Origin of the sequence: Fictibacillus nanhaiensis (assembly GCF_036213205.1) — a bacterium.
Lineage (GTDB): Bacteria > Bacillota > Bacilli > Bacillales > Fictibacillaceae > Fictibacillus > Fictibacillus nanhaiensis_E.
In genome coordinates this window covers 115,343-171,894 of the sequence record NZ_JARMFC010000020.1, presented here as the reverse complement: position 1 = coordinate 171,894, position 56,552 = coordinate 115,343, and the positions used below count along the sequence as shown (strand labels likewise).

Below are 56,552 nucleotides of genomic sequence, written 5' to 3'. Positions count from 1 at the left end.
AATTTCTTCGTTATGACGCCAGTCAACAACGAATAGCTGTTCAGATAGGAAAAGATACGGGTGATCGTAATGTTTTCATTGAACAAATTGTGATCATTATGCGACTAAATCAGGAACGTAACCTTTCGCCACTTTTTGAAGCGATATTATCTTCCAATGAAGCTGACCTAAAAAAACTCGTTATGCAGCATCGATTGTACGAGATGGAATGGCTTTCGAACCGTTTTATTGAGATCTTAGGTGATGAAGTTCGTGATCATGTGTTTGATGCAACTATCATTTTCTTCGGCATGATGCATCATATGTTATTTATGATGCGAATAACAAATACGACATACTCATTAGAGCATGTCGTTGATACACTTTTGTCGTATATTGAGTTAATTGTACAGAAGATGCTGTTGAACGAAACGGTTCTCATCCCTCATTCTGCTATTGATTTATTGCGAACAAACGCGAATAAAAAACAAGTTAAAATAGATGATATTCTATCACTCGCTGATCAACTACAGCAGAATTATTTATTTAATGAAGATCAGCAAGACCTTTTTGATGCCATTTTAAGCGAACTTAAACGAGATCGTATTCGAAAGACTGTTCTTCAGCCCTTACTAAAACCATTTCAAAAATGTACAGCGGAATCACCAATTTCTTCCCAAGCCCAAACTTTTACTAACTTGGTATGGTACTTTTTAAGAAATATACATTGAAGAAGAAGGCTGTTCGGTTTATTTCATTGGAACAGACAAAGAGCCAAGCTATTGCATGAAGCAGCTAGCTTGGCTCTTTGAATCTGACACTACTGTTAAAAATCAAAATTGTCTGGATCTGGACCTACACGTTTATCTTGATTTAATGTATTAATCTGTTTCATATCTTCTTGATCGAGTGTAAAGTCAAACAAATCAGCATTTTCTTGGATGCGGTGCTCTTTAATTGATTTTGGAATGATTACGACTTCATTCTGTAAATGCCAACGCAGAACAACTTGTGCAACAGACTTTCCGTGTTTTTTTGCGATGGATGAAAGAACGACATCCTCAAACAATTGTCCTTGCATGAGTGGTGCCCACGCCTGAATCTGAATGCCTTGAGATTTAGAAAACTCTCGCAAAGACTTCTGGCTCAAACATGGATGGAGTTCTACTTGGTTGATCATTGGTTTGATCTTGGATGTTGTCATCAATTTTTCAAGATGATGAATTTGGAAGTTACTTACACCAATCGCTTTTACTTTACCTTCTAGATAGAGAGTTTCAAGAGCTCTCCACGTTTCTGTATATTTTCCTTCTACTGGCCAATGAATCAAATAAAGATCAAGGTATTCAAGGTCTAAACGCTTTAAACTTTCATGAAATGCTGCAATTGTTGATTCATATCCTTGATCTGCGTTCCATAATTTTGAAGTGATAAATAATTCTTCTCGGGAAAGTCCAACTTCATTCATCGCTTCCTTAATTCCTTGTCCTACACCTTCTTCATTTTCATAGATGGCAGCTGTATCAATACTACGGTAACCATTTCTAATAGCAGCTTTCACTGAATCAATCACCGTTAGATCGTTTTCTACTTGAAAGACACCAAGACCAACCCAAGGCATCTTTACTCCATTGCTCAAAGTTACGCTATCTTTGATTGTATTTAACATTTCATCTAACTCCTTTAGTCTTGTTCTTATTTTGTTAATGCTGGGAAATGCGGAATCACTTCTTCACCTAGTTCTTGTATGACTTCCTTTGCTGGTCTTTCACTATCAAAGAGTGCAAAGAACAAATGATTAACTCCAGATTCTTTATACACTTGCAACAACTGGATTAAATGGTTGCGGCCCAATCTAAATCCTAAACGGATCGGTTGTGGAGCTTCGTTTGGATCCTCCGCTAGATCAAGGTGCATCGGCTGAGTAAATGGTTTAAACGTATCAGGATGATAACGCTCAACTAATTCTCTCCACCTTTTAATTGTTACTTCTTGATACTTAGGGCTACGAGGATAGTACATCCAACCATCTCCATACTCTGCAAACCACTCCATTTCCTGTTGTGCATAGCCTGTAATAAATGTTGGAATTCGTTTTGTTGGCTTAGGTACAAGATTAGATTCATGCACAGTTCCATGAGATGAACGAATTTCTGGATACTCGTTGTACAAAATCTCGTTAAGATATTGAAAAGCCTCCACAAACACTTCCCCTCGTGTTTCGTGCAATACGCCTAAAGCAGAAAAATCAGCTCGTCTGTCACCTGAAGATACACCGAGTAATACGCGTTCTGGAAACAGTTGATCCAACGTTGCAATCTCTTTTGCAACACGCAACGGGTGCCTTAATGGAAGTACAGCAGCGGCTGTTCCTAAAGCGATTTCCTTCGTATGACTGGCCAAATATGTCATATAGATCATCATATCGAAAATCTGTCCTACCGCTGGATCTCCAAAATTCGGGTCTTCCAACAGAACGTCGCGAAACCATAAACTTGTAAAACCTAATTCTTCAGCTAACTGCGACAATTCAACCTGCTGTTCCATCGTCGGTGTAGCAAATCTATAATTTTCAAGAGGGATGTGTAGTCCAAGTGTTAATTCACCCTCTTTATACATTCGATTGTAAGAACGATGATACTGAAATGGATTCATTATAGGTCATGTCCTCCTATCAAAAAATACCTTCATGAATGCAATCATACGCCCTTTAATCAAAAATAAAAGTACGCACTTACAAGTACGATAGGCACTTTCAAGTAACAATTGTGTAAATAGAAACATTTACAACATTAAAAAAAGCTGACAGCAAAAGGTTCTGTAATAACCTTTTTGTGACAGCTTCCCTAAACATTCTAGTTATTTTGTTTCCATTCTTCAGCCAACAGACCGTAAATCACATGGTCAACATAATGATCATATAGCCACTCAGCTTGACGAATCTTTCCCTCTTCCTGAAAGCCAAGTTTCTGTGGAATTGCACGGCTTTTTCTATTTCCTTCCGCTACTCTTATCTCAATTCGGTTAAGATTGATTTCATTGAAGCCATATTCTATGTATGCTTTACACGCTCTCATCATAATTCCTTTTCCTTGAAACTTTTGACCGAGCCAATACCCCATAACACCTAACTTATGTACTCTATTAATTTCGTTAAATCCAATTATTCCAGCGATTTTTCCTTTGTAGATGATTGCTGTAGTCTTCGGATAGCCTCCTGTTTCACTTACTCCTTTTAAGGTAGCTTTAATGAAAGCTAAGGAGTCTTCTTCCTCATTTGTATAGTCTAACCACCCTAACCATTCCTTCAAATATTCTTTAGATTGAATTGTTAGTTTAAAAAACTCTGAAGCATCTTTTTCATTAAACATGCGAAGAGATAGCTCCTCGTCAATTTTATAAATAAACATAACATCTAGCCCCTTTTTTCCTAATTTTAGCACAAACGCTTAGGTTACAGAGGTGAAAATACCTTTCTTTGCGATTCAAATATTTAAGAATTTTAAATTCGAAATATATTGAATAATATATTTTATTAATTTAGAATAAAATTAGAATTTATTACATTTTGGAGGTAGACATGAAAAAAATACATTCTCCTCATTCTCAAGAAACCGTATTACTATCGATTGAGAGTTCACCGGTATGGGAACTAGCATTAGGAATTGCAGGTTATACATATGCGAAGTTGCGACACACGTTTGAGCAAGATGAACTATGGACGAAGCGTAAGTCCTTCATGTCTGTTTCATTAGAGAATAATTTAGATGTCATGGAGCAGACAAATTTGTGGTATGGAATGATCATGCTACAGAACAAGGTTTCAGCTTCTTCAATTGGAGAATTTTCAATAAAAGTCGCTGAATTATCATCTACAGCTTTTTATGAAACACTGTTACCTTATAAAAATCGTTCATATGAGTCGCATAGAAATGAGACAGCGAAAAGTTATGAACAGCCTGATGCCTTTTATCAATATGCGTCAATATTTAAAGGACACGATTATTTAGAGGGATATGTACGTACACTTGCTGAAATTAGCCGCAATGAACTGCATTCCTTACTAACTAACACACTTTCGGAATGGTACAACTGGGTCAGTCAAAATACGGAATGGGAAAAGTGGATGCAAGCTCTCTCATTTGAAAAGAAACAGCATGGTTTTCTTAATAACAAAAAACCAGAAGAAGAAATTGAACGTATTACAAGAGGCGCAAAATATGTACCAGAACCTTCCGTTTGGGACATAAAACTCATTCCTCATGTATCGTACAGACCATGGATACTAGAGCAAAAAACATCAGATACAAAGTTGATCTTCTATCCATTAACTGATGAAGCGTTATTAGAGCCAGGTTCTCCTCCAAACGAACTTGTACGGGGACATAAGGCATTAGGTGACGATCTGCGATTAAAATTATTATATCAACTAATAAGAGGACAACTCTCTCTTCAAGAATTAACCATTCAATTCAACGTATCAAAAACAACTCTACATCACCAGTTATCACTATTAAAAGCCGCTAAATTTGTTAAGGTGGAAAAAGGTATTTATTCAGCTAACACACACCATATTCATTCGTTCTCCAACCAACTTCAGCACTATTTAGGAGAAAATACAAATGAAGAATAACTCATTATCTAGACCATTTAAAGCCCTCTGGATCGGGGAGATCATCTCCGAATTCGGAGGCGCTGCAGGTAGCATCATAAATGGACTTCTATTGTTCGAAATAACAGGTTCCAAAGAGTGGATGGGAGCACTTTGGCTTCTTTATTTTCTTCCTTCTTTAATTCTGCAAGGAATTAGTGCTCCATATCTAAATCACGTTATCAAAGAACGAATGATTATAAATATTCAACGATTCCGCTCTATTGCTTATACCCTTCCTCTGATCGGATACTTAAGTGGTACAGAGATCGGTACTATAGCTGGATTAGCTGTGTTGCAATGTGTGTTGGGACTTTTACAACCGATTTACGCTAGTCTTTCATTCTCCTTACTACCCAACATTTGTGAAGAAAAAGAATTAGTTACAGCCAACAGCTTTCTCGATGGAACCATGCGCCTCATGAGTTTTATCGCACCAGGTGTTACATCCTTACTTCTTTTAGTCAGTCCTCTATATGCCATCTACGGGTTATCCAGTCTTATGTTTTTACTGAGCTCCATATCGCTATCTCAAATTCCCCAAGTAAGCAAAAAAAGAGTAGCAACATGGTCAAAAAAATTCTGGTGGCAAGAAACAAAAGCTGGATGTCGCACTTTCATTCAATCTCCACAGTTATTACGACTTACTTTGTTATCATCTTCAGTACAATTTGCAGTAGGAGCAACTTTGGTAGTAAACGTACCTTTTATAAGAGAGGAATTGACCGGAGAAGCTTGGGAATATGCCATGTTTGCGGGAATGTTTCCGATTGGATATGCGCTTGGCATGCTGCTTCTTACAAAGTTACCTAAGAACAGCAAAACCATGTACGTTGGCCTTGTAGGTGGTGGGTTATCTTTTATCGCATTGTACTTAGCTCCATCTGTTTATATAGCGTGGGGATGCGAACTCTTAGGAGGAATCTTATTCCCGATGTTCAATGCCCAAAGCTCTGCTCTTTTTCAACGTAATGCTCCTCGAGAACGTTTATCACAATTAAGCGCAGTGAGGTTGCTTTTTCTTCGTATAACTATGCCACTCGGAATCTTATTCGCTTCTTCCAGTTTCTTAGGAATAAGTACACGTATGACATACTTTTTTATCGGTGTGATAATTGCAGTGCCGGGAATGTATTACTTAATCTGTACCTTGATTCAAAATAAAGATCATAATTTGAAAGATCGAGTTGAAATCTCAAGTTAAATGAAAAAATGGCGACCAAAACTAGAGAGTCCTAATTTGGTAGCCATTTCTTTACTTTTAATTTGAACACATTGTTACTAAGGAATTAATACAATCTTTCCTAACTTTCCAGCTTTTTTAAAATATGTTTGAGCTTCTCTCGCCTCTTGGAGAGAAAACGTTCGATCTATAACGGGTACAATCTTACCTTGAGAAATCGCATCTAACATTCGAACAAATTCTGCCCTTGTTCCTAAGACAGAACCATAAAGTGTTATGTGCTTTAAATATAAGGTTCTAAAATCAAGTTCTGTTTTCTGCCCACCGGCAGATCCTGATATACAGAACTTGCCTCCATTTTTTAATACTTGGAGAGAAATAGAAAACAACGCGTCCCCAACTACATCTAAAACAGAGTCAATCGGACCCCCGTTTATTTGTTGAATCTCATTTGCAAGGTCACTCGATTTATATGACAAGACATGAGTTGCTCCGAGTTCTTTTAGTTTTCCCTCTAACGTTAAGTCACCTACTACTGCAATTACTTTAGCACCAAAAACTTTAGCAGCAATCTGTACATTCAGTGAGCCTACACCACCGTTGGCACCTGTTACAAGGATAGTCTCATTCGGTTGAATCTGCAACTGTTCGACCATGTGCCAAGCGGTTAATCCACTAACTGAGAAAACGGCACTTTCTGTGAAACTCTGTAAAGGCATATCAAAGCAAAGATATGCTGGCCACACTACATATTCAGCATATCCTCCGTCATACTCTGACCCTATAAAGGACATATCATCAGAGATATGTTCCGACCCTTCTTCTCCACTTGATGTAAAAGGAAACAGAACAACGTCCTTTCCGATCATAGAAGAGTCAACTTGTTTCCCTGTTTTCACAACTGTACCTGTAATATCAGAGCCTGGTATTCTCGGAAATTGCACCCCTTCTGGTCGCCAACCAGATTTGGAATCCTTCCCATATGCTCCTTCTCTCATCCAAATTTCAGTATTATTGATTCCACAAGCCTTAACCTGTATTAATACTTCATTTTCTCCTGGCTCTGGTATATCTATTTCAACCACTTCTAATTTGCTTACATCTCCATATCCAGTCACTTGAACGGCTTTCAATAAAATCATCCCTTTTCAATCCATAATTTGTCTCCACACATACTGCATTCGTCAATAAAAAGTTATTGCCTTATCGCTACTTCTCTTATAGTAACCCAAAAATAAAGGGATAAAACCGCCATACCAACGTAATTTAAAACAACTTTAGCTTTTATCCTGTAAAACTAGTAAACTAATAGAAATACCTACCCGAGGGTTGTGATGATTTGAAAATGAGTATGAACGAGTTATTTAAACAAAAAAGAAGTGTCCATGTGCTTTATTCTTACAATGGAATGAAAAATTACATGAAACAAATAGTTAGCTTTATACTAGAAGGTACCTCTTTAGGAGAGTACGTTGTAGTTATTGAAAACGAACGAATTTATCGAATGGTTCATAAAGAGCTCATCAGTCGCTTAACTCCAGAACAAATGAAGCTTGTTCATCATGTAAATAATTTCGATTTTTATTATTCAAGCGGCAGCTATCATCCGCCTGCGATTTTTGATTACTTTTTCAAAACGGTTAAATCATATGTAGATAATAACCAATCTTTCCGCTCATGGGCACATGTTGAATGGGGCACGATGGAAGATCCCTTTCATCTGATCGAGGATCTTGAGAGAATCGTAGATGATGCGGTCAATGAACTCGCATTCCCACTCATTTGTGCATATGAAGGTGAAAGGATGCCAGAACATCTTCAGACAATCTTATTGAAAACACATCCCTATATTCTTATAGACGAAGAATTCAATATATCAGACCAATATAAATTAAGAGTTAACAATAAATAAAACACTGCGATTGGCAGTGTTTTCAACTTATAATTGGCCATAAAGCTTTTTCCAGCACATACTAATAATAAATCCAAAAATTTTTACTTGATCATCTTCTCCATTCGAATATCCGCCCACATTCGGTCCTCATAATACGTGAATGCCTCTACTCTACCAATTTCTGAGTATCCAAGTTTCTGATAAAGCATTTGTGCGGTGGCATTGAATTCAAAAACACCAAGCTCGATGCGGTTCAACCCATACCTTTTCATTTCACTTTCTAAGTATGTTAAAGCTTGGTAACCAACTCCTTTACCTCTTCCAACCGATTCACCTATTGTAATACCTAACCATGCCGTTCCTTCTGTTCTCTTAAAAAGGTGAGGAGGATCGACCATATAGTTCATCTCACCTACTAATTGATCATCTACAAAGATCAAAAAAATCTCGTGAAACTCTAAACGTTGATACAAGTCTTCCATCGTGATGACTCTTTTACTTTCGAGCTCTACTCTATCTTTATTCGGTCGTGTTAATGGAACAAGCTTCTTGTCGTTCTCCCAACGATTTAAAGCTTCCACTACGTTTTCTTCAGGTTTTAACATTTTTCTAAATTGAATGTTCATTTCATAACAGCCTCCGTATCCTTATCTATGAACCTGCATGAATGTATGTCGAGCGACCATAATCCTGAATTTAAGATAACATCTGAGGTAACAATCTCTAGCCTTTTTTGGAAAATTGGTCCGTCTACAACAAATGTATGATATTCTCCATGTTCACCCATTGAGCAACTCTTTGTTGTTTTAATATCCTCACAAAAACTTGCATTTAACACGCGACCTGTCCAAGAGGAGTCCAAGACATCTGCTGAAGCTCGACAAACAATTGACTGGAAACCTAATGAAATAAATTCTTCCAATAGTTCAGATGCTTGTTCTTCTAATATCCATACTGGAAAAAGAGCTTCTAGACCTGCTTTTTCCGCAACCTGTTTATTCCATTTACGATCTTCTTCCATATACAAACTACCGAATGCGATTGCATCTAACCCAAGCTGTTCCTTTATAGAAGTCAAAGACTTTACCAAAGAAGCTTCATACTCCCCAGCTGAATCCACCATAATTAAAGGAAGATCGATGGCATCTGCTTGTAATTGTAAGATTTCTAATGGAATACCATGGGCATGATTTCGTGCATCCTCTTCAGAAACCATGGATATTAAGCATACAACTTCATGCTTTTCTTGAAGCAATCGATATAGAGCTAAGCAACTGTCTTTCCCGCCGCTCCAGCTAACAGCTACTTTTTTCATTTAAAAATCCTCTCTCCTTCTATTTTAGTCTTCAATATATTCGATCAGATCGCCTGGTTGACATTCTAGTACTTTACACAAGGCATCAAGTGTTGAAAAACGAATCGCTTTTCCTTTTTCATTTTTAAGTACAGAAAGATTAGCAGGGGTGATATCAACCAGTTCAGACAATCGATTTAATGACATTTTGCGTTGTGCCATCATAACATCTAATTTTATTCTAATCATCGAAATCCCTACTCCACCTTTAGATTGTGTGTTTATTTTCTTCTACTGCCTCTACGGCAACCTTTAGCGCAGAGGCTAGAATCATTACGAAAACCCCTGTGAAAAACGTATCAACATAAGCTAGGCCAGTATATGTTACAGAAGCGTTCGTTACATCAATTTCCTTAAGTGCTTTTGTCATTAAAAGCTCGTCCATAAATGTAAAAGCTGATCCAAGTACGAGAATTGTGATACCCATCTTGAATAAAACCTTAACGTTTTCCATCATAAATAAACTCTCTTGGTGTAAATTCTTTAACAATTTTCTCATGAGTCTTAGGAAAATTAATGCAAAAACAAACATAATGATAGAGGTCACCAATGAGAGGACGATGAATTCTTCATCCTTATAAAGTAAAGGTTGCTGATCAAAAACTAACGTTAAGTTGCTGTACACAGGATCAAATGCACCGAAAGACTTTGCCAATTCCCCTGTTGGACTCATTAAATAAGACAAATGATATACCAAGGTAAAAATACCAATAAGACCAATAACATAAAAAAGAACTGAGCATAATTTCGCTCCATATTTATAAAAAATTTTCCACTTCATCTTTCTGCTCCTCTTCTTTAATTCCATAAATTTAACATACCATAAAAGAAGGATAAAATCTCAATAATCATTATTTTTTTATCGTAAAACAATAATTAATTGTTGAATTTTATAAAATGCGCTGTTATAGTTATGTCGTCGACGCATTTGTTAGGTATTGGTAATTATGTAGATAAAGGGGATTATTAACATGTCATTGGTCAAACAGAGAATAAACATCATTGATGGTATTAGAGGATTTAGTTTATTAGGGATTCTTTTAGCAAACCTACTCATTTTCCAGTTCGGAATCTTTGGAAAGGACGAAATTCATTATTATCAATTATCAACCGTTGATACATATGCTTACTACTTCACAAAAGTGGTGATTGAAGGCGCATTCCTTCCCATCTTCATGTTCATCTTTGGGTACTCTCTTATTCTTATGCGTAACAAGTTAAAGGAAAATAACAAACGCGTAAAGTGGCATCTGTTCAGAAGATTTGCTTTACTGATGACTCTTGGGATCTTGCATAGTACGTATTTATGGGAAGGAGATATTCTTTTTGTATATGGGCTTATGGGCTTGCTGCTTTTAGTCATGGTAAATCGTAATCCAAAGACACTATTAATTTGGGCTACTCTACTATTCTCTCTTCTCTTCATCGGTTCCATGTTTGAGGCAGAAGAAATTAAAATGATCAGTGATAACAAGATAGATGCTTATATGAAACAAACACAAGAAATCTATGGATCAGGAACGTACTCAGAAATAAGAGCACACAGTCTTGATGACGAAATGCTTGATATGAGTGGTGGTAAAGCCGCCTTCATGTTATTTTTAACTCCTTTTGTTCTTAGTCCGATGTTTCTTATTGGTATGTATGCAGCACATCGAAAATGGCTGCAAAATACGTCTTCTAAGATTAAACAGTTTACAATTTTAAGTAGTTTATTTATACCATTCGGACTCGTACTAAAAGCTACCCCTCTACTAAGCAACCAGTGGGATTATCGTTTTGATATGAGTATGATCGGAGGAAGTATGCTTGCGATCGGTTATATCAGTTTGTTCGTCTATATGTATAACCACCAGAAGTTCAGACGCTTTTTAAGTGGTTTTGAAAGTATGGGAAAACTATCATTAACAAATTACCTAATGCAATCTATTATTTGTACATTTCTATTTTACGGGTATGGTTTAGGTTGGTTTGGTGATCTTAGTGTAATTCTGGCCACTGTAGTAGGTGTTATACTCTTCGGAACTCAAGCATTCCTTAGTTCGATTTATTTAAAACATCTGCCCATCGGTCCAGTGGAATATCTTGTACGCTTGGTCGTCTACTTAAAGATACCTAAATTAAAAAAACATGCTTCTTTAGAGGATAATCATAGAAAAGCGATATAAATAAAGATAGCTGTCCACACAGGGACAGCTACCTTTTGTTTAACTGTTATTTCTCATCTAGACGATCCGCTATTCTTTTTAGTGATTGATTCATTCGATACAGCATGACCAAGACAAAGATTCCTACAGCTATTGGAATAATAAAAGTAAATAAGCCCATAAACGCTAGCCCTGATGCTCCACCCATACACTCACCACCTCATGCAAGTTAATAATCAATGAGAACTTTCTTCAAAATCTCTTCTTCCCATTTCTGTTCAAACGTAATTTCGACGACTTTACATAACTCTTTATGTAATGTTTGAAATTCAGGTAAGATATTCTTTAAGACTCTTAACATGTCCTCTTCTTTAGGGTTATAGCGCCATCCAGAAAGATGCATGCGCTGCCAGTCAGCTAACGGACTTCTAATTCCTTCAACCTTAGACCAATCACCAAAGTTATTTGGCTGTAGCCCTGCCATCATATACCATCCAGACACCATAGAATAGATGAGGTTATCTAAACATTGTTTTGCGTATGAGAATTCATCTCTCATGATTCGCCTATAGAACTCATGGACATATGCGAAAAATTTATTGCGCCAGATCTCCACTTCTTCTTTAGATGGTGTATAGGATAGGTGATTTGATTGTTGCCTAATTGAGTGTACTCGTCCATCCGGATCATAAACTATTTTTAAATGTTTCATCCAAATAGAAGGATGAAGATCTTGTATCTTGTAATAGAAAGTATCTACTTTAATAAACGAATCGTAATGAGCGATGGAATAGTTTGTCCAAGGAAAATCTTCATAGAAAAGAACATTTCCCCAATTCGCTGCTCTTTTCTTCTTATATGCTCGATATTCCTCAAAAACTGCGTCTCGCACAACAATACGAAGATCAATATCTGAGTATAGATCTGTGTTTCCTTTTCCGATCGATCCGCCATAAAAAACCGCCAGAACATTTGTATCTGCCATAAGGTCTCGTTCTATAGCGCTCATTAATTTATTCCGTTGTAACGGCAGTTCTCTATCCCTCCTGCTAAACAGCTTTCTTAACGCTTCTAATCCCACACATTGAAAATCAGCTCCCCATTATAGTCTTCCTTTTCTATTCCTCTTAAAGTAGGAATGTACCTTCTAATTGGATAAAAAAGGTTTTTCGAATAAATATTCGAAATGGTTATTGTTTAGAAAAAAATTCCAACCTTTACTAAAATGAATCGTCTTTAGTTAAATATCTTTTTTATGAGGGATGCAGATGAAACTAAAATCATTGCAGAATCAAACATATGATTACCGCGAAGAACAATTTAAACGCATTATAAAACAGTATGGAGAAAACATCTTACGTCTATGTTATTCCTATGTTAAAGATCAAGCAAAGTCTGAGGACATTCTTCAAGATACGATGTTAACTGTTTATTTACAGATGGATGAACTGCGTGATAAACAAGCGATCAAAAGCTGGATCTACCGAATTGCAATAAACAAATGCAAAGATTATTTAAAAAGCTGGCAATACAAACAATTGAGGCTTTCTCAGATGCTAACTTTTATAGCCTCAAACGAAAGATCAATAGAGTTGAAGTTAATTATCCAAGATGAAACAGAGCAACTCGTTCAAGAGATTATGAAGCTAAAACCTAAGTATAGAGAGGTTATTCTCTTATTTTATTACGAGGAATTATCGCTGCAAGAAATTGAGCAAGTTCTAAAGATAAAGTCTTCAACCGTCAAGTCGAGACTCTATCAAGCAAGACAACTTCTTAAAAGTAGATTAGAGAAAAAGGGGGGATCTACATTTGGAAGATAAACTACAATATCTAAAAAAACATATGGATCAGCGTATATATAGACATATCAAACTCACCTCGCAAATAGAGAAAGATATTTTACAAAATAGTAGAGAGCAGAAAACCGTTAAACCTTCGTTTTATTTTGTAAAAGACCTTATGATTACGGCGTTATTTTTACTTTTCGTGACAATTAGTATTCCACTTCTCGTTTCAAAAACAGGAAATAATTCGTCAACAAGCTATATGTCCATTCCGTTTTTAATAAAAGCTGAAAACTTGGCAAAACAAAAAGGTTTGACCGAGGAAATTTATAATCTTAAACAAAGTGAAACGTCCTTCTCGATGGAAGTGATGATTTCAGATAAGGGTGGAATAAGTGATTATAAGAAGGAAGTAAAAAACGTGTTAATAACATACTCAAGGCTATATCAAATGCTTTACCCACATCGAAAAAACGTATGGGACATGAAAGATGTGACTGTTTATCTTTCCTACAATAATGACCATCCAGCACTTTATGAAGATGATATTTCTAAAGACTATATACTTATTGCACGCAAACCTGCAGGATCAAACGGTATCGAATGGAGCATGCCGGAAGATGAATAAGGTGCTGAAGTGGGTCAATCATTCATTATTAGCCTGTATTCATTTATTCCTGTCATTAGTTGGAATTATAGCGTTGGGTGCTTCACCCGCTCTTTTTAATGGACTTACACTAAATATCACACAATATTTTCAAGCATTCGGGAACCTAGTTGCAAGTTTACTAGTACCCTCTACGTTAACGTATTCCTATTATAAAGTTGTACGCCCTTTGTTTCCTGAAATTCTAATCAGATACAAAGAATCTATAATTATATTCGCTTGCTCATTTATCATTTCATTAATATTAGCTGTACTTATTGTTTATTGTCTTACCCGTCTTAACCCTAGGATTGTAAACAGAGTTAAGCAGAGCCTTGTATACCTTGAAGCTTTGCCAGATATTTTAATCATTATGACTTTGCAGTTGTCTATCGTTTGGTTGTTTAAGAAAACCGGTATACTCGTTGTGGAAGTTGCAGCGGCTGGCGATCAAAAGATAAGAGGACTTCCTATCATCTGTTTAAGTATTCCTACAACCATAATGTTTACGAAGATTTTACTTTTACGTACAGAAGAAGAGTATGAAAAACCTTATGTATCACTTGCAAGTGGTAAAGGTTTAAATCATTTCAATGTATTTTTCAAACATGTGTTAAGAAACGTCTTGCTTCGTTTCTTCTTTTTTACAAAGACCAATATTTGGCTTATGTTATCTAATCTTTATATTATTGAATATTTTTTTAATTCTATTGGTCTATTTATCTTTGTGAAAGACTATAACAGTATCGAAACATTTACTGTTGCTCTATTACTCATTTATATACCTATTTTTATTTATTTCCAGCTGTTCAGACTATTTACTTCACATCTAAAAGAGGTCGTCTAATATGTGGTATTTTTTCATACGCCAAAAAAGAGCTGTTTCTGCTCTTGTGTTTTTAGTAACTCTCGTATTATTAAGTATTGGAAATTCATTTATTCATGATGGAGAAATCAGACGTGTATCCTTACTTTTTGATAAAAACGGAACAGTGAGTGCTGCACCCTTTGCACCTTCAGCTGAATTCTTATTAGGAACGGACCGTAAAGGGTATGATTTACTTCATCTCATCATTGAAGGTGCAAAGTGGACAATAGGTGCTGGTCTACTTATTACTTTCATGCGCATTTTTATTGGCTTATCAATAGCGATCGCCCTCGCTAAATTTAAGAAATCATTATTCCGAAGCTTTGAATCTTTTTTTGATAGTTTTTCAGTTATTCCAATGACCATGATTTCCTATTTCCTCTTGCAACACGTCCTTACGTTTAGTAACGGTACTACTCCGGAACCCTTTTACTTAAGGGTTGGCTTTCAGATGATGATATTAATTATATTCGCCGTTCCTACGATTACGTTCTATTTAGGCAATGAAATAAAAATACTACTCAATGAAGAATTTGTTTGTTCTTCTAAAATATTAGGGGGTCGCTATCCTCATCTTCTAAGAAAGCATATTGCCCCCCACCTCAATCCAATACTTATCATCTTGTTTTTGCAGCAATTCATTCAAGTTCTTGTCATCCTAATACACTTAGGAGTACTTCAAGTATTCTTTGGAGGAACCATTGTGTTTCATGGGGGAGATATCGATTCTGTTACACACGAATGGACGGGTTTATTAGGGATGTATTATCCTTCATTTATGTCACATCCTTGGATTCCACTTGTCCCAATTCTTTTTTTCACCTTAACCATAATATCGAGCACATTTATACTTTCAGGACTGGAGCGAGCTTACTTTTTATCTAAACAAAACGGCTTTAAAGAACAAATTAATCCTATTAAGGTAATACCAGCTGCACCTTCTTTTTCATTTATTGAAGAGAATAAAACGAAAAAAGCTCATTTCCCTCTAGATGGGTAATGAGCTTTTTTGTGTTTTAGAATCTTTTTGTTATCAAAGAAAGACTTGCTTAAAACAAATGATAACATGTTGAACAAACTTGACTGCCTTTCATTGCACGATGTGTGACTTTATTACATTTGGGACAACTAACTTTGATTGAGTCTTCTTTAAACATATGTTTCAAGTTAAAGAGCACTCCTTCTCCAAAAGTAATAGAGCGAACGTAATACTTTAAACTGAAGTATCCAACTACACTTACGATCAAGAGCAGAAGAGCTACATACAAGATGACTCCTCCTAATTTCTATTTAGATTCGTACGTTTTTGTGCCTGCCAAACGTGAATCATACTTGGAACTCCAACACTCATACTCACGATGAAACTCCACATCACGAAGCGCCATTCACCGGTATAAATAGCTATGATTATAAAAAACAACAGCTGTCCTACAAGAGCAAATAACGCAGCAATCCAAGCAAGTGTAAGGTTCTCCTTCATTTCATCTCTCCTAGTGGAAAATGATTTACATATATGAAGTCATGTCATAAGTGCCTACACTTTAATATTAACATAATTATCCATTTTTCAGTTAATTGTTATTCATCTTCTTTTACGTTTAATCCTAACAATGTGGAAAACACGATTGCTTGCTCTCGGGATACGGTACATCCCTTTAAACTTGTGATGTCTACATGAATGGTATTGAATTTACATGTACTAATATCAATCCCGTTTAAGGATGTTTCTGTAAAATCGATTTCCTCGATATTACACGCCTTAAATTTTACTGTATTAAGCTTTGTTTCATAGAAGTTAGCATTCTTAAGTGATGAATGATCGAACAAAACCGGTTTAAGGTCTGTTTCTACAAACTCACTCATGTCTAACATGCAGTTCTCAAACGTTACATTTCTAAGATTCGCTTTTTCGAAGTCTATACCCATCAGCTTACATTCTTTAAAATGAACGCGATAAAGGATACCTTCTTTAAAATTTGTGTTGGAAAGATCACAGTTTTCAAATACAACATCCGTCATGTCCACTTTATAAAAACTGGAGTGGATTAGTGTCACATTATTAAATTTCACTTTGGATAGAATCAGCTTGTCGATTTCTTCATTCTCTAAAAATGCTCCCGTAATTGAGCAATCGTGGAGATATGGATCATCTTCTAAATACAAATCCCGAAACCTTGCTTCTTCTAATTGTCCTTGAATCTTAGGCAGATCTATTTTGAATTTCTTTGCCATTTTCATCACTCCATTTCCGTGATTGTGCTATATCAAGCTTACAGAAGTAAAAAAGCAAATTGTAGTCTTTTCTTTTCTTTACCAGTCTGTGCAAAGAAAAAAACCGCTGAACAAAATGATCAGCGGTTGAGAGGTTTATTAGTACGCTCCCTGAGAATAGGTAAGCTCATAACTATGTGTATAGATTTCAAAGATGTTGCCGAATGGATCTTCTACATAGACCATTTTATAAGGCTTTTCGTTCGGATAATATTCACGAATTGGCATGCGCTGTTTACCGCCAAATTCTTTAATTTTCGCAACGATTCCTTCAATGTCAGGGTCTTGGATACAAAAGTGGAACAAACCTGTCTTCCAGTACTCGAAATTGTTCTCGGGCTTTTCGTTATGAGGAAACTCGAACAGTTCAACTCCGATCTTGTCACCTGTTGCTAGGTGAGCAATTCGGAAAGTCTCCCAATCATTACCGAAAACATCACGGCACATTTGTCCGATTGGTGTATCATCATTCTCTACATCAGAAGGCTCCATGATGACGTACCACCCGAAAACCTCTGTGTAAAATTTAATCGCTTCTTCTAAATTTGGCACGGATAATCCGATATGAGAGAATGTTCTTGGATAGATTGGCATAATCGTATTCCTCCTTTAAGTGTTGTTTACAGGAATCATTATACCCAGACATACTTCTCGTATGTAAGAACGCACTTTAAAGTGACATACTATCCTTGAGGTAAGAAAGGACTGTTATGCTCATGAAAATAACAACACATGATGATGGAAAATTAAAATGCTCGATTGAATATACATTGCAAAAGATCGGTGGTAAATGGAAAACGGTTATTCTATGGCACTTAGGTGTGGATGGCACATTGCGGTATAACGAACTAAGAAGTCTGTTGCCAGGGGTTACACATAAAGTTCTTTCTCAGCAGTTAAAGGAACTTGAAGAAGACGGATTCATTGATCGAAAATCGTACAATACAGTACCTCCAAAAGTAGAATATACGGTGACAGCATTCGGTTCGACGTTAATGCCTATATTAAAACAGATGCATGATTGGGGAACAGAGCACGGAGATTTAGCAAAATAAAAGGAGTTCAGTGCTCTTAACTATAAGCCTGCCTCCTTTAGCTTTTTTAAATTTTTGATAAGCTTTTTCGAATTGTTTCCTGTAGAGAATCATATAGCGGATCATTACTAGCTCCTATGTAGAGGCTTTTTAATATGGAGTTACAGTTAGCCATAACGAACCAGTACTTTTCAGATGACAATTCTTCTTTTTGAGATTTTAAAAGGCTAGGAATACCTTCAACAAATAGCTTTAATTCTTCTAATCCAACCTCTTTTTTGAGCATTGCTAGAACAGCTATAACAACACGATCGTCTTCCCCGTGCACAAAAGCAGTCGGAGTTGTACAATATTTTTTCAAAAGAATTTCAACGATAGAAAAGTATTCCACTTCATCGATTTTTTCACTCTTAATCAGTTCATCGCACGTGTCTGCTACATGAGCAATACTGTGTGCCCAACCTTTTACTGGTACATATCCCCTAACATCCTGTTCTAATTCTATGTAGTTCTTGATTTCATTTTTCACTTCAGTAAGTGTTTCTTTTGGAAGAAAGTCCATATCATGATCTTTATTGATAATCACAGCTATTAATATTGTTGTGAAAGCACGTGTAAAAACAGAATCTGTCCCACTTTCGCCTATCCCTTTAAATAAAAGGTGCCGTACACTATAATCTAGGAGTTTGCTTAAAGTCTGAGGGTCGAGCTGATCATTAAGAATTGACCTATAAAACGATCGATAAACCATCTCTCGTAGATCACTATTAGGTGACCCAATATGCAGGATCATCGCATCTAAAACAACTTCCTGATCTACATCTTTCCATGTCTTCTCTTTGTCATTTATTGTAGTTAAGAGTGCTAGTAATTCAGTTCCTTTCACTATTGTGTTGCTCTGAAACAATGTCGTCATTATCTTTATCCCCCTTTTTCTATTCCTATCATTTCCATTATACAAAAAGAATGTATAAAACAGGTTTTCTTTTGGAAATATTTGTTTAACTCGTTACAATTCTGTGGAAAGCTTGTTAGTTGTTATTGGAATTTTGGATACAATGATACAATAAAGAAAATGAATCGAAAGAGTGAATGCAATTGAAAAAATATATGATCGTCGCCTTATCCATACTGTTTTTAGCAGGCTGTGGTTTTAATAAGCAAGAGACTACAAACAACATCTTTTTAATTCCAGAAGGATTTGAGGGCTCTATCTTTACGTTCTATAACATGCCAGACGAACCCGCCTTAAAAAAAGAAGATGATTACACAGTAATTCCTGTAAAAGAAAAGACTTTGGATGTGTTGAAAGATACGGAGATCAGTCAGTATGGTGTTTCATTCACCTCAACGAAGGACATGATCTATGGAGTTGTGAATGATAAATATTATTATGTTGATAAAAACGGCAAACGAAAAGAAATCAACGACCAGTGTATCAGTCTTGGATCAAACGGTGGTTTTTCAGGTAGAAACGGTGAAGATATTAAGTATTCCGTTATTCAAGTAACGTCTTCTAGTTGTGGTCCTTCTTTTAAAGAAAATGGAAGAAATGATTTTAATGCGCAAGTGAACCATGTAGGAAAATATTATTTTCAAAAGCTGGCTATAAAGAAATAAATTGCGGTGCTGGGGGAATACATAACCTCCTGCATCCTTTTTTTATCTTTGTTAAAAACAGCGTGAAATAACTTCATAAAGTGAATAAATGATAACGTTTCCATACCACCTTGAGTCATTTCATTTCAAATTTATGTGTTGACAAGCACGAGATCTAGCCTTTATAGTAATCCATATTATTCTGAATAATCATTTTTGATAAAAGCAACGAATGGGAGTAGTAAAAGTAATTTTGTAGTCTAGAGAGCTGCGGGTTGGTGGAACGCAGTCTATGAAATCTTTGAACTCGCCCTGGAGCAGCAAGACAAAAAGAACGCGTTCTCTATGTTTTGACGACTAACCTTCGTTAACAGGTTCTACAAGCAGGATTCTATGACGAATCAACAAGAGTGGTACCGCGGTCAGCCAAAGGCTTATCGTCTCTTTTCTCACAACTGAGATTAGAGATGATAAGCCTTTTTTTGTTATTTGTATTTAGAATTCACATCACTTAGGAGAGGTTATGAAGATGAAAAAAAGCACAGTGAACTTACAACGAACAATGACTTCTCGTCATATTATGATGATGGCTCTAGGAGGCAGTATCGGAGCCGGCCTTTTTAAAGGTAGTAGTGCCGCTATTGATACAGCAGGTCCTTCGGTTGTTCTAGCCTATTTAATCGGTGGAATCATCTTATTATTTGTGATGCAAGGATTAGCAGAGATGGCCGTTCAAAACAGTGGTGCCCGAACGTTTCGCGACCTTGTTCAATCTGTTTTAGGCATGTTTCCCGCTTATTTTCTAGATTGGATTTATTGGAAGATGTGGGTATTAAACATTGCAGCCGAAGCTATAGTGGCAGCGATTTTTCTTCAATATTGGTTCCCGGATACGCCAATATGGATGCTAGCCTTTTTGGTTTCAATCGCCGTTACGATCGTAAATCTGTTATCCGTTAAAATATTCGCTGAAACGGAATATTGGTTAGCACTTATTAAGATCAGTGTGATCGTCATTTTTATTCTTTCAGGTCTTTTGCTTTTATTTGTATCTTTTGGTGACCATGTTGCACCGAGTTTCACGAACTTAACAGATCATGGTGGATTTTTTCCGAACGGTTCAGCTGGTTTTATGACAGCTATGTTAGTCGTTATCTATTCGTATGGTGGAACGGAGATTATCGGTGTAACCTTAGCTGAAACGAAGAATCCAGAAAAAGTAGTTCCACAAGCTGTTCGCAGTACATTAACTCGAATCATAGCCTTTTATCTGTTTCCCTTCTTTATCATAGTTGGCTTAATTCCTTGGAACAAAGTAAACGGCGTGAATGAAAGTCCTTTTGTCATGGTGTTTCAGATGATCGGAATTCCTGGTGCAGATCATGTGATGAATGGTGTGATTCTGCTTGCAATTATCTCATCCATGAACTCAGGGTTATATGGTTCATCACGTGTGTTGTATACACAAGCTGTTGACGGTCGAGTTCCACAGATTTTCGCTCGACTTTCATCTAAGAAAGTTCCTTTTATCGCAATTCTGATGTGTACCGCTTCCCTATATGCTGGTGTACTGATTTCTATATTTGCAGGTGACAAAACCTTTAACTATCTTATGGGATCACTCGGGTACACTGTATTGTTCATATGGTTGATTATTGCCTTTGCTCATTTAAAATCAAGAAAAAAGAATGAACAACTATCTGGCTATTATGTAAAGTGGTTCCCTTATACAACATGGGTTGCCATTCTTTCCTTACTTGCTATTTTAGTCGGTATTGTATTCACCACATCGGTTATAATCACTATCGTAACCCTAGGCATTTATATACTGATAAGCGCAACTTATGTGTTTAGAAGAAAATCACTCAACACTGATCAAGAAAAGGTTGCAAGTTAACAAAAGAAAACGCTCTTAACCGAGCGTTTTCTCCTTACCTTTTAGCATGTGTATTCATTGCTACTTTATTTAATTTTAGTTTATCAACCTTTGCTTCAAGTGCGCGCCTACGTGATAAGAAGATGCATGAAGCAATAATTAACATTCCTCCTAGAATTGTTTGACCATCTGGAATCTCAGACCAAAACAAAAAGCCCCAAAAAGCGTTAAATACGATTCCAATGTAACGGGTAACCTCTACAACAATGACATTTTCATGTGTGAAAGCACTTGTCAAAAATAGCTGCCCTACTAAAGATACTACTCCTATACAGATCAGATAAAATAGCTCTAATGCTGACGGAATAACAAAATGGTTCCACATTAAAGGTATACTAACCAACGTTGCTGTAGCAAGAAAATAGAATACGATCTCATAAGCATGATGTCTGCTGCTTAAATAACGTATAGAAGTTGCTGCACAAGCTGCAAAAAACGCGCTTCCTACACCTATTAGCGCATACATGGAATAGGACGAGAACTCCTGTGGTTTAATCAGCATAAATGCCCCTACTAATACAACAGGCAGGATATATAGAAGCGTTTTTGTTAGCTTTTCTTTCAAAAATATTCCTGCTAATACTACAGCAAAAATGGGAGACAGATGAGCCAAAATACTCGCATCTGCTAAAGGGATTTTGGCGATTGTATAAAAATAAGCCAACAGATAGAGTGCTCCAAAGACTCCTCGAACCATAAGCATCGGTACACCTGTTTTTGAAAAGGCTACCTTTTTCTTTTTCATAATAATAAAGATAATAATTGTTCCTATTAAACTTCTAAAGAACACACTTTCTGAATAAGGGATATTTAAACTTACTGCCTTAACGAGTGCATTCATAATACTGAAAACAAAGGAAGACAAGATGGCGAGCCAAACACCGTTTTTCATAAACATTGCCTCTTTCTTTCCCTCATGATGTTTGTTACTTCTCGCAATGAGGATACTCTTCTAGCTTCAATCAATGACTCTGTTATTCCTAGCAAGGATTCAACCTTGTTACACTCTAATTCAAAGTCTTCAATAAGTCTCTTCATCTCAGGCATTGGAATATTTAAATTCTTTGCCAGCCCATAAATCACGATCAATTTTTGGTAATCTTCAAACGGTATTCTAGGTATTGACCACACTCCCTCTTGTTCTTCTTCTGCTTTTTTAAAGGGAACTGCAGAAAATTCAAAATATCTTCCTTCACGATCAGGAATTGAAAATGGGTCGATTAGAATAGAAGTATAGCGTATATAGAGCAGATACTCCTGTTTGACTTCCTCAAATTCTATAAAATTATCAATGTCATCTCTATGGATGGATTCTGGTGGAACTGGATAATTATCGTCATTTAAAAACTGTAATAAATTAATCGGTTTTGCTCCTAGATTATTCATTAATGCTGAAATTTCTTTCCAGAGCCGTACCATTGTTTTTATTCTTTGCTGCGTGATGGGACCTTCAGGATACAACTTATACATATACTTCTTACCTTTAGAATGAAGATTGAATATTTCATTTAGCGTAAATTCATTTAAAAAGAAGGCTGGATGCACATATGTGGTAATATTCCTGCATTCCGCATCGAGAGGATGATCCACCAATTCTACAGCAATCTTCATTGATTTTAGAAATTCTTTTAGGATATTTACCATACTGCTCTTACTTTTTGAAGAGCCCAAGTAAATTCGTTTTTTAAATGCTTTCGTATGAGCAGTGACTGCAGAATTAGCATGAAATTTAGTAGCAGCAAAATAAGTTGACATACTGATCACTTCAACTGTTTCTTTTGCCATCAAACTTTTTATTAAATCGTTTGAACCAATGTTTGGTGCTAGTAGGATTATGGTTCTTATTCGCTTAAAATCTGTAGTTTGAAGTGACATCAATACTTCTGCATAACTCGTACAGGGAGTTGCTAGAATAATAGTGTCCCATTCATCAGATATATTGGATACATCATTAAAAAAACAATCGATCTTTGCAGTTAATTCAGCCTCTTTACCTTGAATAGTCAGGCTAACTTCAAATTGATTATGAATCAGTTCTTTTTTTATACGTTCCGCATGTACACCAGGACGATTATACAACCCTATTCTTTCACTGAAGCCAGCATTGTATAGCTGGACAGCTGTCTGAATGGCAGCTGGGCCAGCGCCTGCAATTAGGATATTCCCTAAGTCACTTGGACTTCTTGTACTCACGATTTCCTCACTTCCTTCTAATCCATACATACATTTATTTTCTCTAAAACCATCGTGTCATAGATACCTTCTGTTACATTAACGGTCTGCAGTTCCCACTCTTTAGTTTGCTTCATTTCTAACGGATAGTTAAAGATTGATTTTAAACCGTTTCCGTATCGGAGTATAATTTTTGTATGAGGCTGTAATAAATCCTTAATTTCATTCAACACTTCTCGTTTGTTTCTGACTAGAGAAGCAATTAATACATGAGTTGTTCTTTTGGCAAAGTGCACGTCGTTTCGAACGGACTTTGAAAATCTTACCTTTTCTTGAAGGCCGGTGATCTCAGAAACTTTTCTGCCCATCTCAACCGCTTCTTCATCAATGTCTATACAATGAACTTCTGCATTCTTTTCACTCGCAATCGTAAGAGCGGAAATGGGGAACGCTCCCGAACCTATAAATAAAACCTTTGAGTTCTCGTTGATATGTAATTCATCTAATTCCTGTTTCACGGTTTGTGAAAGTGTAGTTATGTATTCACTTGCATTCAATTGATGGTTACATGTACGCAAACTCTGATATTTTTCCATCTCACAAAGTGCCTGTACGGAAGCTTCTCTGAGCTTTTCAGACAGTGACACAATATCCTTGTCTTCACCCCACTCTTGCCACCGGTTCAGGTTAGTAGGATCTGTCATAAAATGATGAAGACTATCCAGCTTTACTTTTAATAGCTCATAACACTCATCACATTCTTTGGCAAACTTTGAAAGTTCTTTGATCTCATACTCAGTGACTTTCAAAGATAGTAGTAATTGAAATCTCTCTTTCACTAGTACCTCCATACAACCATTTTTCAAATCGTAATAATTACGATTTGATTTTTATATACTATCATCACTTAATTAAATCTTCAATGGTAAATTTCTTACTTAAGAAAAGGCATTCGTGATCAAAAAAAACAGAGAGCACGATGCCCTCTGTTCTTGTTACTTACTTAATGATAACTTTCTTTCTTTCGTCTGCTGAAATGCTAACATATAAGTCTTTTGTTACTTTATCATAGAAAAATGTGTTTGTTTGTGCTTGTGCTTTTTCAAGCGAATCTACTGCTTTATACTTTTTTAAACCAGCTTGTACCAGTAATGGCTTTTTCGTATTGTTAATTTTTAATGTGTACTGCTTTAGCTTGGATTCTTTATAGTTTTGAGCTTGTTTACTTTGTTCAAACGTAATTACATTCAGGTTGCGCTTTACTTCAAAGTTAGTTTTGTTGAACTCACCATCTTTGTAGTCTTCTGTCTTTCCATCATCTTCAATGAACGAATACGATGCTTTTTTATCCAAGTACGTGTCTAAAACTAGGTTTGTTAATGGCTTTTCACCTGTGTACTGTTGAACGTCACGGTTCGGAATGATAGACTCGTCTTTTACAAAAATCGGTAAGTGGCCAAGTGGTGCTTCAACCGTAAGCGTTTGACCGCCTTTATACTCTTTGCCGGTCCAATAGTCTGTCCAGTTCACACCTGCAGGAAGATAAACACTTCTAGATGTCTTCCCTTGCTCAAGCACTGGTGCTAGCATCATAGAATCACCGAACATGTATTGATTGCTTATATCGTATGTTTTAGGATCATTTTGGAACTGATACACTAACGCTTGATGTACCGGCTTTCCACTCTCACTTGCCTCATTAAATTCATTATATAGGTATGGCAGCAATTGATAACGCATCTCGATGTATTTCTTGCTGATTTCTTCCACTTCTGGTCCGAATGACCATGGCTCTTGACCTTGTTTTATATCAGATTTTGCATCACTATCATAATGGATTCGTGCGAACGGGTAAAACATACCTACTTCAATCCAACGTGCATAAAGTTCTGCATCTGGTCTTTTTGCAAATCCACCAATATCTGTACCTGCAAAAGATACACCAGACATCCCTATGTTAGAGAGCATTGGAACAGACATCTGTAAATGTTCCCACGTGGAAACCGTATCTCCTGTCCATAATGCAGCCCAGCGCTGTGAACCAGCGTACATGTCGCGTGTTAAGACAAAAGGACGCTCATTCGGCTTATGTTTTTTGAAAGCTAGATCTGTAGCGTCTGCCTCATCATGGCCGTAAAGATTGTGATATTCCGTATGAAGGATCTTGTTATCTTCCGTTCCAAAATAGGCATCTAAAGGTAATGTGTGATGCATCTTATCACTATCTACAAATACGGCTGGTTCGTTCATATCGTTCCAGATTCCATCGATTCCTGCGTCGAACAATACATCATGATTGTTTGCCCACCAGTTACGCACTTCTGGTTTTGAGAAGTCAGGAAACGCTGAATCTCCAGGCCATACTGGACCAATAAAAGGTGTACCGTCAGCGTTTTTCGCCCAATAGTCGTTTGCTGTACCTTCTTGGAACATACGATAGTTCTCATCTTGTTTCACAGCTGGATCGTTAATCGCTACAGCATGGAAACCGTCCATTGCTTTTAGCTTTTGAAGTGCTTGTTTATATTCGGAATTCCAAGTGAACACTCGATATCCGTCCATATAATCGATATCGAAATGCATTGTATCTAAAGGAATCTTCTTTTCACGATATGTTTTTGCAACATTTACAATCTCATCTGCCTTGTATTCCCATTTGCTTTGATGAAGACCTAATGACCAGTTCGGAGGCGCTTGCATCTTACCAGTTAAGTCCGTGTATCTGTCAATAACATCTCCTACTTCAGGCCCATAAGCAAAGTAGTACGTCAGTTTTCCACCGTTCGCATAGAAGTAGTAGAAATCATCGGATTCACTTGCCATTTCATAATACGAACGGTGTGTATTATCAAAGAAAATTCCGTATGCCTTCTGATTCTTTAATCCAATAAAGAATGGTATGGCTGTGTAAATATATTTGGTGTCTTTATCATACGCATATGCATCTGTGTTCCATAGACCGATGCTGTCCCCACGTTTGTTTACATCTAGTCCAGATTGTTCCCCAAAACCATAGAAGTCTTCGTTCTTATCTGTTTTCTTAAATACATACGGCTTGCCATTTTCATAGCCAGATGTACCTTGATTCACATAATCTTCATTGATGACGTTACCTTTTTTATCAAGGAACTTAACACCAAATGGTTTCGTTTTGACTTCCACCGTAATTTCATCAGTTATGATTTGATAACGATCTCCACGCTTGTTAATCTTGTACTTTGGAGTCTTCCACTCTGATGCTTTTTTGGCAATTCCGCGTGATTCATATTCTTTTTCACCTTTTTTTAGCAAGGAAACTTTTACGAGATCTTTATCAAACACTCGGATAAATGCCTCATTCGTACCCAGGTCAAACTTAAGACCGTTTGGAAGTTCTTTAACTCCCTGAACAGAAAGCTTTTGAAGATTTTCTTTCGATAAAGGGGTGTCTGCTTCAGGCTGCGTAACAGCGTGAGCAGTCGGAGCTACTGCTGTTAAACTTACTACAGCGGCAAGGGAGATACTTGCTAAAACTCGTAGGGACTTTCGTGATGCGTTCATTGTTCACCTCATGTATGTTTTTGTTTGTAACGTAGCAACTATACGTGAGAAAAAAACGAATCGTCAACACTTGTATATACAGCATAAAAGATAGTAAGAATAACCTACCCACTAGAAATTTTCTACAATGAAAGCGGAAATCTTTAACTTTGAAAGCGATTTACTCCATATTTGAAATTAAACATATGGACCTAACTTTCACTTAACTATTTCAGGTATAAATAAATAGGTTTTAGAATAAATACGACTTTTCCTTGCATATAGTTGGGTTACAGCATCGGAGGGAGATTACTGCATGTATGATCAATTATTGCCGTTACAAAAGAGACACGTAAAACGAGCTAATGAGATACTAACCAATTCTTTTATTGATAATCCCATGTTCATCTACTTCTTTCCCGAGCCAAAAAAAAGAAGAAAAATTTTAATGATGACCTTTCCTATTGTCATTCAAGTTCTTCAGTCTAATGGTCGCCTGTATGTGACTTCTGATCAAGTGGAGGGGCTTTTTTGTGTGTCACATCATGGAGAGAAAACTAAGATGGGAAAATTGTTGGTCGCTGGGTTAACATGCGCAATTCGACTACCTCAATTCCTGATCCATGTGTCGCTGATTGAATTCATGAGGAAAGTAAGCCGGTTGCAGCCCGCCAACAGCATGTTAGCAAATTATAAAAAAAGATATAACCACTTTTTGATGGTAGATTCCGTTTGTGTGGATCCGAATCACCGGCACCAAGGTCATATGACAAAAATGATGAAAGCCGCTATGACAGAAACTAGGAAAAACAAGACATTTTGTTTGCTTCAAACCGAAACGATCCAAAATGTGAAGATCTATCAGCATTTAGGTTTTTCATTAGTTGAGGAGGTAACGAGCCAGCAGATTCCTTTCTCAACCTTTGTTATGATTTATGACCCTTATGAAACTACAGTTAACATGAAGAAAAACCAACCGGAATAAGTTGAACTGCACCCCAATTGTTAGACATCATTAACAATTGGAGATACAGTTCAATTGCATTCGGTTGGTTTATTATAAGGCTCTTCACTGAAGATCGTTGCTTATTCATTCTCTTCATTTACAAGTTGATTGGAGTGGAAGATGAGGGACTCCTAAGGGAAAAAGTTTGCGCAGACAGACATTTTAGAATTTCTCAGCATTTAATAGGGACCTTAATCGTCTTTTAGAAGCTCTGACAAAAACTTCTCTCTATTATTTAAAAAGTACTTGGTGACTTGAAAATGATCTGTAGATTCATAATCTACTTTTAATATCTTTCCATCATCAAAATTTATGATGTCCGCATTCGGATAACCTAACAAAATGGGAGAATGAGTAGCAATAATAAATTGCGTATCACCTTGAGCTGTAAGATCATGAATAATTTTTAAGAAAGTGAGCTGCCTTGAAGGTGAGAGAGCTGCTTCAGGCTCATCTAGTAAGTAAATTGCTTTTCCTTTAAAGCGATGTAAAAACAGAGACAGAAAAGATTCACCATGAGATTGTTTGTGAAGTGATCGACCTCCATAATCTCTAAATCCCGTATCATCTACATCTTCAAGATGGGTAGCAAAGCTATAGAACGATTCTGCGCGTAAAAAGAAACCGTTCGATACTTTAGGCATCCACGAAAGGCGAATATAATTGCCTAACTCTGATTCTGATGCATACACATCATACATATTATTGCGACCACCACCAGCTGTATTAAAATCGCATTTGTCTGCAATTGCTTCTAACAAGGTAGATTTCCCCGTGCCATTCTCTCCCACAAAAAAAGTTACGTTTTTTTTGAGATGTATCTCATCAAGTTTGCTAATTGCAGGAATAGAGAACGGATAAACTTTGATAGATTTAATTTCTTCACGCAATAGCTTAATTCTTTTTAAAAACATTAGCATCACCTATAAAAAGTATATCAAAACTAGACCACCTGTTCGCTGCTTCAAATGATAATTTGTCCGATACAGGTAGTTATCTATCCGATCTAGAGGATATTCTGTCCGTTCTAGTAAATAATCTGTCCAATCTAATCAATAATCTGTCCAATTATAACTCTCTCATCCTCCCTCCAACTTTACTACCTCAAAATAGCTAATCCTTCATTGACATGATAAACTAATTTCTTAGTTACACTCTTTTTCTATCAATCATTTAACTAAGTGAACTATTTAATAGATACAGCATGATGCGTACCGCTGGGGAGGACTTTTATGAGAAAACAAATTATGACCGCGTTATTGCTCGTTACTGTTTTGGCTGCGATGGAAGGTACGATTGTGAGTACTGCCATTCCGCGAATAACGAGCGATCTTTCCGGCATTGAACTAGTAAGCTGGGTATACGCAGTTTATATGCTTGCCACTGCGGTATCCACACCAATATACGGAAAGCTTGCGGATTTATTCGGTCGAAAAAAAGTGATTCTTGCAGGAATTATTCTATTTTTAATTGGTTCTGCTCTTTGCGGAATCGCCATGTCCATGGAGCAACTCATCTTCTATCGAGCTATTCAAGGTCTTGGTGCTGGTGCAGTTATGCCGATCACAATGACAATCATAGGAGATCTGTATGCTGAAGCAAAAGAAAGAGCGAAAGCACAAGGCTGGATCTCAGCCGTGTGGGGAGTTGCAGGTGTTTTAGGCCCTCTAGCAGGTGGATTTCTTGTTGACACGCTGTCATGGCGATATATTTTCTTCTTAAACATTCCGATCGGACTTCTTGCTTTTTTCATGCTCGCAACGAATTACAAAGAGAATCTTACAAAAGGTAAACCATACATTGATTATTGGGGAGCTGTTACATTTTCTCTTGGAACGATCGCTTTTCTATATGCACTTTTAACAGGAAGCCAAACTCAAGATTGGAGCAATCCTATTATTATTGGACTTTTTCTAACTGCGATTCTGCTTTATGTGCTGTTTGTTTATATTGAAAAAAGATCACCTGAACCACTCATCCCTCTTTCCCTTTTCACCAATAAGGGTGTATTGATCGTAAACTTACTCACGTTGATTTCTGGGGCTGTCGTCATTTGTATCACGATTTATTTACCGATATGGAGCCAAGGTGTGATGGGGAAAACGGCGACACAAGCCGGTTTTGTTCTAATGCCACTTCCTGTGATGTGGACACTAGGTTCACTCGTTGCGGGGAATTTAGTAGGGCGGGTAAAGGATAATTGGATTATTACTCTAGGTCTTAGCGTCGTTAGCACAGCCTCTCTGCTATTCTATCTGTTAGATGCTCATTCTCCAACGTACTTTATCTATGTAGCCTCAGGTGTTCTTGGGCTTGGCATGGGACTTATCACACCTATATACATGCTTATTATCCAAGCATCTGTACCATCCAACAAACGCGGAGTAGCTGTAGCATCCAATACATTTACAAACACATTCAGCCAAACACTCGGGTCTGCTGTATTCGGTACAATATTTAACCTAATCACGATCTCTAAGGCTGATAAGGTAGGACAAGACCTTGATCTCAATGCTTCTTTTGATCATGGTGGTGAACTACCAACTAGCCAATTGGGTCAACTTCAAGAGATCATTGCTTCTGGGGTTCATGCCATTTACGGAGTGACTCTCCTATTGACCCTTATGGGAATTGGCATCTCCTTTTTCCTTTTAAAAAACAGAAATAAAGAAGAAATTGAGTCTTCAAAGGTGAGCTAATTACCGACTGCCTAAAGAGATCATCCATTTATTTCAAATTGAACAACGTAAACACCTATGTTACAGTAGGCACATAAGTTAACCATGTTAAGGATTAAAGATCTATATTAAACAACTTCAATGAGACGGCACTTAATAAGAAGTGTCGTCTTTTCATTTACTTTAATACTTAGGAGAATGATAATGACTAACAATGACAACTTTGAGATAAATGAACTGATTAAATATGTGAATAATTTTAAAGAATCATTCCTTCATGATGAAAAACTAAATTATCTCCAAATCGAAACGATGATCTATCTGCTTGAAAACAGTACGCAAACAATTACAGAGTTAGCTGAAAAAATAGATACATCTCCCGCTTCAACTTCTACCCTTATTGATCGGCTAGCTAAAAAAGGAATGGTAGATCGGCAATATACAGAATCTGATAGAAGAAAAGTCTATGTATCTTTAACTGAGATTGGTTCACAAGAAATCACTAGGTTACTGGTTAAGAAAAACGAAATCATTTCCTCATCACTTTCACCTTTAACAGCTATAGAGAAGCTCACTTTTGCAAGTTTAAACGAACTTTTCAAAAAAATTAACGACTAACCTTTTACACCAACATCATTAGTACTGAAAAGCCCGTTAATCCAGTGATAAATGCTACAAAACTGCTTTTCTGATCCTCTGGAAGTTCTTCTTTTAGAACGTTTAATATGATACCTCCTGCTAGAAGAGCAACTAGTATAGATATGATGAGTTCATGAACGACTGTGATAACTCCAATTCCCCAGCCAATTAAAATTGCGACTGTAAGCAGCACTCTCCCGTACTTGTCATATTTTTGTTTGTGATCCTTCCTAAGACCATGATCATTTGCAACAAAGTGAATGCTCAATGCCAAAAAGAAGAAGAACATTCCCCATTTTGTCTCATACTCTTCTCTTATGAGCAAATAACCAATAACCGCATTGTAAAAAAAGAATGATGCCATATGTATCCAGAAGATACCTGAAGAAACAGCAATTTCTTCTGAGCTTGACTGTGCGTCTTGTTTCTTTTTTGAATTTTTTACTAACCGCTCTAGTCCATAAAAAAGTGCAAGGCCGAGCAACGCAATTAAATAAATATGGTCTTCCAAGTAGTGACCAATTCCATGGTTAAGCAGTTCTCCCACCTTTTGTTGATAGTGACTCAAATCGGGGAGAAGATGTAGGAAAACATAAGAAACAGCTACGCCACCTGAAAAAGATAAAAACTTATTTCGAGAAGATTCTTTTATAAAACTCAAGTATTTTGAGCTTAAATGAACTAGAGCGAATCCGATTACAAAAATTAAACTAAGGACAGTCTTTGTCATCTCCAAGCTCCTCTCTCTATTGATTCCTCACTTTCAACTAGTATGTATCCATCTCTCTGAACAATAAACAAGAACCTCCATTTTAAAGAAAAAATAATTAATTCTCTCAGTGTACATGTCTATACTTGTCCACCACTTACTTCATATACTATTAAATCGGATGAGCGAAGGATGTGATTTGTATGAAAAAAACAAAAGAGTTATTTATGTTTGATGGAGAAATGGCTCTGTTCTTGGCAGTGATGTCTTACAAAGCCTATATGGTTCATGAACTTTGTACGATTGAATTACCGACCGATTACAAGATGAAACGTGAGATTGTCTCAGAGTCAGGCGAATCTTTTGGATTTATTGCTGAGTCAGAGGATAACTTAGTGGTTGCTTTTCGGGGAACGAAGACCATGGATAATGTAAGTTCATACCTAGATGTTTCTCAGATTCCTTATACCTATGTATTAAATAGCGGTTTAACACACCGAGGAATCACTAGAATATACAGTACATTTCGAGATGCCATTTTAACAGATATCAAAATGCTCTATTCAGATGATAAAAAGCTGCTTATAACAGGTCATAGCCTTGGTGGCAGTCTAGCTGCTTTGTTTACTTTAGATGCAGCTGTGAACACAAATTTTCATAATCCTATTCTCTATAGTTTTGCAAGCTTACCAATCGCAGATGAAAATTTTACAAAAAGATTTTATGATGAAGTAAAAAACAGCATTCGCGTTGTGAATATTCACGATGCTATCTCAAATTGTATGACTCCTCTCTTTTTTAAGAATAAGCCCTTATTAAACCTCCCTATCGGACAAGAATACAAACTAAATTTTAAGAACAGGCGATATATCCAAAACCATAGAATCCTCTGTTATATTCACTTTTTAAGCAAACAATATCCAATTGAATATAAAGCACTTAACAACAAGTATCCAGATTTTTTCCCTGATACCTCTCTTTGTGAATGATTGATTCTATCCGTTTAACACAGTGTTAAATGGGTTTATTTTTATGTAAGTATAGATTCTTAACCAATTTATTTGTATACCCCTTACCTTTTAAATAAAACGTATTTAATTTAGAGTTAGTCATTTTGTAACATGAATTGTCATTTTCCCCTACTTTTGAAGTACATGCACTCCTCATAAAAAATAGAGAATGCGCTTCATGTCTAATTCATCCTTTATTGATAATATATAGAAATCACTAAGGGAAGGGTGTTTGACAATGAAAAATCTATTAAGCAAGTTGGTACTCGTTTTAGTGGTAGTGACGTTTCTATTCATTCCGACTAATGTTCAAGCGCATGGACTATTAACTGAAGGAAGTCAAAGCTATGAGGTCGCCATCCTACAAGAAAAATTAAAAGCACTTGGTATATTCTATGGACCTGTTACTGGATATTATGGCCCTATTACAAAACGAGCTGTTGCTAACTTTCAGTATGAGACAAATCTTTCATCAGATGGCGTCGCTGGTCCTGCTACGTTTTTAATGTTACAAGATGTAGAACAAATGGCTCGCGTTGTCCACGGTGAGGCACGAGGTGAATCCTACATAGGCAAAGTTTCCGTAGCCGCTGTTATCTTAAATCGCTTAGATGACCCTGCATTCCCGAAAAATGTGAGTGATGTTATTCATCAGACGAACGCATTTACTGCCGTTCATGATGGGCAATATCACTTAAAGCCTTCTAGCTATGCATATCGAGCAGTGCTTGACGCGATAAAAGGTTGGGACCCCACTTACGGATCCGTTTATTATTACAACCCTGAACTTGCAACAGACACGTGGATCTTTTCAAGAGCTTCCGTTACGAAGATCGGCAACCATCTGTTTGCAAAATAAATTTTGCTTGATGGAGTGAGGAAGCGGTTTTGTCGAAAGTTGTTTAAATTTTTTTATCCGTGAAATTAATAATAATTACCGTGAATATAATCTGAATTACCGTGAAATTATTTACCATGTTTATTCAGGACGAACAATTTTTATGTGTTTGTCCACCTTAGCTTTACAAAACATACAAAAAGGTGTGCCCTCATCTGCGAAGGCACACCTTTTTTACTTTCATTTATTGAAATGTTTTACTTACGTGCATGAATTCACGGTAACCCGAACGTGTCAGGTGATAGGTGTCATCTAATAATCCGTCTCTTATTAAGGATTTTAGCGTTTCTTCCGGAATAACATCAATCACTTGATCCATACGCTGATTTAAGTCTTCAAGAGACGCATTCTTGAGAGTGACTGGGTTCATCATACGAACAATTCCTTCGATTCGTGAATCTCTTTTTTGGAAGAATTGCGGTGTTTTCTTGAACACATTTTGAATACGATCTTTAAACTGATTCAATTCTTGTTTTGTGTTGAAGCTTTCTGTTTCTTTTTCTCTGATCTTCTCGTTAAAGTATGTCATTTCTTCCTTGCTTAACTGTGCACGAGAGAACAGTTCGTTATAGATCTGTGTTTTATCCATCTCGATCTTGGCTAATTCTTCTTCTTTAATTCGTTGCGTTTCCCAAATCTCTTCTTCATCAATTACTTCTTCTTTTGCTTCTTGTTCTTTTACTTCTTGTTCTTTTTCATCCTCTTTAATCACTTCATCTTTTTCCACTTCAGAAACAGGAGCTTCGTTCACTTCTTCCTTTTCCTCAAACAGCTCTAATTGCTCTTGATCTGGCTCATCTGCTACTAAAGCTACTGACGAGGCTGTTTCATAAGTCTGAACAGCTCTCTCTTTAGAAGTGAAAGACTCAATCATCTTCTCTAACTTGCTGACCTTATTAAAATAAATAAGTGAAATCGTTATTGCGAACAACGAACTAAATACGGAAATGAAATCTGAAAAGCGGAATATGAATGGTGCCGTCGCAATTTTATAAAAGATCAATAAAGCAAATGCACCGATGATGATAATCTTAAGCCAGCTTTCGCGATTCTTAAATTCTGCTGATTGTTCATTGCTTTTATTATTATTTGATAAATTTTTTAGTCGTTTCATATTCTTACCTCTTTCATAGAGATTGTCGTGCAGCTTTTTATTTTAAACGAAATATGTAAAAGTGGAAAGGAAAAGGAACATTTCATCATGTAATTATCATGTGCTTAACATACATTTTATAGTTTTGGGACATATGTCCTTCCCAACATATCCACTTCTATTCTTTAATAGTTATAGAATTTTTTATTGGGAAGTGATGAATTGAAAGGAATAGTGTTTGCTTTTTTGGCCGGCGCTTTTATTACTCTGCAAGGCGTAGCGAATGCACGGATCAGCCAGGATATTGGCTCATGGCAGGCTGCCACGATTACTCAATTGACTGGTTTTATCGCAGCCATCCTGATTGTTTTGATCGTAAAAGACCAAAAATGGAAAGAATTTAAGAAAGTACGACCGATTTATTTAACTGGCGGATCATTTGCTGCAGTCGTCATCTATGGAAATATTTATGGCATCCACTCTATAGGCGTGACATTAACGATCGCGGTAATCTTGATCTCACAGCTAGCGATCACATTCTTAATAGATGGCAAAGGCTGGTTTGGTGTAATGAAGAAAGAAATGAAGCTTCCCCAATTTATTGGAATTGCGATGATGGTTGCGGGAGTTGTTATTTTGAAATTTTAAGAGAAGCATGAGATGAGGTGATTTGAACAATGAGAGAAATTCACGACCCAGAGTTGCTTCAGCACTATATGGAGACTTTTGAAATCAAACCTATTTTAAATGATGCTCTTCTGCCTTATTTAACTTTATATAGCTATGATCATGGTGAATTGATCTGTACACAAGGTGATCCTTATAACCATCTATACTTGTTAGTAAAAGGTAAACTGAAGATTTTCAACACTTCACCTGAAGGTAGAACACTCATTCTTTCATTTAAAACACCTCTAGATGTTGTAGGTGATATTGAATATGTGCAAGGAACTGACTTTATTAATACGGTTGAAGCGGTCTCTGAAGTTCATATGATTGCAATCCACCACCGCTGGTTGAAAAAATTCGCGAGCGATCATACTCCGCTCTTAAAGTTTCTGCTGAATGTGATCACCAAAAAATTTTATGTGAAATCAAGCTCATTAAGCTTTAATCTTCTGTATCCGGTTGAAGTTCGTTTTGCGAGCTACCTTTTGTCGGTATGTTTTGACGAAGGAGATGCTTTGTATAGGGGTCAACTTAGCACGAGTCATCTTATAGATGCAGCTAACCTGATCGGAACGAGCTATCGCCACTTGAACCGTGTTATCCAACAACTTTCTAAAGAAGGGCTCGTGGAAAGACATAAAGGATTTATTGAAGTAAAGAATCGAGAAGGTTTAAGCGAACTAGCCAACCATCGAAATATTTATGAAAAATAGAAAGGAGCTATTAAATGCTTATCGGGTTACTCTTTGCCATTATTGCAGGTGTACTTGTTGGTCTGCAAAATATTTTTAATACGAGAGTCAATGATCATGCCGGAACATGGTCGACTACAGCCCTTGTGCTAGGCTTGGGCTTCCTCGCTTCCATGACACTAGGTGTTGTTTTTGAAGGGAAAGATTTGTTCGTGCTGAAGAACATGGAGACATGGTTCTGGTTCAGCGGATTGATCGGTGTCGGGGTTGTAGTTTGTTTAGTTCAAGGTACACGACTGCTCGGTCCAACATTTGCGATTTCTATCGTACTAACGTCACAGCTAGGTTCTGCACTCATGTGGGATTCACTCGGTTTGTTCGGTCTAGAAAAAATACCGTTTACCTCTCAGCAACTATTAGGCGTGCTCATCATAATCGGTGGCGTTATCGTGTTTAAGTTTGGTGGAAGTCGCGCGGAACAACGTAAAGTCACAACGGTCGTTAAGCATAAGCTTAATCAAAACGCATCTGTAGAGAGATGATTCACGTTTTTCTACCGTGATCATCTTTTTTTTATGCGTTTCTAATTCTATTACGGTACGTGATATTATATTTATTACACGTTCGCCGGAAAAGTGATCTTTTTCACCTGTAACTCATTAATGACCACCCTTTAGTGACCAAGTTCAACCTGCAACAAAGTGATTAACACCTGAGTTTCACCCACGTTCACCTCTAACGCTTCTCCATCAAAGAGAAAACGCCCACTTGAAGTGGACGTTTTCACATTCTCTTATAATTTATTTGTAACTTTTTGCTCCAATATAGCTTTCTGACCAATAAGAGCTATTAAGTTCAGATGTTGTTACGCCTTTTGAAGAAGAAGCATGTACGAACTGGTCGTTGCCAATATATACTCCAGCATGGCTTGGTCCGTCACCTTCTAAATTAAAGAATACGATATCGCCTACTGCTGGTGAATCAACCTTTGTTCCTTCTGCATATATATCATCGACTGTACGAGGTAACTCAACATTTTCTGCTTCGTCAAAGATATATTTTAAGTATCCGCTGCAATCAAAACCATTAGGTGACGCTCCACCCCATTGATAAGCAGTTCCTTCGTATTTCTTAGCTACATAAACAATTGAAGAATCACTTTCTGAAGCATCAATTCCTAGTGCTTTAAATGTTTCATCACCTGCTATGCCATCAACCGTGATGCCTTTATCTGCTTGGAATTTCTTTACCGCATCTGTTGTATAGTCACCATAATAATCCGTTGTTTTGCTATATGAAAAATATCCTTTTTTGTCTAACGTTTGTTGGAGGTCTTGTACATCTGAATGCTGCGTCTCAGGTTCCAGCGTTTGATCTCCAAGAGCGGCTTCACCCACTATCGGATTGAACGCCACGACACCTGCTATTGCTAATCCTGCTGCTGCTTTTTTCAAAGTAACATCTCCTTTTCTTATTTAATCTGACCTGTCCCATACTAACAGGCAGAGATGACAAAGACATTGTGAGGGAGTTACAGCGGCTTAACAATTTTCTGCAGAATGTATGAGAAATTACATATTGTAATATTGGAAAACATTTGAATATGAGTTGGATTTGAAGTTATACAATCGTAACTATATTGAAGAAAAACACAAAAATAAGCTTAACAAATTTTTGCACAATGTGGACAAATAGAAGGAAAGATTAGCCGTATTCTGTATAGAGTATATAAAGGGCAAAAAAGGGTAAGGAGGCATCTATTTGGAGTTCCCGTTCATTCTTACTAACTTTTGGGATGCATTGATTGCTATACCCGCCATCATTATCATGATAGAAATCCTCAAGATCTTCTTTCCTTACGTCTCTGCTTGGATACCAACGATCGCCTGCATGCTAGGCTTAATCATATCTGTTTTAATTGCGCACCCTCATAGTCTTTGGACTGGAATCGTAATGGGAATCATCTATGGAGTAGCTGCGGTTGGATCATACTCAGGATTTGTTTTTGTCATTTACAACTATCGAGATAAAAAGCCTCACAATCCTTATAAATAGTTGATTGCTTAGAAAAGTTCGTTTACGTTTAGTACATAACTTAACGAACTTTTTTTATCATGAGGAGAATGAAATGAACAGAAAAACAGCCATTGTGACCGGCACTTCTAGCGGATTCGGCATGCATTGTGCAGTCGAACTTGCGATGGCCGGTTTCAATGTAGTGAGTACGATGCGTAATGTCGATCGTGCAGAAGCTTTATTAAAGTTGGCAACCGAACATATGGTAAGTGACCATATTCATCTCTGCGCTCTGGATGTGACGTCAAGTGAATCTATTCATGATTTTAAAGACTTCATAAAAGAGTTTCCTAGTATTGATGTTTTAGTGAATAACGCGGGATTTGCACTTGGGGGTTTTTCAGAGGAACTATCGATTGATGAATATCGCATGCAGTTCGAGACGAATGTATTTGGGGTTATCGCAATTACACAATCCGTCCTCCCCTTCATGCGTAAAAACAAACGAGGACGCATCATTAATATGAGCAGTATCTCTGGAAAATTCGGCTTTCCTGGGCTGTCCCCATACACGGCATCAAAGCACGCGTTAGAAGGATACAGTGAAAGTTTGCGTTTGGAGCTGCGACCGTTCGGTATAGATGTGGTTCTCATTGAACCTGGATCTTATCAGACAAACATCTGGTCTTCGATCGATAACATGACCATCAATTCTAGATCTCCATATCATTTTTATTTGAAAGCTTTGATAAAAAACATGGAAAGCAGCAAAAAAAATCATGGAGATCCCGTCGATGTAGCGAAGCTTGTAACGAAACTAGCTGTCTCCCCAAAAACTCCTAAACTGCGGTATCCGATTGGTAAAGGTGTGAGACTAACGTTATGGCTGAAATTAATCGTCCCATGGAAGACGTTAGAAAGAGTTATAACAATGAAATTAGTAGGAAACAAAAAGAGGTAGTCTTTCCGACTGCCTTTTTATAATGATTTATTATGGTCTTTATTAAAATGTGCATTGAATTGCCCACGGAGCATTTCTTTTAGCACACTCTTTTCTGCCTGTGTTTCTTTCTCCTTTTTCATCTCTGTTCTAATTTCATTTGTTTGTACTCCGTCTTCTCGTTTGTTTGCAATCTCAACTAGCTTTTCAATATCACTAAATGAATATTTCCGTGTACCTTTTTCAGTACGCTCTGGAAAGATCAATTTTCTTTCCTCATAATAACGAATCTGTCTGAATGACAACCCTGTTAACTCACTTACAATACCTATTGAAATAACCTTCTTATCTTTATATGGTGTATTTTCAAAAGACATATAGAAGCCACTCCTTCGCCCTGCCCCCTCTCTTTACTATATCTCAATGAACCTTCCATTCAACAAATCTGTTAGATTATCTCACTAACGTTTTATTTCCTTCAAGGAACCTTGATATATTTTCTAACAGGTTTTATACCCGATTTGAAACCAAAAGACTTTAGATGCGTAAATACTTTTGCATTCTATTCGAGAAACCTGAAGGAGCCTCTTTTATGAAGAGAAGATGATTGCTGATTATGAAGATAGGAAAATAAAAACCAACAATTGTATAAGGTAGAATTAAACAAAGCCTATGAAACCATTCAATTATACAAAAATGGTACATCTTCAAACTTAGAAATGGTCTCTGAAAACACAGATTAAACATTATTGGAGGAATTGAACATGAACAACCACGAGATCGATTATAAAATTTATGGCGATGATATGCAGTTCGTTGAAGTAGAATTAGATCCAAAAGAAACCGTGATTGCTGAAGCTGGTGCACTGATGATGATGGAAGACGGCATCGAAATGGAAACCATCTTTGGTGACGGTTCAGGTTCATCAAGCGGAAGCGGTTTAATGGGTAAACTCTTTAATGCCGGTAAGCGTGTTCTGACAGGTGAGAGTCTGTTCATGACGACATTTACGAATGAAGAGCGCGGAAAGAAACACGTTTCATTTGCTTCACCATACCCAGGGAAAATCATTCCAATGGACTTAAGTGAGCTTGGCGGTAAAGTGATCTGCCAAAAAGATGCGTTTCTAGCCGCTGCGAAAGGTGTAACAGTCGGAATAGAATTTCAACGTAAAATTGGTGCAGGCTTCTTTGGTGGTGAAGGCTTTATCATGCAGAAGCTTGAAGGCGATGGGATGGCATTCGTTCATGCTGGTGGAACCATTCATAAAAGAGAATTGGCTCCTGGCGAAGTACTGCGTGTAGATACTGGGTGCTTGGTCGCGATGACTAGCGGTGTGGATTACAATATTGAAATGGTAAAAGGCGTGAAAACAGCTTTATTTGGCGGTGAGGGCTTATTCTTTGCCACATTGAGAGGACCAGGAACAGTTTGGATTCAATCGCTTCCGTTCAGCCGTTTAGCAAGTCGTGTGTTTGCTGCAGCTCCTCATAGAGGCGGATCGAGCGATGAGGGTAGCATAGCTAAAGGCGTGTTCGGCATGTTGAATGGAGATTGATTAAGAAAATGATCGTTAAACAGTTGTTATAGTTTTAAAAAAAGAGCAGAATCATCTTCAGTAGATGGTTTCTGCTCTTTTTATAGTTTGATTCGTTTTGCATAAACGACCAACCGTTTCTCATGTTCATTGTTTTTCCTATTATATACACCTGTACAAGTAATAAGGTTCAACCTAGGGTGCTGACCAGGTCCAAATATCACACGTAAAGGTGCCTCTTCTTTTTTATAGGCAACAACCTTCTCCACTTGAAAAGAAACTTTTTCATTCTCTTTTCCATAAACGTGAATGAGATCACCTGCTTTTAAGTTCTTTAAATAAAAAAATACAGCAGGTCCCCTATAATCATCAACGTGGCCAGCTATAACCGCATTTCCATTTGCCCCTGGTTTAGCACCCAACTCATACCAACCAACATCTTCTCCGTTATTTGGTACTTCCATCTGTCCGTTTTTGTTTAGTCCCTGTCCGTTTACAGTAGCACTAACTTTTAAAGCTGGAATCTCTATTTTTGTTGGAACAATACCAATGGACTCAGTCTCATTTTCCCTATCTTTTTTTGCATCCTCGTTATTCATTTTCATCATAGACTCGGATTGTTGAGCTGATTTTGTATTTGTTTCTTCTTGTTCTTTTTGTGATGAAACTAGAATCTCGTTCTGACTATACTTTTGTTTCTTATCACTTTCATAATTATATCCTGCTGAGCAACTGCTCAGCAGGAATATGGTTGTCAATAAGGTTATTTGTTTTTTCATCTTTATTGAGCTGTACGTTTGCGATATAGGACAATCGCTAATGCTCCCAATCCAGCCGATGCTGCGATTATTCCTGCTGAATAGTTTGCTGATGACTCTTCAGATGCTCCACCCATTCCTGTTTTAGGCATTTCTGATGGCATTACCATTGAGTCTTGGAGAACTAATACTTCAAGTTTATCAGCAGTATTAATTGCATACACGCTGTATACCATATTTGCTTCAAGCTTTGTTCCTGAAAGATCAAGCACTTGTGTACCGTCAGGAGTACGTATTTCTAAATCATATGTGTTTGGATCTAATTCTTTATAATCTGTGAATGCTTTGAATGAAGCTCCACTAAACAAAGCATCACCACCAATTAAACCAATATCCACTGTCGGGGCATCAGGAGAAAGATGCCCGATACGCACTTTTGCTTTTCCTTCAGTAGCTTGCATGGAGTCTTCTGCTACTACCAACTCAACCATTTCTAACATGTTTGCCGCAGCTACCGTATAAGCTTTACCTGCCTCTACCGTTAAGCTTTGTGAAATGACTGCATTATCTTTTGTTCCTGCTGCAAAGACTTCAACTTTATGTTCACCAGCTGGCAATGGCATATAATCTGTGGCTGCTTTGAATTCAGCTCCTTCAACTACTGGTTTTCCATCTACGTAGACATCAACTGCAGGTGCATTAGGTGAAGCATGTACAATACGTACCATCGCATCATTAGATTCAGCGAAAACCCCCGTTGCCACCAAAGCAAACATCATGATTGCAGCAAGTGCAGATCCAAAAAACTTTTTCATTTCATCTCTCCTCACAAATGGTATACAAACGAATGCACAATAATTGTAATGCGTTTGTATAAGTTATGTACCACTTAAACTTTAAACTTAAACCATATTTTTAAAATATTTACAATTAGTCATCAATTCTATAATTGTGGCCAGCAAAAAAGTTGCCCCCTTCATTAAGGAGACAACTTCTGAATGATTTTGTACTTGATTTTTTTACTTTACTAATATAAGAAGCTATCATGGACGAAAATACTGTGAAACCGTCCCTCTACCACCTTCTACCTGAACCTCAGCATAAGCCCCGTTTACAAAAGTAATCTGAGGCGGTACATGTCCACAGTCTACATCGTAAATGATAGGTATCTTCAGCTCATCTGCCAATTCTCTATATACGTCTTCTGCTGTGTAATCATTAACAGGCTCATTTGCAGGGCTACGGCCAAACAGAATACCGGAACAATTTTCAAACCAGCCTGCTAGCTTCATTTGAACCATTGATCTCCTTAAATCAGTAGTGTTCATTTCACAGTTTTCTAAGTACCATAAAATTGGTTCACCATTAATCTTCTGTTTATGAAAATTTGCGACGTCGCCATAAGGTGTTCCGATCAGATGACGAATCACGTCAATACAACCACCTAGCAAACGCCCTGAAATCTTTTCGGCTTTACCCGAAACTGTCTTCCACTCTGTATCTTCAGTTAGATGAAATATGTATGGTGTTGGTGAATCGTGTTTCCATTCTTTTTGATATTTGCCAGAAGACTTCTGAAGAACGGTTTCCCCTTCTTTTGTTGAGAGTACTTTTTCCCACATCGCTGTGGTTTCATCAGAGTACTCACCTCTCAAATCGACGAAATTTGTTCCATGAGCGGTTGCGATTCCTGTTTTTAAAGTGATGGGAAGCAGGAGAGTACTTGTGTCTGAATATCCTAAAATCCACTTATTCGGCAAATTCATGAAATCAACATGTTCTAACATTTCGATTAATAGCTCACCTCCCCATGGAGGAATGATTACATCTATCTTTTGGTCTCTTACCATCTCATTAAATTCAGCAGCTCGTGTTTTTGCTGGTGATGACTTCGCCTTATTCTGTGTCCATACCGTATCACCACAAATTACTTCATATCCTCTCTTTTCCATTCGAAGACAGGCATGCTTGAACATGTCATGAAGAGCTGATTGAACACCTGACGAAGGAGCAGTTACTCCGATTGTTGCTTTTTCTATTAATAATGGATATCTAATCATTTGAAATCATCCTAATTTTGTATTTTTCTGTGTTTAAGTAAACTTCTATAATATAAGGATAATTTCCTTTATTCATTTGCGATTAGAGGTAATTCCACCTTGATGATAACTTTACCTTTTGCTCTTCCCGTTTCTACGTATTCAATTGCTTTCTGTGCCTCATCAAATGGAAAGACTTTATCGATCACAGGTAGGATGTCTTCTTTTTCTACCAAATCAGCAATCTTTCTTAACTGTTCTCCGCTCGGCTTCATAAACAGGAAATGGTAATGGACATTGTATTTCTTTTCAAGCATTGTTAATTTTCTGCTCACGATAGAAAAAATCATTTTTTTCAAGAAACCCATGTTGTTTTCTTCTGCAAATGCTCTATTCGGAACGGCAGAAACTGAAACGATTTTACCACCTGGTCTCAACACTTGAAATGATTTTTCTAAAGACGTTCCACCTAACGTATCAAAGACAGCATCATAGCCTTTAAGGACTTTCTCAAATGCTTGTTCTTTGTAGTTAATAATCTCGTCAGCTCCCAATGACTTTACAAGATCGTATCCTTTTTCACTTGCTGTAGTGGTTACGTATGCTCCCATGGCTTTTGCAAGCTGAATCGCGAATGTTCCAACCCCACCGGCACCCGCGTGGATTAAGATTTTTTGTCCTTCTCTCAACTGAATAACATCATGAAAGGCTTGCCAAGTGGTCAGGCCAACCAGCGGCAGTGAAGCACTCTCAAGCAAAGAAATGTTACTTGGTGCGATTGCCACATCATTTTGGTGTACTGAGATATATTCAGCGAATGTTCCGATTCGATTCTTCCTTGGCCTTCCATACACTTTGTCTCCAGGTTGATAACCAGAGACTTTACTCCCTACCTGCTCGACGGTTCCTGAAAAATCATTGCCAAGAATCAACGGCATCTCGTAAGATAACAGCATTTTTACTTTTCCATCTCTAATTTTAAAATCAATTGGATTAATACTTGCGGCATGAATTCTGACTAAAAGATCCTGATCGCCAATTTCAGGTTTGTGCATTTCTGTTTCTTGAAGTCCTACATCCTTACCGTATCGATCAATTGTCATTGCTTTCATCTGTTTCATCAAACCTCCATCATTTAGCCCAATTCATTCTGATTTTACTATTATGTACAACGAACAAGCTACTCAAAAGGAACAGCTATCATATTCATATATCGAACAAACTGTTTAGAGGAAGGAGGTAACACCATGAATAATAATCCCATGAACAATCATCCATATAATCATCAACATCAGCATTCAATCGATCAATCACACTATTTGGAGCGTCAAACGGAAGAAGATGAAGCAGGTCCATTTTCTCCACCGCCTCAACAATTTGCACAAAGCCAGATTCCACAGCCTTTTTTCACTCAAACGTTCCAACCTTCTCAAATTCGTGCCAGGATGTGCAGCTGTTTAGGAAATTGGGGGCTATTAGGTCTTCGTCGTCAAGGTCAGTTTGGGCGTGACTTTTGGTTCTTCCCTGTAGCAATTCGCCAAAACAGCGTTACCGGCTATATCTGGATTGGTGGTCGCAGGCAGCGTGTACGATACCAATTTTCTCAGATTCGAAACTTCGTATGTTTTGGTTGATCGTGAAAACAAGTGATACATTATGAACATATAAGGAAAGCCGTTCCCGAGGGAACGGCTTTCTTTGTGCTCATTTCTTATAATAGATCACCAAGGATATCATCAAGAATTCCTTCGTCATCATTTTCATCTTCTTCCCAGTGGTCGTTATCATTACGATCCAAAATGTTATCTAGATTTAGGCTAGCATCTAAGTTCAGATCTAAAGAAGAGCTATCTTCCTCGCTCCAGCCATTCTCTTCTGCCCAAGCTTGAATTTCACTCTCTGTCATTCCTTTTGCTTTTGCCCAAGCTTGAAGATCGGACATCTCCCAATGATTTGCTTCTGCCCAAGCTGCAAATTCAGCTGAAGTTACAGTTTCATTATTTTCAATCGCAGCATTGAGCTTCGTGCTAAGATCTACAGTGGTGCTGTCATCTTGAGCAAAGGATGCAGTACCTCCACCTAATAGCAATCCCAAAGCTAGTCCTGTACTCGCAAATTTCTTCATCATGATTCATCACACTCCTGTAATTTTTTTGTCTTGCACTAAGCTAACGAAGTGGATGTCGAATCAGATCATTTTTTGAATCAATATGAGTAAAAAGGCTTATAGTTTTTCAATAATTTAGAATTAAATCGTATTACCTTCTTGATTATTCCGTTTCTTTTGTATAACCATTGAAATTATTCCTATAATCACTGAGATTCCGATACTAACATATAGCCCCGGACGGATTGTTTCTTCAAACCAAGTTCCTGTTACAGCTAAAAAAATTAATAGGATTGCAACAATTGAAGCCATCTTCAGCCATAAGGAGTGCTTTAAAATTTTCATGGATGACATAATGATAAATAGCCAGTTGAATAAAAGTAAAATTCCAGCTGCGGTTGTAATGTATTCATAGATCCTCCCTGGAAGAAGTAGGGCTGTGATAATACTAGCTAAAAGTCCTCCTGCTCCTAAACCCATGGCAGGAAGCGGCAGTTTTTTAAATTTTATGGTTTTCGCAAACAATCTTGGAGCATCTCCATCTTCCGCAAGCGTCCTTAATAGGTTGGTCACTCCAAATAAAGCTGCCGCCATCGCTGAAAACCCAGCTACGATGATAGCTCCATTAAATACATGAGGAAAAAAACCAAGGTGATACCTTTCCATCGCCGTAACAAACGGACTTTCTTTATGATCAAATGTTTCTAAAGCAACAGTAGAGACGGCTAGTCCGATTGATAGGACATAGATAATGGTAAGAATAAAAAGCATGATTGTTCCCGCTTTTGAAGCATCTTCTGTCTTTTTCAATTGCATCGCCATCATGCCGATCACTTCAATTCCGCCAAAGGCATAAAACGCATAGATAAGAGACGACCAAAATCCTTTTAATCCACCTGTAAAATAACCGTTGTACGTATTTGGTATGGCTAGATTATAGATTCTACCGTCCACAATACCGATTAGTCCTGCAATCGCCAAAATAATAAACATAACGATAGCTGCCACTTTTATAACAGCCAATAAATTTTCAACTTGATCAAATTTCTTTGTTCCCGCTAGAACAACAATAATGGCCAACACCGCGTAAAAAGCTGCAAAGATCCAAATCGGAACATGTGGCAGCCAAAATTGAGAGAGGATCGAGAGCGCAGTAAGCTGGCTTCCCATGATCAATATATTCGAGACCCAATAATTCCAGCCACAACTAAAACCCGCCCATCTTCCATAAGCATGAGTGGCATAATAACAAAACGAACCTTTTTGAGGATCAGCTGCTGTCATTTTGGCTAATAACTGAAACACGATGTAAGTTCCTATAGCTGCCAATATAAAGGAAAAAACAATTGAAGGTCCGGTAAGCTGAATCCCAATTGTGGAACCCAAAAAGTAGCCTGTTCCAATTGTACATCCTACTCCAACAAGAGAGAGCTGCCACCAAGCCATATTTTTTGCTTCTGATTGATCAAGATTTGGTTGAACCGGTCCATTACAACTAGATTTCTTCACAATAATACCCTCCTGCTTTACACGTATTATTGTTTTACTTAAGCGTTCGAATATTCACTGGAGAAACAAAAAAACAACTTTAGAAAAAATTCCAAAGCTGTTTTAGGATAATAAAAACGATATACCTTTATAGCCAAAATAAAAACCAAATCCGATCAGTGATAATCCTGATAGTTTCGAGATCCCATCTAAGATGCGGTCAGTCAGCATTTTACGGAAACTGCTAGATACGATCGCCATCGTGAAATCCCATAAGAGAATGCCTGAAAATATGGCCATACTATAGAGAAGTAAACTTTCTAGCGAATATTTCGTTGCAGTTTCTGCAAGTATAGAACCGTATATTCCTAACCAAAATAAGATGGTAAGAGGATTGGTAAGAGACATTAGAAAACCAGCAAAAAAACTCCTGCTGTTATGTACGGTGTAATCTTGTTTACTGTTCATTCTTTCTAGAGAAGCTTTTTTGAATGTCTCGATTCCCGTGTAAAGGAGAACGAAGCTGCCAAAGAGCCAGAGAAAAGTTTTGATGAACGGAGTATTGATGTAGCTAACAAGCCCCATGTAGACCATAAGCATATAGAGTGCGTCTGCAACAGTTGCACCTAATCCGACCATCCAAGCTTGCCAAAATCCGTATTTGATTCCGCGGTCCATCTGTGCAGCATTTACCGGACCAATGGGAGCTGCGAGTGATAAACCTAGCAGTACATATTTTATAAATATAATCATTGAAGACCTCCACGTATAAGATGGACAACTTATGCTTGTCTTAAATCTTATTCGGAAGGAATTCTTATCAGACCTAAATTCAAATAGTGAAAGGGAGATTATACAAATGGAGCATCAGCTAAGCCCTAAGATTCAAGAAGCACTAGACCATGTAAAACGTGCGGATGAAGCTATGATAGAAGCTCAAGCGAACCAAACGCCATCTTGTTTTCAAACAGCAAAATTATGGCTTGAAACTGCTCAGCAATCCATACATGACGCAGGTGAAGGAATGTCAGAAGAAGAAAAAAAACACCTTCATCACGCCAAAGAATACTTAAGACATCTTCATGAAACTCAAGCTGCACTTCAGGAAACAAGATACGAATAACGTACAAATCCCTCATGAAAACATCATGAGGGATCTTTATGTTAGGCAAATAAATTTCGGATAAATCCTGCTTGGTTGACAGTTTCTGTTTTAACATCAACATTGAGTTTACGAATATTGTCACAATAAATATGAAGTCGTTTTGCTTTATCTGCGTTTAGATAAGAGGCGTAGTTGTCCAGCTTATCTACTTCGCGAAGTACGTCTTCCTTTGTGTCTGCTTTCTCGATCCTGCTACAACAAGAGCTGATCTGGTCATAAACAGACATGCTAGCCACCTCCTTTATGTTTTGTATACTAATTCCCTTCTCCCCTTTTTTAAAACTGAGACCAATGAACTGTTAAGTCGTTTAACAATACTTTCCATAAATTCTTTGCTAGACTTAGCTTGTAGAATTATAGAAGGGAGCACAACAACGTGGAAGAGTTTCTATGTACAACATGCGGTACACAATATCCTGCATCTTCTACTCCACTAGAAGAATGTGTGATCTGTAGAGAAGAACGGCAATACATAAATCCTAACGGTCAAGAGTGGACAACATTAGATGAAATGATCTGCTCTGGTAAATACAGAAATAAAATTGTAAGCGAACAGCCTGGCCTTTTTAGTATAAAAACAGAACCCGATTTTGCCATCAACCAATCTGCTTTTTTAGTTGAGGAGAATCATTTTAATTTATTGTGGGATTGTATTCCTTACCTTGACCAAGAAACCATTGATCGCATTCTTGAGAAAGGTGGAATCGATGCGATCGCATTATCTCATCCACATTATTATTCCACTCAAGTACAATGGGCAGAAACGTTTGATTGTCCCATCTATATACATGAAGATGATAAACAATGGGTTCAACAAGAAAGTGATTACATTGTTTATTGGAGCGGTGATGAGAAGAGAATTGCTGATGGACTGGTTCTTCATCGACTAGGTGGCCATTATAGGGGTGCCGCTGTGCTTCATTGGGAAAGTGGTGGCGCAGGTGGCGTTCTTTTGACTGGTGATGTTATTCAAGTAGTGCCTGATCGAAAATGGGTAAGCTTTATGTACAGTTATCCAAATATCATCCCGCTTCCCGCGAGCACGGTAGATCGAATGGCAAAAAAGGTAGACTCTCTTTCATTTAAAGAATTATATAACGCGTTCAATCGTCACGTAAAAAAAGATGCTGATAAGGTAGTTCAGCGCTCTGCTGAGCGTTATATCGCAGCGCTTAAAGGTGAATGGTTCAATACATAAAAAAAGGGAGAAACTCTCTCCCTTTTTTATGTATTCAAGAAATTACTGGGGGCAACGTTCGTCCAGTTTCTAGCATTGTTTTCAGATTGCTCAAGATTGCTGGCCAGCCGTTGTTAAATCCTACGAACGTATCTTCATCCTCTACTATATCTGCATCCTTCAAATTCTCATGACGCAGTGTTAATCGCACTGTTCCGTTCATCTCTTTTAGCAGAAATGTCGCAATAGTAGGCTCTTGCCGCTCTTCTTCATCCCACTTATTTATCCATGTATAGGAAAGCTTTTTTTCTGGCTCACACGTTAAAATTTGTCCCCAATCCGTAACCTTACTGCCGCGTGAATACGTAATCTTTGAACCTTCTTTCCATTCTGAATCCACTCTACTGCCAAAAAAGTATTGTTCTGTTAAATCTCCGTTTGTCAGAGCCTCCCACACCTTCTTAGTAGTAGTTTCTATGTAAGTTACATATACAAACTTTAAATTCTCCACATACTCGCCCCCTTAATGAACACCCTTTTTAGAATTCCAGTTTCCTTTAGATTTTCTGATCTCTATGATCTGCCCGATATGATAAGCATTATGGATGTTTACATTGGCAAGCACAGAATACCAAGAATCGTGTCGGTCTTCATGAGCAGAAATCTCAAAGATACTATCATCTGCTTCTTTTACGACATTTGCCCAATCTGTTAGTATGGCAAACAATTGGTTTTTAGCTGTTTCCCAGTCCTGATTGTTTTCGTTCTCAAACGTCTCATCATTGCTTTCAATCTTTTGCTGTGACTTATTTCCTTTAAACCTCTGTAAATAGCGTTCGTTCCAGAAAATCAAGTGGTTGACGATCTCCCATATGGAGTTGCTATCTCCTGTTTTTTCTCTTGCTTGTTCAGCTGTAAGTCCTTCAAGTGCCCGATTAACGGGGACAAACCAGTTTGGTTCATTATGGTTGGCTGCCATTTGATTTAATAAAATTGTTTTTTGATTCATACAAAAACCTCCTTGTGCAAACTGTTCACGAACATACATTCTGCACCAGGAGGTTGGATTCCTTTATTATCTTTAAATTTTCTGTTTTAAGTCTAGTTCTGTTAACTGTACGCGACGACCTTCTTTACTTGAAATTGCAGCTGCTTCATTTATTGCGGTTAAATTTACTATATCATCTCTTGAAATTGTCGACACTGTACCTTTTTCAATGGCATCAACCCATTGCTCCATATTAGTAGAAATCGAATTTGGCAGCTCCGGGTTTACCCAATCCTCTGGGTTAAGGTGCTTACTTTTAATCCTTACCTCTTGTCCCTCTATCATGATTGTACCTTCCGTACCGTAAAGTTCGAGCTGCTGCGGACTTCCATAAGATAAGAAGCCCGTTTCGATCATACCCATTGCACCTGATTCATACTCAACCATAACGACAGCGTTATCATCTACGCCTAATTTGTATAATTCATTTAGCTTACCGATTACTGCTTTTACTTTCCCGCCTAAACGGTTCGTTAAATAGATCGGATGTGCCCCAAGGTCGATTAGCGCCCCTCCACCACACTCTTCTTTATTATAAAAGTGCTGTGGCAGCCATCCTTTTGGATTTTCTTCTGAAGGTACTGATCCGTTATGAGCAACTCTACATCTAATATATGTAAGATCACCAAGGAGTCCTTTGTCGACGGCTTGTTGAGCATAGAGGTAAAAGCTTTCTGTTAACCTTGGTAGATTGACCATAAGTTGTACATTATTTTTGTCTACAGCCTCTAAAATTTCTTCACAATCTTTTACAGTAAAAGCAAGAACTTTTTCCGAAAAAATGTGTTTCCCATGGTTAGCAGCAGCGATGATTACCTCTTTATGACGACTTGTTGCTGTAGTAACAATTACACCGTCGATGTTAGGATCAGTTAGCACGTTCTGTAGATCGGATTCATACGATACCCCTAACTCTTTTGCCCATAAGGTACCCCTCTCTTCGTTTTCGTCCCAAACTGTTTTTATAGTGATTGCTTCATTTTCCATTGCCTCACGAGCATAGTCGACCGCATGCACATGCCATTTACTGAGTAGAGCTACATTCATTACCTTCATCACTCCTCAAGAATAGAATTATTACCATTATACATAATGAATATTAAAAGTTTTATATTTTTGGTTATACGTCAAAGCTAGTAAAATCATCTTACATAATAGGAGATTGAAAGTGGAAGAGTTTCCAGTCGTACATACAAATTTTTGGGATGCTTTTCAAGCGGTTCCAATCATAATTCTAGCGCTAATTATCTTGAAGATCTTATTTCCTAAACTTCAGACTTGGCTAAATACTATCTCTAACGTTTTGGGTTTACTCATTTCAATTGTTTTTGCCCATCCTGGAAATCTGTGGGCAGGTATCTTCATGGGTGTGTTTTATGGAAATTCAGCAATCGGTGTTTATTACTCATACGTTATTTCATTTGAAGCTTTTCGGAATCGAAAGCCTGAAGAGCCTTATCGATAAAGAACCTGCTAAACAAATTTTGTTGTTGCAACGGTAATTTTTATCCGCTTTTGAATTTCATTTACAAACTCAGAAGAATTATCCATATAGAGCAACACTTTATTTGTTTTTTGTTTTTGTCCAAAGTAACCTCGAGCATTTACAGGCTTTTTGAATATAATCTCGTATTTCAATTCGTCACTTATTCCAAAGATTATAGTTAAAATTCTCGGGAAAGCCGTAGCATGGAATACTTCTTTTTCGTTGATAATCCCCCCGCTTTTATTGTATTTGATTGAAGCAGGCTTTATATAGTCAATCTCGCTCAAATTAAAATACAGAGATCTTCTAGCACCGATATTCATCACTACTTTTTCTTTAATAATACGTATAGGCGAATTTCTCATTAAATTATAATCACCTAGCATGTAGATTACACTGTAAATATGTAAAGCTAGCATAATGAGTGCTATATTAGGTTCTTCTTTTTTAAGGTAAATATGAAAAACAATCATTTCAATAATCTGTTCGTGAATTAATGCTAGAAATAGAAAAAAATAGCTGGAGTTCTTATGGAAGGAGTAACTATCGTTCTGAATCATCTTACGTTTTCTAGTTCTCCATCTAAAGAAGGCATGGTATAAGATGTGCCATTCCTTTTTGCAGAGTAATAATAAGGGGTTCTGATCTATATTTCCTTTCTTATACATTATAAATAAGCTGATAAACAAACTCTCAAATACAATAATTATTATGACAATTGAGATTAATAGTTGGAGATCCACAAGTATCTTCCCCTTCCTTCACCATATTCTTCAATTCAATTGTAAAGGAATGGGAATAAATGAATAGGGAAAATAAGGATATCCATACTTTCGTAACAAATTTATGACGAATTGGTTAAATTACTTCTTATTTGAAGGAATGAAGATTGCACTCTATAAAGTTGAGAGATTTTTATATTACACTTTACGCAACATTAAGAACAATAAAAGCCGCACACATAGAGCAAGATCTTCCTCAAGTGACGGCAAAGGTAAAGAGTCAAATCGTTTTATAGTACAGAACGGTTGTATCTAATTCACCTTTTTCATTCTTAGCGAAAAAGGGGATTCGCCCCGCTACTTGAAAACCAAACGACTGATAAAGTAGATTTGACGGATCCCCTTCCCTTGTGTCTAAGATAAGCAACGACAGTCCAATTTCTTTTGCTCTTTGTTCTGCGTGAAGCAGCAGTTTTCGCCCAATCCCTTTTTGTCTGAACGCTGGGTGTGTCATCAGCTTCGCTACCTCTGCCCGATGAGTGCCATTTGGTTTTTTACACAAGTGAAGCTGTATGGTCCCTGCGATCGCACCATCTATTTTTGCAACCCAAAACATGATGTCAGGGTTCACACAGCTTTCCCAAAAATCATCAGCGTCTTGTTTTTTTAGCGGAGGCAAAAATCCGATGGAAGCTCCTTCATCGACTACTTTTATTAATAGATCAGTCAGCTCGTCTGTACATTCGTCAACATTCCGTATTTCAACAATTTCCATTACCGTAAGCCCCTTCTTCACTAGTTGTTTATCATTCATTTTAATACTCCCTTTCATTGAAAAGAAGGGGGATTTGTCGAAAATCGGATAAAATAATTTATCCGTGAAATTATGAAGGTTATCCGTGAAATTATTATCGCTATCCGTGAATATATGAGAAGTTACCGTGAAATTAATCAAGGATGTTTAAACTTCAGAGTAATATGTCCGCTAGACATGTACAATATTAATGTATTTGTACACATGTGGAATACACTTCTTGAATTGAGGCTAAACTAGGTTAGCCGGCAGCATTTTAGATAGATTCTACCCAGGCATTCTTGTCATATCCTCTTTTTTCCCAATATCCAACGTGCTCCTTTTCGATTAACTCGATTCGATTCAGCCATTTCACAGATTTGTATGCATACATTTTAGGTACGATCAATCGGACAGGGCCTCCGTTATTTTGCGTTATTAATTTTCCATCTATAAGAACAGCTACCATAATATCATCCATCATCGCCTGCTCGATTGTAAGTGTGTCTGTGTACACGCCATCAGCCGAATAAAACTTCACATATTTTGCGTTCTTCTTCACACCTGCTTCATTTAACAACTTTTTGAGCGGAATCCCTTCCCAAGTAACGTCATACACACTCCACCCTGTTACACAATGAAAATCGCTAACTTGAACGTCACGATGAACATTCAGAAACTGATTCCAATTCCACTTTTGTTTCCTGTCTACAAGTCCATCAATTGCCAAGCTGAAATTATCATTATTGATCTCAGGAATCTCCGTCACGGTGTAATAGCGGAATTCCCCTCTTCGCCCACCACCAACAGGAGGAGCAGACTTTGGACTTGGACTCGGCTGCGGATTTAAGTTGTTTCCATCCGATAAAACTTGTTCACTGCTTCCTGTATCCTCAGGGAAAAATGGATTAATCCATTTTAAGAATGAAGGCAGAAATAACACTGCAATAATACTACCGCTTAGTAGTTTTAAAAACGTCCGTCTTTTATAGATCGGATTCTCTTCACTAATTGTCAATGGTTCTTCTTTTGGCTGAGCGACCTTCTTTCTTGCAGTCAATCGTTTAAACCACTTGCTTCGCGTTATGCTGTGATATGTGGCGTAAGGAACCCCGAACCATGTTGCAGCATCATGAAAGAATAAAGATACAGAACTCACGATTGGTGGGAATTGACGATGAAACGAGAGCTGCAGTCCGGTAAAAATTAGTACTGTCACGATGCAAAGAACAACATAAAGGTTCACACGATGTTCTTTTTTTTCCGTAAAGTTGTAAGATGTTTTTTCATTTTTGGTATATAAAAAAAGAGAGGCAAACAAAAAAGGACGCCCATCCAAACATGAATATCTTTTATCCATACTCTAAATGTTGGAAGTGTTGAGCGGAATGAAGATGAAAATAAAATGAACCCCGTTACACTTAGCATGAAAAAAAGGATGGCATTTGTGTGATGCAAGCGAGTTAAATCTTTTTTGAGTATCGTTTTCCGCTGAAAAAACTGCTTAACGTTCATACTTTTTCCCTCCTTCATGATAATCCTCATATAAGAAATAACCTTTAAAAAGAATACGTGAAAAATGAATAAATCGATCATTAATCATATGGATTCACCTTTTTATATCATTTTTCCTCTTCTTTAATTTTTAAGGTCACAGTAGATTGTCATGAACTCAGTGGTTTTGTACCACTCCACTAGAAAGGGTGAGCAGAAATGTTAGCAAACTGTGGCTGTTTAAACCATTCAATACGCGGTGGATGTGCCTGTTGTGTTCTTAGAGCAATAGCAGAGCAAACCTCTAAGAACTGTGAGACTAGTGTGAATCCCTCTATTTTTCTACTAAACAAAGGGACATGCGAGCCTACTCTACTTACAGGTGGGTTAAGGGAGTTTCCACCATATTTCAGTTGTTAAAGTTTGACCCCAACTCTTGCTAGGGTTACTTTTCATATATTGATGAGTTAGGAGTTAACTATTCTGTTTCATACTAGAAAAAAAGGAACGATAAATTTCTCGTTCCTTTTTCCTAATTGCTATTTTTTATTGGTTGGCAATACATACTTTATTTCTACCCGTTTTTTTTGCTTCATACAAAGCTTTATCTGCATCTTTAATTATCAAGTTTCCATTCGTTGTAGTTTCAGGGAAGTTTGATACTCCAACAGAAACCGTTATATTTACTTCTTTACCGCTATTTAACACGAAGGCATGCTGTTCGACTGTTGATCTGATTCTTTCGGCAATTTTTTGGGCTTGGTTCAATGAACAATCCACAAGTAGAACAGTAAATTCTTCTCCACCGTTTCTGCTAACAATGTCAGTAGGTCGTGAGCACGATCTGAGGATTAAGCCTAAATCTTTTAAAACAACATCACCCTCTGAGTGTCCATAAGTATCATTAATTTTCTTAAAGAAATCAATATCAATATAAAGCAAAGAAAGTTTCTTCTTATCGAGATTTTCCATAGAACTGTTAAACACTTCATCAAATTTCCTTACATTGTTTAACCCCGTTAACGGATCGATCGTAGACTCAGCCTTGTATTTATCGAACATCATCTGACTTTTAAATAAAATGTGTAGGACTTGAAACGCAACATAACCTGAGAGAAAGGACACGATCCAAAAGCCTGGAATCAAGTAGAATAACAATTGTTGGTCCTCTATCAGATTTAAAAATAAGACGGTTGTTAGCAGATTAGCAAAAGTAAGCATACACCATTTTTTTCTTTGCTGGCTCAAACGAGTTCTTGCAATTATGATGGCAAATAGGGTAATAGCTATCATAAGAAGACTAGATGCATAAGAAGAAATGTTAATTCCTATTAAAAAACGACCTGC

Annotated in this window: 65 protein-coding genes and 1 other annotated feature (2 of these 66 running past the window's edge); of the genes, 27 read left to right on the top strand and 38 right to left on the bottom strand. The window is 37.3% G+C overall.

Translation table 11 applies throughout. From position 1 onward, the window contains the following. Positions 1-710 carry the 3' portion of a TetR/AcrR family transcriptional regulator gene (locus P4V41_RS18065; RefSeq protein ID WP_328086582.1) on the top strand. Its footprint begins 166 nt before the window's first position, so 710 of the gene's 876 nt are visible here — the last part of the coding sequence; its start codon lies off the left edge, out of view; its stop codon occupies positions 708-710. Between the two features lie 95 nt (positions 711-805). Here the strand turns inward: P4V41_RS18065 and P4V41_RS18060 are convergent, their stop codons facing one another. The 3 genes from P4V41_RS18060 to P4V41_RS18050 form a co-directional block, all read right to left on the bottom strand. Further along, positions 806-1,648 (bottom strand): aldo/keto reductase, encoded by an 843-nt coding sequence (locus tag P4V41_RS18060; protein WP_328086580.1) that lies wholly within the window; start codon positions 1,646-1,648, stop codon positions 806-808. Between the two features lie 26 nt (positions 1,649-1,674). Further along, positions 1,675-2,634, bottom strand: a complete 960-nt coding sequence (locus P4V41_RS18055; RefSeq protein ID WP_328086579.1) for an LLM class oxidoreductase — start codon at positions 2,632-2,634, stop codon at positions 1,675-1,677. 200 nt (positions 2,635-2,834) lie between these two features. Beyond that, positions 2,835-3,389 carry a GNAT family protein gene (locus P4V41_RS18050; RefSeq protein ID WP_328086578.1) on the bottom strand — a complete coding sequence of 185 codons (555 nt, stop codon included), beginning with the start codon at positions 3,387-3,389 and terminating at the stop codon, positions 2,835-2,837. Positions 3,390-3,559: 170 nt separating this feature from the next. On the opposite strand from P4V41_RS18050, the gene P4V41_RS18045 reads away from it, so the two are divergent. Both P4V41_RS18045 and P4V41_RS18040 read left to right on the top strand, forming a co-directional pair. Then, the gene (locus P4V41_RS18045) at positions 3,560-4,612 is read left to right on the top strand and encodes an ArsR/SmtB family transcription factor (protein ID WP_328086577.1); all 1,053 of its coding nucleotides are present in this window, start codon (positions 3,560-3,562) and stop codon (positions 4,610-4,612) included. After that, complete coding sequence (locus P4V41_RS18040; RefSeq protein ID WP_328086576.1) at positions 4,602-5,834, top strand: MFS transporter; 1,233 nt, start codon at positions 4,602-4,604, stop codon at positions 5,832-5,834. The genes P4V41_RS18045 and P4V41_RS18040 overlap by 11 nt, the downstream gene beginning before the upstream one ends. Before the next feature lie 77 nt (positions 5,835-5,911). On the opposite strand, the gene P4V41_RS18035 is transcribed toward P4V41_RS18040, so the two are convergent. Then, complete coding sequence (locus tag P4V41_RS18035) at positions 5,912-6,946, bottom strand: zinc-binding dehydrogenase (protein WP_328086607.1); 1,035 nt, start codon at positions 6,944-6,946, stop codon at positions 5,912-5,914. Between the two features lie 212 nt (positions 6,947-7,158). On the opposite strand from P4V41_RS18035, the gene P4V41_RS18030 reads away from it, so the two are divergent. Further along, the gene (locus P4V41_RS18030; protein ID WP_328086606.1) at positions 7,159-7,725 is read left to right on the top strand and encodes an MEDS domain-containing protein; all 567 of its coding nucleotides are present in this window, start codon (positions 7,159-7,161) and stop codon (positions 7,723-7,725) included. Positions 7,726-7,808: 83 nt separating this feature from the next. Here P4V41_RS18030 and P4V41_RS18025 read toward each other — a convergent pair whose 3' ends face one another. The 4 genes from P4V41_RS18025 to P4V41_RS18010 are packed head-to-tail and all read right to left on the bottom strand — an operon-like array spanning position 7,809 to position 9,842. Continuing rightward, a complete protein-coding gene (locus P4V41_RS18025; RefSeq protein WP_328086574.1) occupies positions 7,809-8,333 on the bottom strand; it encodes a GNAT family N-acetyltransferase in 525 nt (174 codons plus the stop codon). Next, positions 8,330-9,022, bottom strand: a complete 693-nt coding sequence (locus P4V41_RS18020; protein ID WP_328086573.1) for a diphthine--ammonia ligase — start codon at positions 9,020-9,022, stop codon at positions 8,330-8,332. Before P4V41_RS18020 ends, P4V41_RS18025 begins: the two co-directional genes overlap by 4 nt. Positions 9,023-9,046: 24 nt before the next feature. Continuing rightward, positions 9,047-9,250: a helix-turn-helix domain-containing protein gene (locus P4V41_RS18015; RefSeq protein ID WP_066392329.1), complete on the bottom strand. Its 204-nt coding sequence runs from the start codon at positions 9,248-9,250 to the stop codon at positions 9,047-9,049. 19 nt (positions 9,251-9,269) lie between these two features. Continuing rightward, positions 9,270-9,842 (bottom strand): DUF2975 domain-containing protein, encoded by a 573-nt coding sequence (locus tag P4V41_RS18010; protein WP_328086572.1) that lies wholly within the window; start codon positions 9,840-9,842, stop codon positions 9,270-9,272. A gap of 190 nt (positions 9,843-10,032) precedes the next feature. Here P4V41_RS18010 and P4V41_RS18005 point away from each other — a divergent pair, with 190 nt between their 5' ends. Then, on the top strand, positions 10,033-11,229 hold the full coding sequence (locus P4V41_RS18005; RefSeq protein WP_328086571.1) for a DUF418 domain-containing protein: 1,197 nt from the start codon (positions 10,033-10,035) through the stop codon (positions 11,227-11,229). Between the two features lie 46 nt (positions 11,230-11,275). Here P4V41_RS18005 and P4V41_RS18000 read toward each other — a convergent pair whose 3' ends face one another. Together P4V41_RS18000 and P4V41_RS17995 are read right to left on the bottom strand one after the other, a co-directional pair. After that, a complete protein-coding gene (locus P4V41_RS18000; RefSeq protein WP_328086569.1) occupies positions 11,276-11,416 on the bottom strand; it encodes a hypothetical protein in 141 nt (46 codons plus the stop codon). Positions 11,417-11,437: 21 nt separating this feature from the next. Then, positions 11,438-12,289, bottom strand: a complete 852-nt coding sequence (locus P4V41_RS17995) for an aminoglycoside 6-adenylyltransferase (protein ID WP_328086568.1) — start codon at positions 12,287-12,289, stop codon at positions 11,438-11,440. Between the two features lie 187 nt (positions 12,290-12,476). Between P4V41_RS17995 and P4V41_RS17990 the strand changes: the two genes are divergently transcribed. From P4V41_RS17990 to P4V41_RS17975, 4 genes are read left to right on the top strand one after another with little or no spacing between them, the layout of a single operon-like run. Next, a complete protein-coding gene (locus P4V41_RS17990; protein WP_328086567.1) occupies positions 12,477-13,031 on the top strand; it encodes a sigma-70 family RNA polymerase sigma factor in 555 nt (184 codons plus the stop codon). Continuing rightward, on the top strand, positions 13,021-13,623 hold the full coding sequence (locus tag P4V41_RS17985) for a hypothetical protein (RefSeq protein ID WP_328086566.1): 603 nt from the start codon (positions 13,021-13,023) through the stop codon (positions 13,621-13,623). Before P4V41_RS17990 ends, P4V41_RS17985 begins: the two co-directional genes overlap by 11 nt. Continuing rightward, positions 13,616-14,488, top strand: coding sequence for an ABC transporter permease subunit (locus tag P4V41_RS17980; RefSeq protein ID WP_328086565.1), 873 nt, complete (start codon positions 13,616-13,618; stop codon positions 14,486-14,488). Before P4V41_RS17985 ends, P4V41_RS17980 begins: the two co-directional genes overlap by 8 nt. Position 14,489: 1 nt before the next feature. Continuing rightward, positions 14,490-15,509, top strand: a complete 1,020-nt coding sequence (locus P4V41_RS17975) for a peptide ABC transporter permease (RefSeq protein WP_328086564.1) — start codon at positions 14,490-14,492, stop codon at positions 15,507-15,509. 279 nt (positions 15,510-15,788) lie between these two features. Here the strand turns inward: P4V41_RS17975 and P4V41_RS17970 are convergent, their stop codons facing one another. The 3 genes from P4V41_RS17970 to P4V41_RS17960 all read right to left on the bottom strand — a co-directional run bounded on the left by P4V41_RS17970 (position 15,789) and on the right by P4V41_RS17960 (position 17,374). Beyond that, positions 15,789-15,989, bottom strand: coding sequence for a hypothetical protein (locus tag P4V41_RS17970; protein WP_328086563.1), 201 nt, complete (start codon positions 15,987-15,989; stop codon positions 15,789-15,791). Positions 15,990-16,087: 98 nt separating this feature from the next. Next, positions 16,088-16,741, bottom strand: coding sequence for a pentapeptide repeat-containing protein (locus P4V41_RS17965; protein WP_328086562.1), 654 nt, complete (start codon positions 16,739-16,741; stop codon positions 16,088-16,090). 138 nt (positions 16,742-16,879) lie between these two features. Further along, a complete protein-coding gene (locus tag P4V41_RS17960) occupies positions 16,880-17,374 on the bottom strand; it encodes a lactoylglutathione lyase family protein (RefSeq protein WP_328086561.1) in 495 nt (164 codons plus the stop codon). Between the two features lie 122 nt (positions 17,375-17,496). Between P4V41_RS17960 and P4V41_RS17955 the strand changes: the two genes are divergently transcribed. Further along, positions 17,497-17,835, top strand: a complete 339-nt coding sequence (locus P4V41_RS17955; RefSeq protein WP_328086560.1) for a helix-turn-helix domain-containing protein — start codon at positions 17,497-17,499, stop codon at positions 17,833-17,835. 46 nt (positions 17,836-17,881) lie between these two features. On the opposite strand, the gene P4V41_RS17950 is transcribed toward P4V41_RS17955, so the two are convergent. After that, positions 17,882-18,730, bottom strand: coding sequence for a DUF2785 domain-containing protein (locus tag P4V41_RS17950; protein WP_328086559.1), 849 nt, complete (start codon positions 18,728-18,730; stop codon positions 17,882-17,884). Between the two features lie 182 nt (positions 18,731-18,912). Between P4V41_RS17950 and P4V41_RS17945 the strand changes: the two genes are divergently transcribed. Both P4V41_RS17945 and P4V41_RS17940 read left to right on the top strand, forming a co-directional pair. Continuing rightward, complete coding sequence (locus P4V41_RS17945) at positions 18,913-19,434, top strand: DUF6843 domain-containing protein (RefSeq protein WP_328086557.1); 522 nt, start codon at positions 18,913-18,915, stop codon at positions 19,432-19,434. 198 nt (positions 19,435-19,632) lie between these two features. Further along, positions 19,633-19,861, top strand: a binding site (T-box leader). Positions 19,862-19,942: 81 nt separating this feature from the next. Then, the gene (locus P4V41_RS17940) at positions 19,943-21,310 is read left to right on the top strand and encodes an amino acid permease (RefSeq protein WP_328086555.1); all 1,368 of its coding nucleotides are present in this window, start codon (positions 19,943-19,945) and stop codon (positions 21,308-21,310) included. A 34-nt stretch (positions 21,311-21,344) separates the two neighbouring features. Here P4V41_RS17940 and P4V41_RS17935 read toward each other — a convergent pair whose 3' ends face one another. From P4V41_RS17935 to P4V41_RS17920, 4 genes are all read right to left on the bottom strand, one after another. Then, positions 21,345-22,241, bottom strand: coding sequence for a DMT family transporter (locus P4V41_RS17935; RefSeq protein WP_328086553.1), 897 nt, complete (start codon positions 22,239-22,241; stop codon positions 21,345-21,347). Continuing rightward, positions 22,238-23,572 (bottom strand): opine metallophore biosynthesis dehydrogenase, encoded by a 1,335-nt coding sequence (locus P4V41_RS17930; RefSeq protein ID WP_328086551.1) that lies wholly within the window; start codon positions 23,570-23,572, stop codon positions 22,238-22,240. The genes P4V41_RS17935 and P4V41_RS17930 overlap by 4 nt, the downstream gene beginning before the upstream one ends. Next, the gene (locus P4V41_RS17925; RefSeq protein ID WP_328086550.1) at positions 23,560-24,360 is read right to left on the bottom strand and encodes a class I SAM-dependent methyltransferase; all 801 of its coding nucleotides are present in this window, start codon (positions 24,358-24,360) and stop codon (positions 23,560-23,562) included. Before P4V41_RS17925 ends, P4V41_RS17930 begins: the two co-directional genes overlap by 13 nt. A gap of 160 nt (positions 24,361-24,520) precedes the next feature. Then, positions 24,521-27,061, bottom strand: coding sequence for a glycoside hydrolase family 31 protein (locus tag P4V41_RS17920; RefSeq protein ID WP_328086549.1), 2,541 nt, complete (start codon positions 27,059-27,061; stop codon positions 24,521-24,523). 295 nt (positions 27,062-27,356) lie between these two features. Between P4V41_RS17920 and P4V41_RS17915 the strand changes: the two genes are divergently transcribed. Further along, the gene (locus P4V41_RS17915) at positions 27,357-28,025 is read left to right on the top strand and encodes a GNAT family N-acetyltransferase (RefSeq protein WP_328086548.1); all 669 of its coding nucleotides are present in this window, start codon (positions 27,357-27,359) and stop codon (positions 28,023-28,025) included. A 212-nt stretch (positions 28,026-28,237) separates the two neighbouring features. On the opposite strand, the gene P4V41_RS17910 is transcribed toward P4V41_RS17915, so the two are convergent. Beyond that, entirely contained in the window at positions 28,238-28,960 is a 723-nt protein-coding gene (locus tag P4V41_RS17910) for an AAA family ATPase (protein ID WP_328086547.1), read from the bottom strand. Between the two features lie 318 nt (positions 28,961-29,278). On the opposite strand from P4V41_RS17910, the gene P4V41_RS17905 reads away from it, so the two are divergent. Continuing rightward, the gene (locus P4V41_RS17905; RefSeq protein ID WP_328086546.1) at positions 29,279-30,745 is read left to right on the top strand and encodes an MDR family MFS transporter; all 1,467 of its coding nucleotides are present in this window, start codon (positions 29,279-29,281) and stop codon (positions 30,743-30,745) included. Between the two features lie 183 nt (positions 30,746-30,928). Next, positions 30,929-31,342: a MarR family transcriptional regulator gene (locus P4V41_RS17900; protein WP_328086545.1), complete on the top strand. Its 414-nt coding sequence runs from the start codon at positions 30,929-30,931 to the stop codon at positions 31,340-31,342. Positions 31,343-31,346: 4 nt separating this feature from the next. On the opposite strand, the gene P4V41_RS17895 is transcribed toward P4V41_RS17900, so the two are convergent. Next, positions 31,347-32,093 carry a hypothetical protein gene (locus tag P4V41_RS17895; RefSeq protein WP_328086544.1) on the bottom strand — a complete coding sequence of 249 codons (747 nt, stop codon included), beginning with the start codon at positions 32,091-32,093 and terminating at the stop codon, positions 31,347-31,349. Positions 32,094-32,275: 182 nt separating this feature from the next. On the opposite strand from P4V41_RS17895, the gene P4V41_RS17890 reads away from it, so the two are divergent. Beyond that, positions 32,276-33,061, top strand: a complete 786-nt coding sequence (locus P4V41_RS17890; protein ID WP_328086543.1) for a lipase family protein — start codon at positions 32,276-32,278, stop codon at positions 33,059-33,061. Positions 33,062-33,320: 259 nt separating this feature from the next. Next, the gene (locus P4V41_RS17885; protein WP_328086542.1) at positions 33,321-33,941 is read left to right on the top strand and encodes a cell wall hydrolase; all 621 of its coding nucleotides are present in this window, start codon (positions 33,321-33,323) and stop codon (positions 33,939-33,941) included. Positions 33,942-34,164: 223 nt separating this feature from the next. On the opposite strand, the gene P4V41_RS17880 is transcribed toward P4V41_RS17885, so the two are convergent. Further along, the gene (locus tag P4V41_RS17880; protein ID WP_328086541.1) at positions 34,165-35,094 is read right to left on the bottom strand and encodes a hypothetical protein; all 930 of its coding nucleotides are present in this window, start codon (positions 35,092-35,094) and stop codon (positions 34,165-34,167) included. Between the two features lie 201 nt (positions 35,095-35,295). Here P4V41_RS17880 and P4V41_RS17875 point away from each other — a divergent pair, with 201 nt between their 5' ends. The 3 genes from P4V41_RS17875 to P4V41_RS17865 are packed head-to-tail and all read left to right on the top strand — an operon-like array spanning position 35,296 to position 36,976. Further along, on the top strand, positions 35,296-35,721 hold the full coding sequence (locus tag P4V41_RS17875; RefSeq protein ID WP_328086540.1) for a DMT family transporter: 426 nt from the start codon (positions 35,296-35,298) through the stop codon (positions 35,719-35,721). Positions 35,722-35,750: 29 nt separating this feature from the next. Next, positions 35,751-36,455, top strand: a complete 705-nt coding sequence (locus P4V41_RS17870; RefSeq protein WP_328086538.1) for a Crp/Fnr family transcriptional regulator — start codon at positions 35,751-35,753, stop codon at positions 36,453-36,455. Positions 36,456-36,469: 14 nt separating this feature from the next. Then, positions 36,470-36,976: a DMT family transporter gene (locus P4V41_RS17865; RefSeq protein WP_328086537.1), complete on the top strand. Its 507-nt coding sequence runs from the start codon at positions 36,470-36,472 to the stop codon at positions 36,974-36,976. 258 nt (positions 36,977-37,234) lie between these two features. On the opposite strand, the gene P4V41_RS17860 is transcribed toward P4V41_RS17865, so the two are convergent. After that, the gene (locus tag P4V41_RS17860) at positions 37,235-37,888 is read right to left on the bottom strand and encodes a C40 family peptidase (protein WP_328086536.1); all 654 of its coding nucleotides are present in this window, start codon (positions 37,886-37,888) and stop codon (positions 37,235-37,237) included. 307 nt (positions 37,889-38,195) lie between these two features. On the opposite strand from P4V41_RS17860, the gene P4V41_RS17855 reads away from it, so the two are divergent. Further along, complete coding sequence (locus tag P4V41_RS17855) at positions 38,196-38,489, top strand: hypothetical protein (protein WP_328086535.1); 294 nt, start codon at positions 38,196-38,198, stop codon at positions 38,487-38,489. 73 nt (positions 38,490-38,562) lie between these two features. Continuing rightward, complete coding sequence (locus P4V41_RS17850; protein ID WP_328086534.1) at positions 38,563-39,411, top strand: oxidoreductase; 849 nt, start codon at positions 38,563-38,565, stop codon at positions 39,409-39,411. 17 nt (positions 39,412-39,428) lie between these two features. On the opposite strand, the gene P4V41_RS17845 is transcribed toward P4V41_RS17850, so the two are convergent. Continuing rightward, positions 39,429-39,767 (bottom strand): MerR family transcriptional regulator, encoded by a 339-nt coding sequence (locus P4V41_RS17845; RefSeq protein WP_328086533.1) that lies wholly within the window; start codon positions 39,765-39,767, stop codon positions 39,429-39,431. Between the two features lie 387 nt (positions 39,768-40,154). Here P4V41_RS17845 and P4V41_RS17840 point away from each other — a divergent pair, with 387 nt between their 5' ends. Then, on the top strand, positions 40,155-40,949 hold the full coding sequence (locus tag P4V41_RS17840) for a TIGR00266 family protein (RefSeq protein WP_328086532.1): 795 nt from the start codon (positions 40,155-40,157) through the stop codon (positions 40,947-40,949). An 80-nt stretch (positions 40,950-41,029) separates the two neighbouring features. Here P4V41_RS17840 and P4V41_RS17835 read toward each other — a convergent pair whose 3' ends face one another. The 4 genes from P4V41_RS17835 to P4V41_RS17820 form a co-directional block, all read right to left on the bottom strand. Next, positions 41,030-41,707 (bottom strand): class F sortase, encoded by a 678-nt coding sequence (locus P4V41_RS17835; protein WP_328086531.1) that lies wholly within the window; start codon positions 41,705-41,707, stop codon positions 41,030-41,032. A gap of 2 nt (positions 41,708-41,709) precedes the next feature. Next, positions 41,710-42,501, bottom strand: coding sequence for a DUF4397 domain-containing protein (locus tag P4V41_RS17830; protein WP_328086530.1), 792 nt, complete (start codon positions 42,499-42,501; stop codon positions 41,710-41,712). A gap of 228 nt (positions 42,502-42,729) precedes the next feature. Then, the gene (locus P4V41_RS17825) at positions 42,730-43,746 is read right to left on the bottom strand and encodes a S66 peptidase family protein (RefSeq protein WP_328086529.1); all 1,017 of its coding nucleotides are present in this window, start codon (positions 43,744-43,746) and stop codon (positions 42,730-42,732) included. A gap of 68 nt (positions 43,747-43,814) precedes the next feature. After that, positions 43,815-44,837, bottom strand: a complete 1,023-nt coding sequence (locus tag P4V41_RS17820; protein ID WP_328086605.1) for an NADP-dependent oxidoreductase — start codon at positions 44,835-44,837, stop codon at positions 43,815-43,817. A 135-nt stretch (positions 44,838-44,972) separates the two neighbouring features. Here P4V41_RS17820 and P4V41_RS17815 point away from each other — a divergent pair, with 135 nt between their 5' ends. Then, positions 44,973-45,359 (top strand): hypothetical protein, encoded by a 387-nt coding sequence (locus tag P4V41_RS17815; protein ID WP_328086528.1) that lies wholly within the window; start codon positions 44,973-44,975, stop codon positions 45,357-45,359. 77 nt (positions 45,360-45,436) lie between these two features. On the opposite strand, the gene P4V41_RS17810 is transcribed toward P4V41_RS17815, so the two are convergent. The 3 genes from P4V41_RS17810 to P4V41_RS17800 all read right to left on the bottom strand — a co-directional run bounded on the left by P4V41_RS17810 (position 45,437) and on the right by P4V41_RS17800 (position 48,073). Then, a complete protein-coding gene (locus tag P4V41_RS17810) occupies positions 45,437-45,853 on the bottom strand; it encodes a hypothetical protein (protein ID WP_328086527.1) in 417 nt (138 codons plus the stop codon). Positions 45,854-45,973: 120 nt separating this feature from the next. Beyond that, positions 45,974-47,278: an amino acid permease gene (locus P4V41_RS17805; RefSeq protein ID WP_328086603.1), complete on the bottom strand. Its 1,305-nt coding sequence runs from the start codon at positions 47,276-47,278 to the stop codon at positions 45,974-45,976. Between the two features lie 165 nt (positions 47,279-47,443). Next, the gene (locus P4V41_RS17800) at positions 47,444-48,073 is read right to left on the bottom strand and encodes a LysE family transporter (RefSeq protein ID WP_328086526.1); all 630 of its coding nucleotides are present in this window, start codon (positions 48,071-48,073) and stop codon (positions 47,444-47,446) included. Between the two features lie 106 nt (positions 48,074-48,179). Between P4V41_RS17800 and P4V41_RS17795 the strand changes: the two genes are divergently transcribed. Next, on the top strand, positions 48,180-48,443 hold the full coding sequence (locus P4V41_RS17795) for a hypothetical protein (protein ID WP_328086525.1): 264 nt from the start codon (positions 48,180-48,182) through the stop codon (positions 48,441-48,443). 41 nt (positions 48,444-48,484) lie between these two features. Here the strand turns inward: P4V41_RS17795 and P4V41_RS17790 are convergent, their stop codons facing one another. After that, positions 48,485-48,712 (bottom strand): hypothetical protein, encoded by a 228-nt coding sequence (locus P4V41_RS17790; protein ID WP_197222287.1) that lies wholly within the window; start codon positions 48,710-48,712, stop codon positions 48,485-48,487. 149 nt (positions 48,713-48,861) lie between these two features. On the opposite strand from P4V41_RS17790, the gene P4V41_RS17785 reads away from it, so the two are divergent. After that, the gene (locus P4V41_RS17785) at positions 48,862-49,683 is read left to right on the top strand and encodes an MBL fold metallo-hydrolase (protein ID WP_328086524.1); all 822 of its coding nucleotides are present in this window, start codon (positions 48,862-48,864) and stop codon (positions 49,681-49,683) included. Positions 49,684-49,717: 34 nt separating this feature from the next. Here P4V41_RS17785 and P4V41_RS17780 read toward each other — a convergent pair whose 3' ends face one another. From P4V41_RS17780 to P4V41_RS17770, 3 genes are all read right to left on the bottom strand, one after another. After that, positions 49,718-50,173, bottom strand: coding sequence for an SRPBCC family protein (locus P4V41_RS17780; protein WP_328086523.1), 456 nt, complete (start codon positions 50,171-50,173; stop codon positions 49,718-49,720). A gap of 12 nt (positions 50,174-50,185) precedes the next feature. Then, complete coding sequence (locus P4V41_RS17775) at positions 50,186-50,671, bottom strand: DinB family protein (protein ID WP_328086522.1); 486 nt, start codon at positions 50,669-50,671, stop codon at positions 50,186-50,188. 72 nt (positions 50,672-50,743) lie between these two features. Beyond that, a complete protein-coding gene (locus tag P4V41_RS17770) occupies positions 50,744-51,757 on the bottom strand; it encodes a Gfo/Idh/MocA family oxidoreductase (protein ID WP_328086521.1) in 1,014 nt (337 codons plus the stop codon). Positions 51,758-51,878: 121 nt separating this feature from the next. On the opposite strand from P4V41_RS17770, the gene P4V41_RS17765 reads away from it, so the two are divergent. Beyond that, entirely contained in the window at positions 51,879-52,175 is a 297-nt protein-coding gene (locus P4V41_RS17765) for a hypothetical protein (protein ID WP_328086520.1), read from the top strand. An 8-nt stretch (positions 52,176-52,183) separates the two neighbouring features. Here P4V41_RS17765 and P4V41_RS17760 read toward each other — a convergent pair whose 3' ends face one another. The 4 genes from P4V41_RS17760 to P4V41_RS17745 form a co-directional block, all read right to left on the bottom strand. After that, complete coding sequence (locus P4V41_RS17760; RefSeq protein WP_328086519.1) at positions 52,184-52,756, bottom strand: hypothetical protein; 573 nt, start codon at positions 52,754-52,756, stop codon at positions 52,184-52,186. A 442-nt stretch (positions 52,757-53,198) separates the two neighbouring features. After that, on the bottom strand, positions 53,199-53,693 hold the full coding sequence (locus tag P4V41_RS17755; RefSeq protein WP_328086602.1) for a GNAT family N-acetyltransferase: 495 nt from the start codon (positions 53,691-53,693) through the stop codon (positions 53,199-53,201). A gap of 295 nt (positions 53,694-53,988) precedes the next feature. Then, complete coding sequence (locus P4V41_RS17750; protein WP_328086518.1) at positions 53,989-54,930, bottom strand: molybdopterin-dependent oxidoreductase; 942 nt, start codon at positions 54,928-54,930, stop codon at positions 53,989-53,991. Positions 54,931-55,751: 821 nt separating this feature from the next. Next, positions 55,752-56,552: the 3' portion of a diguanylate cyclase gene (locus tag P4V41_RS17745; RefSeq protein ID WP_328086517.1), read on the bottom strand. The gene runs 276 nt beyond the window's last position; the window shows 801 of its 1,077 coding nt (coding positions 277-1,077); the start codon falls outside the window, past its right edge; its stop codon occupies positions 55,752-55,754.

Bases quoted from the DNA above. Each gene is read 5' to 3' on its own strand.
- P4V41_RS18060 (WP_328086580.1), bottom strand. From the start codon at position 1,648: ATGTTAAATACAATCAAAGATAGCGTAACTTTGAGCAATGGAGTAAAG.
- P4V41_RS18055 (WP_328086579.1), bottom strand. From the start codon at position 2,634: ATGAATCCATTTCAGTATCATCGTTCTTACAATCGAATGTATAAAGAG.
- P4V41_RS18050 (WP_328086578.1), bottom strand. From the start codon at position 3,389: ATGTTTATTTATAAAATTGACGAGGAGCTATCTCTTCGCATGTTTAAT.
- P4V41_RS18045 (WP_328086577.1), top strand. From the start codon at position 3,560: ATGAAAAAAATACATTCTCCTCATTCTCAAGAAACCGTATTACTATCG.
- P4V41_RS18040 (WP_328086576.1), top strand. From the start codon at position 4,602: ATGAAGAATAACTCATTATCTAGACCATTTAAAGCCCTCTGGATCGGG.
- P4V41_RS18030 (WP_328086606.1), top strand. From the start codon at position 7,159: ATGAGTATGAACGAGTTATTTAAACAAAAAAGAAGTGTCCATGTGCTT.
- P4V41_RS18025 (WP_328086574.1), bottom strand. From the start codon at position 8,333: ATGAACATTCAATTTAGAAAAATGTTAAAACCTGAAGAAAACGTAGTG.
- P4V41_RS18020 (WP_328086573.1), bottom strand. From the start codon at position 9,022: ATGAAAAAAGTAGCTGTTAGCTGGAGCGGCGGGAAAGACAGTTGCTTA.
- P4V41_RS18015 (WP_066392329.1), bottom strand. From the start codon at position 9,250: ATGATTAGAATAAAATTAGATGTTATGATGGCACAACGCAAAATGTCA.
- P4V41_RS18010 (WP_328086572.1), bottom strand. From the start codon at position 9,842: ATGAAGTGGAAAATTTTTTATAAATATGGAGCGAAATTATGCTCAGTT.
- P4V41_RS18005 (WP_328086571.1), top strand. From the start codon at position 10,033: ATGTCATTGGTCAAACAGAGAATAAACATCATTGATGGTATTAGAGGA.
- P4V41_RS18000 (WP_328086569.1), bottom strand. From the start codon at position 11,416: ATGGGTGGAGCATCAGGGCTAGCGTTTATGGGCTTATTTACTTTTATT.
- P4V41_RS17990 (WP_328086567.1), top strand. From the start codon at position 12,477: ATGAAACTAAAATCATTGCAGAATCAAACATATGATTACCGCGAAGAA.
- P4V41_RS17980 (WP_328086565.1), top strand. From the start codon at position 13,616: ATGAATAAGGTGCTGAAGTGGGTCAATCATTCATTATTAGCCTGTATT.
- P4V41_RS17975 (WP_328086564.1), top strand. From the start codon at position 14,490: ATGTGGTATTTTTTCATACGCCAAAAAAGAGCTGTTTCTGCTCTTGTG.
- P4V41_RS17970 (WP_328086563.1), bottom strand. From the start codon at position 15,989: ATGAAGGAGAACCTTACACTTGCTTGGATTGCTGCGTTATTTGCTCTT.
- P4V41_RS17965 (WP_328086562.1), bottom strand. From the start codon at position 16,741: ATGGCAAAGAAATTCAAAATAGATCTGCCTAAGATTCAAGGACAATTA.
- P4V41_RS17960 (WP_328086561.1), bottom strand. From the start codon at position 17,374: ATGCCAATCTATCCAAGAACATTCTCTCATATCGGATTATCCGTGCCA.
- P4V41_RS17955 (WP_328086560.1), top strand. From the start codon at position 17,497: ATGAAAATAACAACACATGATGATGGAAAATTAAAATGCTCGATTGAA.
- P4V41_RS17950 (WP_328086559.1), bottom strand. From the start codon at position 18,730: ATGACGACATTGTTTCAGAGCAACACAATAGTGAAAGGAACTGAATTA.
- P4V41_RS17940 (WP_328086555.1), top strand. From the start codon at position 19,943: ATGAAAAAAAGCACAGTGAACTTACAACGAACAATGACTTCTCGTCAT.
- P4V41_RS17935 (WP_328086553.1), bottom strand. From the start codon at position 22,241: ATGAAAAACGGTGTTTGGCTCGCCATCTTGTCTTCCTTTGTTTTCAGT.
- P4V41_RS17930 (WP_328086551.1), bottom strand. From the start codon at position 23,572: ATGTATGGATTAGAAGGAAGTGAGGAAATCGTGAGTACAAGAAGTCCA.
- P4V41_RS17920 (WP_328086549.1), bottom strand. From the start codon at position 27,061: ATGAACGCATCACGAAAGTCCCTACGAGTTTTAGCAAGTATCTCCCTT.
- P4V41_RS17915 (WP_328086548.1), top strand. From the start codon at position 27,357: ATGTATGATCAATTATTGCCGTTACAAAAGAGACACGTAAAACGAGCT.
- P4V41_RS17910 (WP_328086547.1), bottom strand. From the start codon at position 28,960: ATGTTTTTAAAAAGAATTAAGCTATTGCGTGAAGAAATTAAATCTATC.
- P4V41_RS17905 (WP_328086546.1), top strand. From the start codon at position 29,279: ATGAGAAAACAAATTATGACCGCGTTATTGCTCGTTACTGTTTTGGCT.
- P4V41_RS17900 (WP_328086545.1), top strand. From the start codon at position 30,929: ATGACTAACAATGACAACTTTGAGATAAATGAACTGATTAAATATGTG.
- P4V41_RS17895 (WP_328086544.1), bottom strand. From the start codon at position 32,093: ATGACAAAGACTGTCCTTAGTTTAATTTTTGTAATCGGATTCGCTCTA.
- P4V41_RS17890 (WP_328086543.1), top strand. From the start codon at position 32,276: ATGAAAAAAACAAAAGAGTTATTTATGTTTGATGGAGAAATGGCTCTG.
- P4V41_RS17885 (WP_328086542.1), top strand. From the start codon at position 33,321: ATGAAAAATCTATTAAGCAAGTTGGTACTCGTTTTAGTGGTAGTGACG.
- P4V41_RS17880 (WP_328086541.1), bottom strand. From the start codon at position 35,094: ATGAAACGACTAAAAAATTTATCAAATAATAATAAAAGCAATGAACAA.
- P4V41_RS17870 (WP_328086538.1), top strand. From the start codon at position 35,751: ATGAGAGAAATTCACGACCCAGAGTTGCTTCAGCACTATATGGAGACT.
- P4V41_RS17865 (WP_328086537.1), top strand. From the start codon at position 36,470: ATGCTTATCGGGTTACTCTTTGCCATTATTGCAGGTGTACTTGTTGGT.
- P4V41_RS17850 (WP_328086534.1), top strand. From the start codon at position 38,563: ATGAACAGAAAAACAGCCATTGTGACCGGCACTTCTAGCGGATTCGGC.
- P4V41_RS17845 (WP_328086533.1), bottom strand. From the start codon at position 39,767: ATGTCTTTTGAAAATACACCATATAAAGATAAGAAGGTTATTTCAATA.
- P4V41_RS17840 (WP_328086532.1), top strand. From the start codon at position 40,155: ATGAACAACCACGAGATCGATTATAAAATTTATGGCGATGATATGCAG.
- P4V41_RS17835 (WP_328086531.1), bottom strand. From the start codon at position 41,707: ATGAAAAAACAAATAACCTTATTGACAACCATATTCCTGCTGAGCAGT.
- P4V41_RS17830 (WP_328086530.1), bottom strand. From the start codon at position 42,501: ATGAAAAAGTTTTTTGGATCTGCACTTGCTGCAATCATGATGTTTGCT.
- P4V41_RS17825 (WP_328086529.1), bottom strand. From the start codon at position 43,746: ATGATTAGATATCCATTATTAATAGAAAAAGCAACAATCGGAGTAACT.
- P4V41_RS17820 (WP_328086605.1), bottom strand. From the start codon at position 44,837: ATGAAAGCAATGACAATTGATCGATACGGTAAGGATGTAGGACTTCAA.
- P4V41_RS17815 (WP_328086528.1), top strand. From the start codon at position 44,973: ATGAATAATAATCCCATGAACAATCATCCATATAATCATCAACATCAG.
- P4V41_RS17810 (WP_328086527.1), bottom strand. From the start codon at position 45,853: ATGATGAAGAAATTTGCGAGTACAGGACTAGCTTTGGGATTGCTATTA.
- P4V41_RS17805 (WP_328086603.1), bottom strand. From the start codon at position 47,278: ATGGCTTGGTGGCAGCTCTCTCTTGTTGGAGTAGGATGTACAATTGGA.
- P4V41_RS17800 (WP_328086526.1), bottom strand. From the start codon at position 48,073: ATGATTATATTTATAAAATATGTACTGCTAGGTTTATCACTCGCAGCT.
- P4V41_RS17795 (WP_328086525.1), top strand. From the start codon at position 48,180: ATGGAGCATCAGCTAAGCCCTAAGATTCAAGAAGCACTAGACCATGTA.
- P4V41_RS17790 (WP_197222287.1), bottom strand. From the start codon at position 48,712: ATGTCTGTTTATGACCAGATCAGCTCTTGTTGTAGCAGGATCGAGAAA.
- P4V41_RS17775 (WP_328086522.1), bottom strand. From the start codon at position 50,671: ATGAATCAAAAAACAATTTTATTAAATCAAATGGCAGCCAACCATAAT.
- P4V41_RS17770 (WP_328086521.1), bottom strand. From the start codon at position 51,757: ATGAATGTAGCTCTACTCAGTAAATGGCATGTGCATGCGGTCGACTAT.
- P4V41_RS17760 (WP_328086519.1), bottom strand. From the start codon at position 52,756: ATGATTCAGAACGATAGTTACTCCTTCCATAAGAACTCCAGCTATTTT.
- P4V41_RS17755 (WP_328086602.1), bottom strand. From the start codon at position 53,693: ATGGAAATTGTTGAAATACGGAATGTTGACGAATGTACAGACGAGCTG.